Here is a 57,671-nt window from a genome sequence, read left to right as displayed (position 1 = left end):
GGGAGTTTTATAGGAAAATGTGTCTAATCTAATCTTATTTCCTCCCCGCCAGTCTTTCCATTAGTTTATCAGATGCCTAACTGCTCTTTGGCCCAGGCTTCATCATGCCTTACTCTGTAGAGATACATCTCAGCCATATTCCACCATGCTTTATTAGCGTTAGTATAGTCCAATGTGGCTTGATTACGGCGACCCGTAGGAGTAAATCGGATATAGTTGTAAGCTTGTTTACCATTCACATTGTTTTTAGCGGTAGCATGACCACCGTTTGATGTCGGTAAATTGAACTCTTCCGTACCCATGCTTTCAAAGTATTCACCGTTGGTACTTCCGTAAATAGTTGCGATCGTTACGTCGCCCCCATTATTTATGCCAGTCTGACGCGCATCATATTCAAAACGAAGCCCTTGCAACGGTTTGTTCAGTTTAATCTGCACGTAATGGGCTTCTGATACGACTGGATCTTGCCATCTGGAATGATAATAAGTTCCACCTTTGCCGTCAATCAAAGCAGGTAAGCCACCTCCATCACCGTCCTGTGTCGCATTAGCAGAAAGCATATCAACAGTGAGAATGACGCGTTCCAACTCGGAAGCTTCGCCGGAAGTACCTGTAATGATTACAGGACTCTCAGTCTCCATTCCCGTAGGACCGTAGGTCTTGAAAGTAAAGGAATATTCACCAGCACACTGATAGGTATCATCTATGATAGCCGATGTTGTCTTGAATCCATCTATTTCTATCTCTTTATTTTCTTTTGTGACCTTATCATAATACGTGATTTTCACTTTACTATAATCCACATCTTCCGGTGCTTCCCATTGCAGAGTGATGTGTCCGGCTCCCGGTGTAGCGGTAGCATTCACCACATTTACAGGAGGAACGGGAACGAATCCTGCTTGTTTCACAGTAACTGTAAAGCTGTTTGGATCAACCGGATCTTTACTTGTGAACGTTATCGTTCCTTCACGGGGTTGTTCTACAACTGCGGTGTTAGGCTCTATGATGAAGCTTTCGGAAGCATCACGCAATGCTCCTCTGGTGAGCGGTGCAGTTGCAGGCTTAATCCATGTTTGAGCATTTTCGTCAATCACATATTCATATTCCGCACCCGCAGGACCGTTCACTTTGAAAGGAATCGTGATCGTTTCGCCCATTGCTTTCACTTCAAAGACCTTGTGTGCATCGTCAATGTCAACAATATATCCTCTCGGCTGCTGCTTGATAATGAACGTGCCGACACAGTTGTAATTCTGTGACGACTGAAGGGTGATTGTACAATACCTCACAATGGTATCAGTATTCTGATCCAAACTGAATACCAGATTTTTCTTGACGATATCTTCCGCTTTTACAGCTTTTTGTCCTTTCTTTGCTTTCAGTTCTTTCGGTTCGTTAAAGCGTACCCAGTTACAGGTATCCGGTACAGTGATGACATCCAGATTCAGATTGGTATTCACCTGGATAGAAAGTGAAGTCGCTTTAGCATCCACCGCCTTCATTCCATCATCCGTCAATCCGGGTATATCGATCACCGGTTCCAAGCCGAACTGTTTCACACTTATGGAATAACTCTGGTGACCGTATGCTATCGTAACTTCTGCTATACGCTGTTTATAGCCTTCATTCTGATCGGCAGAAACCGTGACTTTACCTTCCTGCTTTTGTAGTTTGCACCATTCGGCATTCGAACTTACCGTCCAGTTATCGAGCGCCACGTTGGTCTCCACTTCTATCTCATGTTCGCCGCCGGAAAGCGGAAAAACAACAGCCGCCTGGCTCTCGCTGGGAATGGTCAATGTCAGTACATTGAACTCAGTTTCATAATCAGGACCACAGGAAGAGAGAGCTACGAAAGTTCCCAGGATTCCTGTCAGTCCGATGATTAGTATATTTTTTTTCATATTATTAGATGCATTACAAGTTTTCTACTCTTGGATTGAATTGGTATCTCAGTTTGGCATTTACCTCCCTGTAGAGGTCGGTAGACTTCAAACGGTATTTGTAATGGAGGCGGAACTCCTTATAATAAGTGGAGCGTCCGTCGGGCGTCCGGATGACATTCAATAAATACGTATTGTCATATTCGCCGATGGGTGTGAGCTGCACTACGTCGATGCTTTGATACGGCAGGATAGTGAGTTCCTTCGCCAACGGATTCTCGGGCAACTGTGCTCCCATTTCCAGAATGATGCTCCCCTTATTGATGATATCCAGCGCAGTGGTATAGTCAGTGAAATTTTCATCACCGGCCATCAAACGTACAGAGTTCTCAGAGATAGGAAATACACGGTTGGAATTGGTCGGACGGCGAACTTCACTATACCCATCCGGATTCGGGATAATGACCGTACTACTGGTGTAATTGTAGTAAGTTGCCGTCTGCGTGGACGCATAGTAATTCTCCTTGTGGATACGAAGCAGCACGTGCCTCTTTTTCGGATTACAGTCCGGTGTTCTCAATGAATCTATCTTATATTCGAGAAAATAGATGGAGTCGGGTGAAATCTTTTCCAGATTTTTCAGATACACCGGAAACATAGCCTTGGAAGAGCCGGCGGAAATGTTCATTTCCATCGTCGGAAATTCATAGCATTCTTCCGGCAAGTACTTTGCAAAACGGGCTTTATTGATATCAAAATTGGATTTGTTGTAAGCCCTCAACAGTGTATCGGAATGTTGCAGCACCACTGTTACCGGTTCGTCGGTAGCCTGCGATCCACTCAACGAAGCTACCACGAAAAGGGTATCTCCTCCCTGCTGCAACTCAGCTACCTGGCGATCATATACCAAGTTGGAATTACTGAGTAAATTTACTTCTTTGCGGAACTGTTCCTGATCGAAATCATACTTATCGCAACCACTTATCATAACCAAAGCAGAGCAAAGAATTATAGTTAATATCTTTTTCATATTATCTTTCTGTTATTCTTGTTTTTCATTATCTGTCCCATCCCGGATTCTGGTCCATGGAAGGTACTTTCAGTAATTCAGAGTGACTGATCGGCATAAATACCATTTTGGGCAGTGCGACGCGATCGCGGATATTCTGTTGGTCAATGGTCACGATGTTCCAGAATCCCGGATTGCCGGCGACGTCCGTACGGTCTTTTTGTACATCCAATCCCTGCCAGTTAGACGTATTGGCATCCTCGGTAAGGTAAGTACCCCATCTACGGGTATCGAAATAGCGGTAGCCTTCGTTGAAAAGTTCCACTTGTCGTTCATTACGGATGATCTGCTCAAATCTCTCCACCTCGTTGAAGTCACCCAAAGCCGGACCGGGTAATCCGACACGATAGCGGATCATATTGAAGTATTTAGCCATTTCCTGAATATCACGGCTGACAGTCACTTCGACATCCGTACCTGTCATATCAGGAGTAGTAACGGTGACCGTACCCGTCACCCGGTTCAACGCTTCTACATATTCAAGGAGTACTTCGGCATAACGGATGATGGCAAACGGTTTAGGCTGAGTAACAAATGCGCCTTTCACACTTCCTTTTCCGCTCGACCATGAATCGTCAGGATGGACAAACTTGACGGGAGTGTAGCCGCTGATATTGTAATCATTGACGTTATTTCCCGCACCGGCCAACCCGGCTTGCGTATCATCATGAGAATACCAGAACTGCTGGTTGACATAGGTTGCGTCGGAAGAAGCGGAACTCATAGTCCACAAGCGTCCGGGAAATCCGATGGAAGCATAGAAACGTGCCGAACGGTTGTCATACATCTTCGGAACATCACCTCTCAACTGATAGTTTCCCAGCACTTTATTCGTACCTATTGTCTGACTGAGATCCGCTACATACGGATAGTCTGCCGATGCATTGTGGATGTCTCTGCCATCCATCATCAGGAAGCAATCGACCACTCTCTGAGGTACGGACATGCCGCCCCAGCCTCCGAATTTAACAGGGAACGAGTGGTGCGTGTAATTAGTCACATTTTGGGATGCCATTGCCCAGATAAACTCTTTATTGGTTTGAATAATACCTTCACCGTTGAACATATCGGCAAAAGAATGGTAAGGGTCGATACCACCCGCACCATCGGGGAAAGGAGCCGTAGGAACATTATCTGCCAACGGATAAGGGTATTGATTGTCCGGTGCCACTGTGAACAGTGAATAGTATTCCATATTGATCACTTGCTTTGCGGCAGCGGCTGCTACCGCCCAACGGTCGGGATCATAAGTCTGGTTTACGTAATCGGCACCGTCGCTTTTGCGCTTCCAATTGCTAAAGCACAGGCGGGCGGCATCACCGCCATTGAACAACGGAGAAGCTTGGAACAGGCGCAGACGGGCAATCAACGCTAAAGCTGCCCCCTTGGTAGGACGGTCGGAATAGCTGATACTCTGCTCGGTCGGTCCATAAATACCTTGTGTGGCAAGCTTGAATTCATTGCAAATATAATCCACCGATTCATCGTATGTAGACCGTTCCCTGTCATAGTATTCCGCAGATTCGGAAGTACCTAGTACTTCGTCTCCGACAATGAGCAACGGACCGTAGTTCATCAGTAAATGGTAGTAGGCATAACCGCGCATAAAGTGTACGTATCCGATGTAACGTCTTCTGTCGGCTTCTGTCATATCAGACACTTTATCGATATTTTCCAGCATCCGGTTACATCTTGCCACTACTACATACATGCTATACCATATATCCTGCCGCAGGTTTCTTCCGTTGACAGTACCAACACTGAATTGCGCTCCCCAAAACTCGTTGGTCTGCCATCTGACGGCAATCTCGTCCGAGGCAGTTTCTCCCGGATTCCATGAGTTTCCCCAAATGGCACCCGCATCGGGAAAACGGGTCGGGGTGTTCCAAAGGTATCCTTCGGCATTTTTCATGCTGTGGAAAATGGAATCTTCCTTGAATGTAGCCTGAAAATAATTGTCTACATCCAGAAAATTGCAGGAACTGAGCAGCAAAGAACTGCCGATCACGGCTCCCAAAAGTATTTTAATTCGATTTTTCATAAATTTTTCAATGTTATGTGATTAGAATCTTAAGTATACCTGGAATGAATAGGTAGCAGGTATCGGATAGACAGCACCATTTGCCGATGCTTGTTCGGGATCGAAATATTTCACATTGTCGAAAGTGCACAGGTTATTCGCCACAAATTCCAGATCGACGGAAGACAATCCTACCGCTTTAATCCATGGCAGATGTTTCAGGCTGTATCGCAAGCTAACTTCCTGAAGGCGCAGGAAAGAACCGTTCCGCCTCCAGAAGGAGGACAATTGAGAATTGTTCTTATTACCTCCGTAAGAGAGACGTGGAAATTCAGCATTCGGATTTTCCGTTTCAGTAGTTCCCGAATACCATGCGGGCGTCCATCTGTTCTTGGGATTGTTGGCTAGTTTGATCACATTTCCCAAGTCTCCATTATAGAACGGAATCCATCCGTTGTCGTTGCCAAGCCCTGCACGATAGTAGTCTACCTTGGCGGAACCTTTGAACAAGACACTAACAGTCAGATCTTTCCACTGGAAGTCACCGCCGAATCCATACATCACTCTTGGTAACTGGTTGGAATAAGACAATGGCACCTTATCGTCTTCATTGATAATACCATCGCCGTTGACATCGCGATATTTGATGTCGCCCGGGCGTATCTTTCCGAATCCGCTTTGATCGGGGCTGGTATTGATCTCATCTTTGCTGGCGAATAGTCCCTCGGAGATATATCCGCGTAAGATGTTAAAGGGTCTGCCGGTCACACTGAGATAGTCGTAAGGTAATTTATTCTCTTCAAAATAGTCGATGATATTTTGTGAGAATGTATAATTGGCACGAACCGTAAAACTCATATCCTTATTAATAGTATGGAAAAACTCAATATTTCCGTCCGATCCTACACTGTGCATACGTCCGACATTCGACTTCGGATAAGTCACCATACCTACGTAAGAAGGTAACGTCACACGGTCCTGAAAGATGTGGTCACGAGTATCCCGGAATATGTCGACTGTCAGGGACAACTTGTCGTGAAAGAACTTGGCATCGATACCAAGATTCGCCTTCTTTGCTACTTCCCATTTCAAATTGTCGGCTCCGGTATGGGTTTCTGTGATACCCGCATAACGATATCCCCAAGCAGATCCGGCATGATTGTCTATCAGGGTCAGGTAAGGGAAGCGTCCCTGGCCGGTATAATCGTTGGTAGAAACAATCTGGTCGTTACCTACGATACCGTAAGAGCCGCGAATTTTGAGGAACGTAAACCAAGGTAGTTTCTCTGTCCACCATGCATAAGAGGAAGGAACCCATCCTGCGGCAATGGAAGGAAAGAAACCGAACTGTTCTCCTTTTTTGAACTGTGCAGAACCTGTATAACCGAAATTCGCATCGATGAAATAACGGTTTTTATAGTCATAGGAGATACGTCCGGAAAGGTTCTGATGGCGTTTGGGGATGCTGGCGATACCTAAATCATCATATTTGCCCCATAGAGAGTTTTTCTCATCTTTCATATAGTATTCGAGCAACGCGCCAAAGGTATGGTCTCCGAACGACCGGTTCCAGTTGGCTTTCGCCTCCATATAGTATTGCCTGTAAGAGTTTTCGCCACTTCCGTATGCCATACTTGATTGTGCTGAGCGCAGCGCTTTAATCAAGACTCCCTGTGCGGTTCGTCCGGTAGCACGGTAGAGGTCGGGCCAAATCCTGCGGTATTCGCTGAAGTAGCCGATATGTTCCGTCATCGCTTGTACCGACATCGTCAGTCCTTTCAGAAATCCTCCGAATTCTTGCGTCAGCTTCAGCGTCAGCATGTTTCGGTTGTCCTCGCTTTGCATGTATCCGGTATTATTCAGCATAACATATGGAGAAGCCAATTCACGTGATCCGCCATATACGGGCAGCGTGCCGTCAGAGTAAGTGACCGGAAACAGAAGGGGGGTCAACTGCTGGACGGCTGACCATACCAGATCTGTGTTCCCTCCGCCCGGACTGACATAAGAATTGACATATCCATCTACACCGAAGTATAGCTGGGTCGTCTTGGTCAAATTCATATCGATATTGGCACGATAATTCAGCTTGTTTACGCTCAATGGCTTTTTAAACAGATTTTCCTCTTGGCGATAGGCGGCTCCTTCATCCTGATACCCCAGCGACAAGAAGTATCTGGCAACGTCACCTCCTCCTTTAGCACTGACATAGTAGTTCTGCTGAATAGAATTCCTTTTCATGATTTCATCTATCCAGTTTACATCCGGATAAAGATCCGGGTCCAGCCTGTTTTTGATCAGATCCAGTTCAAGACGGGTGTACAGATCGTCTTCCCCAGACATCGCTCTGGCTTCATTGGCAAGGAGTGCGTAATCATATGCTCCCAGGTATTCGGGCAGACGTTTGATATGTGATATTTTCATCGTAGCACGTCCGGTCACCTCTAATTTTCCACTGGTACCACGTTTGGTAGTCACCAATACCACGCCATTTGCTCCGCGTGTTCCGTAGACAGCCGTTGCTGCGGCATCTTTCAGGATACTGAACGATTCAACGTCGTCGGTATCAATATCTTCCAATCTTCCTTCGAGACCATCGATCAGTACTAAGGCTCCACTGCTGGCTCCGAAAGTACTGATACCGCGAATCCAGAAGTTGGAGATATTTTTGCCCGGTTCACCCGAACTCTGCATAGTGATAACACCTGCCATTCGACCTCCGATCATATTATTGAGGGAAGTGGCGGGAGTTTTTAGCTGCGCAACGTCAATGGTGGTGATGGCACCTACCACAGATACTTTTTTCTGGGAACTCATACCCGTTACCACTACTTCGTCAATCTTAGTCTCGTCTTCTTTCATGACGATCTTAAGCTTTTCTTCGTTTTTGGTAATCAGCATCTCGACATTCTTCATACCCACTGACTGGAATATCAGTGTAGCGTTTTTCGTTACTTTTATCTTGAACTTTCCGTCCAGATCCGCTACTACGCCGACTCCCGGTTCGTTCTTTACATAAACAGCCGTACCTACCAATGGCTCGCCGGTTGCATCCACAATCACGCCTGCCACTGTAAACTGTGTACTCGTTTCGTTCTGACTGTAGCCTGCCAATGGAATCAATGTCATAAGCAGTACAATCAATAAAAGATTTTTTTTCATATATGTATTATCAAAGGTTATTGTATAGACAATTTACGAATCACTTTATTTCCGGTATCTGCGACATATACAATTTGTCCGTCGGCACTAACAGCTACACCGAACGGATGATTGAACAACGCGATATCCGGACCGCCGTCTTTATAGCCCTTCATGCCCGGAAGTCCGATAGGAGTAGTTACCATAGCTCTATCCAAGGGCAATTTGGTATCGATTACTCGTATACAATTGTTACCACAATCAGCGATATACAATTTACCGTCTTCGGTAAAGCAGATTTGATGGGGATTATCAAACTTGGCATTCCTCAGCAAACCGTCTTCCCATCCTGCTCCTGCTACCTGTCCTTCCAATATGGCCTTTCCGGCATAACCTTCACCGGGATAGGTGTTTTTGTCTTTACCTTCCAGATTTCCCACATCCACTCGCCATATCTGATTTCCTTCTGCCATCGCGACATAAAGCATATTTTCCTGTCCTTTGACAGGGCTGAAAGCAAGGTATGAGTCACATGCATCAGGTCTGGTAGAAGTTCCGACTTTCTTGAGTAGGAGTTCACAAGTACGGGTGTTCGGTTTTATCCGCACCAGTTGTCCCTTAACCATCACTGTATAAATGTAATGATCCAGCTTATTCACTACAAAGCAGTGCTTATAGTTACCATCGGCAACGTCTTTAGTTTCATCATTCAGCAGCACCGTCAGGCGGCGCGGCGCATAGCTCACGCTTTTGGCCAAAGAATAATATCCCATACCGCCATCTTCAGGAGCGTACATCGTACCATCCAGGTCCGAAAAAGCAGGAGCATTCAGGATGGCTGACGTACCATACTGAAGTACCAGCACAGAATTACTCTTAATGGAAGCCATGACAATATTTCCGTTAGACTGCGCTCCTTTATCATTTTGACAGGTTACAGATGGATAATTGTTTCCTCCGTGCCATACGTGGCGTTCGGTGATAAAGATATTATCCTCGTCATCCAGACTAATGTAGTTGGGCGCCGACAATGTAGAAGTAGCGATGTCTCCTCCTACCGTAGGCTGGTTAGCGTCCGGCGAAGCTTGTCCTACAACGGTAGTCACGCTCGTCTGCGTCTTGTAGATAAATTGCCTTCCGGCTTGTCCTTCATATTCTGTTCCGTCGGGCATTGTTCGGGCAACAAGAAGATTCATTTCTTTCTTGTACGTCAGTCCCGAAGGAACATACAAGTAGATTTTGTTACCATTTGAACTCACCAAGCCCGCCTGGTGCTTTATCCCATCCGCATCTTCGAAATAAACTTTCAGATTGGTAGTGTCTGATCCGAAGTTGCTGCCTTCGACGATCATAGGGGTAGCGATCCCACCGGAATCCGGATAAAATCCGGTCACCTCAATAGGTTGATCCGGATTGAATACTGCACTTCCTATATTCTTACTATCCGAACATGAAGTCAGATAGACAAATACGGCGGCAAAAAATGTCAAAAAAATAGTTCTTTTTTGCATTGTTTTTCTGTGATTAAAGGTTAATAATTAGTTGGGTTAATATGGATAAGTAGAAAACTTACTATTCTATATCTAGGCATTATGATAATGTGGTAGAAATAAGATGTGCATTTTTACTCTAATACGTTTGTTTTTGGGTGTGTATGCTTTATCTTAATATTTAGTAAGTTTAGGAATATATATAGTTGTGTTTGACTGTTATCATTCATTTGTTTTTCTTGGGGGTATTGAAATTTTTAATGAATTCAATCTCTCTTCAGCACTGTTCTGATCTATGCTGAAGAAACGATAATAAAAATTTAATCACTGCCCGGAGGCGGCCTACAATTTCGCATTATCATAAATAATTATTAAGAAATATAGTCGTAATTGACCGATTAGAATAAGTCGCTCTAGAACTTGGTAATCAAAACAATAAAATCATGATAATCAATAATATACATCAATAAAAAGATTATATCTATCTTATTACGATCTGAGTAGTAGAATGAAAAATCAAAAAAAATACCGTTTGCCGATAATTAAAATAAAAAAAACATTGCGTTTACCAATTTTATTAATAACTTTACACCGTCTTAAGTGGCACACAAACTTAATAACCTTTGAAAAGCCTATGAAAACAGGAAAAAATACACTTATTGGTATAAAATTACCAAGTTCTAGAGCAACTTATCCCAATCTGTTAAATATAAAAATGAATCATAACAGCCAAGCACAACTATATATATTCCTAAACTTACTAAATAAAAAAGGTAGTAGATCCCCAAAAGAATAAATGCATAAGAAATAAAATGCACACCTTAATTTCTACCATATATAATAATATTTTCTCCTTCACCAACAATCTCTGGCGAATAGGCCGTAATAAGAAGTAAAGGCTATATTACATAAAAAAAATTCCAGTAACTTGCGATACTGGAATTTTATATAAATCAAGAAAATCTCTTATTCCCACTCAATAGTTGCAGGTGGCTTAGAACTGATATCATAGGTTACGCGGTTTACACCTTTCACCTTATTAATAATATCATTCGAAATCTTACCCAGGAATTCATATGGCAAATGCGCCCAGTCGGCAGTCATGGCATCAGTAGAAGTCACGGCACGCAATGCTACCGCTCTTTCATAAGTACGTTCATCTCCCATGACACCTACAGACTGTACCGGCAGTAAGATAACGCCTGCCTGCCATACTTGATCATACAATCCCCAGTCGCGCAATCCCTGAATGTAAATATCATCAGCATCTTGCAGGATACGCACTTTCTCACGGGTGATGTCTCCAAGAATACGTACAGCCAAACCCGGGCCAGGGAATGGATGACGAGTAATCAGATGTTCCGGCATACCCAACTCGCGACCTACACGACGAACTTCATCCTTAAACAACAGACGAAGCGGCTCGCACAACTTCAAGTGCATTTTTTCGGGCAGACCACCTACGTTATGATGACTCTTGATCACTGTACCTGTTATAGACAATGATTCGATGCAGTCTGGATAAATAGTGCCCTGAGCCAGCCATTTCACATCTTTTATTTTGTGAGCTTCCACATCGAATACATCGATAAAGCCCTTACCGATAATCTTACGTTTACGCTCCGGTTCCGTCACACCTGCAAGCTCTGCAAAGAACTTTTCGCTGGCATCCACGCCAATTACATTCAGCCCGAGGCATTCGTAATCGTTCATCACATTCTTGAACTCATTCTTACGGAGCATACCGTGGTCTACGAAGATACAAGTCAGATTCTTACCGATAGCTCTATTCAGCAAAACAGCAGCAACCGATGAATCTACACCACCGCTCAATCCCAGCACCACTTTATCATCACCTAACTGAGCTTTCAACTCAGCAACCGTACTCTCGATGAAAGAAGCCGGTGACCAGTCTTGCTTGCATCCGCAAACATCAACTACGAAATTCCTCAATATCTGCGTCCCGTCTTCGCTATGGAACACTTCCGGATGGAACTGAACGCCCCATACCTTCTCACCCTCAACCTGATAAGCAGCGATATCCACTTTATCAGTTGAAGCAATCTTCTTAAAATTATCAGGGATAGCAGTGATTGTATCACCATGACTCATCCATACCTGCGTATTCTCACGAACTCCTTTAAACAGCACATTATCCTTGCAGAAAGAAGTCAGATGTGCACGGCCATATTCACGTGTACCGGCCGGTTCTACTTTTCCATTGTTAGTATACGCCATAAACTGTGCACCATAGCAGATACCCAAAATAGGATATTTACCACGAATCTCACTCAAGTCTACTTTGAAGGCATCTTTATCATAAACCGAAAAAGGACTTCCGGAAAGGATGACTCCTTTAATTGTCGGATCTTCTTTAGGAAACTTGTTATAAGGAACAATTTCGCAATACGTGTCCAGTTCGCGTACGCGACGACCAATCAGCTGTGTTGTCTGCGAACCGAAATCAAGAATTATTATTTTCTCCTGCATATCAATGGTTGGATTTTGAATAAATGATTTGCAAAAGTAGAAAAAAGTAGGCAAAAAGATAGAAGAATAAACAGAAAAATCGAAATTTACGAGAGAAATATATCATCGGACAACATAAAATCCGAAAAGGGAAACGATGTCAGAGAGACTTATATATAATAAATAGGAGACTCAAAACAGAATCTCCTATTTTATTATACAAGTACTTATTTCTTCTCTTTCAGCAAGTCACGAATCTCAGTCAGCAACACCTCTTCTTTAGTAGGAGCAGGTGGTGCAGGAGGAGCAGCCGGGGCTTCCTCTGCCGCCTTCTTCGTAGTCAGTTTAGTGATCAGACGTATAAATAGGAATATAGCAAAAGCTATAATCAGAAAGTCAAAAGTTGCTTGCAGAAATTGTCCGTAATCCAGAGATACGGCAGGAGCAATCTCCTTACCGTCTGCTCCAACTTCAGCCGCTTTCATTACCCATTTCAGATCTGTAAAGTTCACACCACCAACCAATAAGCCTATTGGGGGCATAATAACATTCGCCACCAGTGACGATACGATCTTCCCAAACGCGCCGCCGATAACTACACCGACAGCCATGTCAATGACGTTCCCTTTCATAGCAAACGCCTTAAAGTCTTGTAAAAATGTGCTCTTTCCCATCTTTTTTCAATATTTAATGTGAATTTAATATGCGAATATAAAAACATTTTTGTAATTTTGCACCGCATTTGAAAATAAAACAAATGCGCGAGCTGAGAGATATTTGAACAAATATTATAAAACCCTTAAAAGTTTAAACAAAATGATTAAAGTAGGTATTAATGGATTCGGACGTATCGGACGTTTCGTTTTCCGCGCTGCAATGAAAAGAAACGATATTCAAATCGTAGGTATCAACGACCTTTGCCCGGTAGACTACTTGGCTTACATGCTGAAGTATGACACAATGCACGGTCAATTCGACGGTACTATCGAAGCAGATGTTGAAAACAGCAAATTGATCGTTAACGGTCAGGCTATCCGCATCACTGCAGAAAGAAATCCGGCTGACTTGAAATGGGATGCTGTAGGTGCTGAATACGTTGTTGAATCTACAGGTTTGTTCTTGAGCAAAGACAAAGCTCAGGCTCATATCGAAGCTGGTGCAAAATATGTTGTAATGTCAGCTCCTTCTAAAGATGACACTCCGATGTTCGTTTGCGGTGTAAACGAAAAAACATACGTGAAAGGTACTCAGTTCGTTTCTAACGCTTCTTGTACTACTAACTGTCTGGCTCCTATCGCTAAAGTATTGAACGACAAGTTCGGTATCCTTGACGGTTTGATGACTACAGTTCACTCTACAACTGCTACTCAGAAAACAGTTGACGGTCCTTCTATGAAAGACTGGAGAGGTGGTCGTGCTGCTTCTGGCAACATCATCCCTTCTTCTACTGGTGCTGCTAAAGCTGTAGGTAAAGTAATCCCGGCTTTGAACGGTAAACTGACTGGTATGTCTATGCGTGTTCCGACTTTGGACGTTTCTGTAGTTGACTTGACTGTTAACTTGGCTAAACCGGCTACTTACGCTGAAATCTGCGCTGCAATGAAAGAAGCTTCTGAAGGCGAATTGAAGGGTATTCTGGGTTACACTGAAGATGCAGTAGTTTCTTCTGACTTCTTGGGTGACACTCGTACTTCTATCTTCGATGCTAAAGCTGGTATCGCTTTGACTGACACTTTCGTAAAAGTTGTATCTTGGTATGACAACGAAATCGGTTACTCTAACAAAGTTCTTGACTTGATCGCTCACATGGCATCAGTTAACGCTTAATTAGAAATCTAAACATATAGGAAACCGCTGCGGAAAACCGTAGCGGTTTTTTTGTCTTCATTTTATATATTGTTAAAAAGCAAGGTATTATCCGTGGTATAACCTACAATTTTAGTAGTTTTGTACTTCTATGAAGAGAATTATGAAGAGATTATTAATAACATTGATACTAGTTTACACCATGAACAATATACTGAACGCTCAGAATCCTTTCTTCGGTCAGTATCAGACACCGCATGGGACTGTGCCCTTTGACCGGATCAAGACAGAGCATTATGAGCCTGCCATCCTCGAAGGAATCAAACAACAGAATGCGGAACTTGATGCGATCATACAAAACCCGGAGAAGGCGACATTTACAAATACAATAGAAGCCTACGAACAATCCGGAAGGCTGCTGGACAAAGTAACTGCCGTATTCGGCAATATGCTTAGTGCTGAAACCAATGACGACTTACAGGCATTGGCTCAGAAAATCATGCCACTACTCAGCGAACACAGCAACAACATCACACTGAATGAGAAGTTGTTTGCCCGCGTGAAAGAAGTGTACGGACAAAAACAATCTCTGCAACTGACCCAGGAACAGAATCGCCTGCTAGACGATATATACGACAGTTTTGTACGCCACGGTGCCAACCTCGAAGGAGAAGCCCGTGAACAATACCGACAACTGACCAACGAACTGAGCAAACTGACACTCGACTTCAGCGAAAACAACCTGAAGGAGACAAACAGGTATCAAATGCTTCTGACAGACAAAGCCAGCATTGCCGGACTGCCGGAAATCATCGTAGAAGCTGCTGCCGAAACAGCCAGAAGTGAGGATAAAGAAGGATGGGCTTTCACCCTGCACGCTCCAAGTTATGTGCCTTTCATGACTTATGCCGACAACCGCGAGTTGCGTCATAAGCTCTATATGGCATATAATACAAAGTGTACGCACGATAACGAATTCAACAATATCGAAATCGTAAAGAAGCTGGTAAATACACGCATGAAAATAGCCCAGCTACTGGGATATAAAGATTATGCGGAATATACCCTCAAAAAACGAATGGCTGAAAACAGCGGCGCCGTATATAAGCTGCTCAACCAGTTATTGGAAGCCTACACTCCCACCGCACAGAAAGAATATCTCGAAGTACAGGAACTGGCACGTGAGGAACAAGGTGATGACTTCATTGTCATGCCCTGGGACTGGAGCTACTATTCCAATAAACTGAAAAACAAGAAATTCAATATTAATGAAGAAATGCTCCGTCCTTACTTCGAACTGGAACAAGTAAAAAAAGGAGTATTCGGACTGGCAGAAAGACTCTACGGAATCACTTTCCGGAAAAATACGGAAATCCCGGTTTATCACAAAGATGTTGAAGCCTACGAGGTATTCGACAAAGACAGTAAGTTCCTGTCCGTACTATACACTGACTTCCATCCCCGTCCCGGAAAACGCGCCGGAGCTTGGATGACCAGTTACAAGGAACAATGGATAGATCCCGTAACCGGTGAAGACAGCCGGCCGCATATATCTGTAGTGATGAACTTCACCAAGCCGACCGAAAGCAAACCTGCTTTGCTAACTTTCAACGAAGTGGAGACATTCCTGCATGAGTTCGGGCACAGCCTGCATGGCATGTTCGCCAACTCAACTTATCAGAGCCTAAGCGGAACAAACGTATATTGGGACTTTGTGGAACTTCCTTCACAGATCATGGAAAACTTTGCCATCCAGAAAGAATTTCTCAACACCTTTGCCCGTCATTATGAAACCGGAGAAGTGCTTCCGGACGAACTGATACAGAGACTCGTGGATGCTTCGAACTTCAATGCAGCCTATGCCTGCCTGAGACAAGTGAGCTTCGGTCTGCTCGATATGGCATGGTACACCCGCAACACTCCTTTCGAGGGCGATGTAAAAGCCTATGAACAGGAAGCCTGGAAAGACGCACAAGTATTGCCAATAGTCAAAGAAGCCTGCATGAGTACACAATTCTCCCATATCTTTGCCGGAGGATATTCCGCCGGATATTACAGTTATAAATGGGCAGAAGTGCTGGATGCGGATGCGTTCTCACTGTTCAAACAGCAAGGAATCTTCAACCGTGAAGTAGCAGATTCGTTCCGCAACAATATCCTGTCGAAAGGAGGTACAGAACACCCGATGGTGCTTTACAAGCGCTTCCGCGGGCAGGAACCTACCATTGACGCATTGCTGATCCGAAACGGCATAAAGAAACAATAAAATTAAAAAAGGAGAGAATTGGACATGAAGAAGAGATTGATACTTAAAGTATTAGGATTGCTGTTATTGCTTCCGATGTTTTCCGGATGTAATGATACGGATGATGTAGCCGGCATCTTCACCGGCAAGACATGGAAACTGACTTATATCACAGTCAAAGATAGCCATCAAATGTTTAATTTTTGGGGAAACGACAACAAAGCCCGCGAACAAAGCATGAAATTGCTTGACGAAACAGGTAGGTATGTAATTACCTTTAATGGAATGGAAGAAAGCAATATCATCACCGGGACCTTAAGTGGCACAGTGATAACCTCTACTTTCACTGGATCATGGTCTGCCAATGGAAAGGACAACCAATTCAATGCATCTATCCAAGGAGGTAATGAATCATCAGATATATTAGCAAAGAATTTTATAGAAGGGCTGAACAACGCAACCTCTTACGGAGGAGATGAGCGAAATCTATACCTTTACTATAAACCTTCCGGTAGCCAGCAGACACTTTCTTTAGTTTTTCACGTTGTAAAATAAAAGACACTCTCATGGACACGGAAAAGAAACAATTGGAACTGGACAAACGTTACATACGTATGGCAAGCATCTGGGCGGAAAACTCTTATTGCCAGCGCCGTAAGGTAGGAGCGTTGATCGTCAAAGACAAAATGATTATCTCCGACGGATACAATGGTACTCCTTCGGGCTTCGAAAACGTATGCGAGGACGAGAATAACCTGACAAAACCTTATGTTCTCCATGCGGAAGCAAACGCTATCACCAAGATAGCACGCTCGAACAACAGCAGCGACGGTGCCACGATGTACGTCACCGCCTCACCTTGTATCGAATGTGCAAAGTTAATCATACAGGCAGGAATCAAACGGGTAGTCTACTCCGAACATTACCGCCTCGAAGATGGAATAGAACTATTAAAACGGGCAGGAATCGAAGTTATCTATACAGAAATGAACGAAGATTCTTCTCCAAACAAATAATAAAACGAACGTTTTAAAAAAAGGAATAGACATGAGTACAAGAAACTCTTCACGTTTTACGCCTATCATCATAGCTATCAGCGTGGTGGCCGGTATTCTTATCGGTACATTTTATGCCAAGCACTTCGCCGGCAACCGTCTGGGTATCATCAACGGTTCTTCCAACAAGCTGAATGCGCTGTTGAGAATCGTAGATGATCAATATGTAGACACCGTAAACATGACCGACCTCGTGGAGAAGGCTATGCCACAGATCCTGGCAGAACTGGACCCGCACTCCACTTACATCCCTGCACAGAATCTCGAAGAAGTCAATTCGGAACTGGAAGGCAGTTTCAGCGGAATCGGTATCCAGTTTACGATACAGAATGATACGATTCATGTGAATGCCGTTATCCAGGGAGGCCCATCTGAAAAAGTGGGACTCATGGCGGGCGACCGCATCGTTAATGTAGACGACAGTTTATTTGTAGGCAAAAAGCTGAACAACGAACTAGCCATGCGCACACTGAAAGGTCCTAAGGGATCGCAGGTGAAACTGGGTGTCAAACGCGTAGGAGAACCGAAATTGCTGGACTTCACCATCACCCGCGGAGACATTCCTCAAAATACAGTAGACGCTGCCTATATGCTGAACGATGATATCGGTTATGTAAAAGTCAGCAAATTCGGACGGACAAGCCACGTAGAATTGCTTAACGCCTTGGCCCAGCTCAATCATAAGAAATGTAAAGGACTGATTATTGACCTTCGCGGCAATACAGGAGGATACATGGAAGCTGCCATCCGCATGGTGAATGAATTCCTGCCCGAAGGTAAACTGATTGTATATACACAAGGACGTAAATATCCCCGTGCGGAAGAATTTGCCAACGGTACGGGCAGTTGCCAGAAAATGCCACTCGTTGTATTGATTGACGAGGGTTCTGCTTCTGCCAGCGAAATCTTTACCGGAGCAATTCAGGATAATGACCGCGGTACAGTGGTAGGACGCCGTTCCTTCGGAAAAGGACTGGTACAACAACCGATTGACTTCAGCGACGGCTCTGCTATCCGCCTGACTATCGCCCGCTATTATACTCCTTCAGGGCGTTGCATCCAACGTCCTTACGAAAGTGGTAAAGACAAGAATTATGAACTAGACATATACAACCGCTACGAACACGGTGAGTTCTTCTCACGCGACAGCATCAAGCTGAACGAAAACGAACGCTATCTCACCAGCCTGGGACGCACTGTTTATGGTGGTGGCGGTATCATGCCGGATGTATTTGTACCACAAGATACTACCGGAGTCACTTCTTATCTCTCATCAGTAATCAACCGCGGACTAACTCTTCAGTTTACTTTCCAGTACACGGACAATAATCGGAAGAAGCTGAGCCAGTATGAAACGGAAGAAGACCTGCTGAATTATCTTCGTCACCAAGGTTTGGTAGAGCAGTTCATCCGCTTTGCCGACTCGAAAGGTGTAAAGAGAAGGAATATTCTGATCCAGAAATCGTATAAACGACTGGAAGCGAATATATACGGCAACATTATCTATAATATGCTGGGACTGGAAGCTTATCTGAAATACTTCAATAAATCGGATGCTACAGTTCAACAAGGTATAGAACTGCTCGAAAAAGGAGAAGCTTTCCCAAAAGCACCCGCCGAGACAGAAGAGGAAGTGACGAAAGACAATAAAGATGGAAAGAAAAAAAGAACTGCGCAAGCTTATGGCATCACTGAAGATCCGACACGCATCTTCGACTTTGCAGAAGCTACAATCAGCTAAAATACTTGCCGCCCTCGAAGCCCACCCGGCTTTCAGGGCGGCAACTACTGTATTGCTCTACCATTCGCTCAAAGATGAAGTAGACACGCATGCGTTTATCCGGAAATGGAGCAATGAGAAGCGGATATTGCTTCCGGTAGTTGTCGGTGATGAATTGGAATTACGCCTCTATACCGGTCCCGAGGATATGGCAACCGGCACTTACGGCATCGAAGAGCCTGTTGGAGAAACATTCACAGACTATGCAGACATAGACTTTATTGCCGTTCCCGGTGTAGCTTTCGACCGGAAAGGAAACCGGCTGGGAAGGGGAAAAGGCTATTATGACCGTTTGCTGCCACGTATCCCCGCAGCTTATAAAGCAGGCATCTGCTTCCCATTTCAAATAGTAGAAGAAGTTCCGGCAGAAGCATTCGACATCTGCATGGACATAATTATAACAAGTAATGAGGACGAATTATCACACCCACACCACCCGCTGCCTCCATGCGACAGGGAGTGACGAAGAATTTGTTTTAAGCGCCATCAAAGGCGGCTATCAGGAACTTGGTTTCTCTGACCACACACCATGGGAATACCATACCGATTATGTATCCGACATCCGGATGACTCCCGAAGAACTGCCGGAGTATGTAGAAAGCCTCCGCTCGCTACAAAAGAAATATAAAGATCAAATCAGCATTAAAATCGGCTTGGAATGTGAATATTTTCCGGAGTATATTCCCTGGCTGAAAGGAGTTATCAAGGAGTATCAACTGGATTACATCATCTTCGGCAACCACCATTTCCATACAGATGAGAAGTTTCCTTATTTCGGGCGAAATACCCATACGGTAGATATGCTTGAACTTTATGAAGAGAGTGCGATTGAAGGGATGGAAAGCGGCTTGTTTGCCTATCTGGCACATCCCGACCTGTTCATGCGTTCATATCCTGAATTCGACCGTCATTGTAAACTTGTCAGCAGACACATCTGCCGGACAGCAGCCCGCTTGAACCTGCCCCTGGAATATAATATAGGTTACGAAGACTACAACGATGAACATGGAATAACAACCATTCCCCACCCTGCTTTTTGGGAAATAGCAGCACACGAAGGCTGCACCGCCATTATCGGAGTGGATGCCCACAACAACCAATATCTTGAAACTCCGTTCTACTATGACCGGGCAAATGAGACTCTCCAAAAGCTGGGGATGAAAGTGACAGACAGAATTCCTTTCCTCAACGAAAAATAATGTTTGTGATAACCGTAGCCCCTACTCTCTGATTCAGAGTACGCACCAGAAGTTCCCGTCCCATCATCAGTTCCTGACGAAGGGCGGCGGAAGTGAGATGTACATACAGCGTCTGGTTACGGATATAGAGATTACTGGTATAGCTTGCCGCCGGTCCCAACACCTGCGGCCAGGCATCCAGCAACCGCTGCTCATTGAGAGGAGACTCCAGACTCTCCTGACGCAGGTATTGCTGAATCAGTTTTCCTATCTGCTCGGCATCGTTACGTTTCATTGTTCAGCTCCCATTTCATTAATTACACCCTGATCTACGCGAAATACTTTATAATCGCTGCCTACCTTCTGCAGAATACGATCCAGATGTTCACGGTTAGTATCCGTAATAAATATCTGTCCGAAGTTATCACCAGCCACCAGCTTGACAATCTGCTCTACCCGCGAAGCATCCAGTTTATCAAAAATATCATCCAACAGCAATAAAGGGACGGTCTGCCCCGTACGTTTCAAGAAGTCGAACTGTGCCAGCTTCAACGCTACCAGATACGTTTTATTCTGTCCCTGCGAACCTTCCTTCTTGATCGGAAAGTCGCCCAACAGCATATTCAGTTCATCTTTATGAATTCCCCGCAAAGAGAATCCCATAATCTTATCCCGTTCCCGGCTTTGCTTCAGAACTTCCAGTAAAGAAGCATCCCGTGCATGCGAATCATAAGACAGACCCACCTGTTCTTTATCCTGGGAAATAAAAGAATAAAACGACTGGAAAATAGGAATAAACTCTTCGATAAACGCCTCCCGCTTGCGAAAAACAATTTCACCCGCTTGCGCCATCATCTCCTCCCAAACCAGGAACAATTCCTCTTCTACCGGAAATTCACTTTTTAATAAGGTATTACGCTGTGCCAATGCCTTATTATAGCGTATCAATGCTTCCAGATATTCCTTATCATACTGAGAGATCACGACGTCCATAAAGCGGCGCCGTTCGTCACTTCCTCCGGCTATCAACTCCGAATCGGCAGGCGAAACCATCACTAACGGCAGAAAGCCGATATGATCGGAAAAGCGGCTATACTCCTTTTTATTCCGTTTGAATTGCTTTTTCGAACGACGCTTCATTCCGCAGTAAATCTCCTCTGGTGTGCCATCTTCCGCCTCATAAAAGCCCTGAATAACAAAGAAATCCTGTTCGTGCCGAATGTTCTGCGAATCAATCGGATTACCCGAACTCTTGCAGAAAGATAAAAAGTACACTGCATCCAGCAGATTCGTCTTTCCCATCCCGTTCTGTCCGAAGAAACAATTCAGTTTGGCGGAGAATCCGATCTCTACCTGTTCCAGATTCTTATAGTTTAATATGGATATCCGTTTCAGTATCATTGTATACGCGTTAATTTGTTCACAAAAGTAGCAAGTTTTTCGAGGTTTTCGAGCGTAAAACAAAAAAAGATGCCTCTAAATTTCGTTTGTAGATATAAAAAAACTACTTTTGCGAGTCGAATTATCAAACGATGAATAATAACAAAAAGAATCATATAAAAATGGCAGAACAAAAGAATCAGAACGAACATCTGAACGTAGAAGATGCACTGACACAATCGGAAGCATTTCTTGTTAAGTACAAAAACGCAATCATCGGCGGTGTTGTAGCCGTGATTATCATCGTAGCAGGTTTTATCATGTACAAGAACCTCTATGCTGAGCCACGTGAAGAAAAGGCACAGGCTGCTCTTTTCAAAGGACAGGAATACTTTGAACAAGATGCTTATGAACAAGCACTGAACGGTGATAGTATTGGTTATGTAGGTTTCCTCAAAGTTGCCGACGAATATAGCGGAACAAAAGCCGCTAATCTGGCAAAAGCATATGCAGGAATCTGCTACGCACAACTGGGTAAATATGACGAAGCAGTAAAGATGCTCGACGGCTTCAACGGAGGCGACCAGATGGTAGCTCCCGCTATCCTCGGCGCAACAGGAAACTGCTACGCACAACTGGGTCAGCTGGACAAAGCCGCTTCTACCCTGCTCTCTGCAGCAGACAAAGCTGACAATAACTCATTAAGCCCTATCTTCCTGATGCAAGCCGGTGAAATTCTGGTGAAACAAGGAAAGTATGATGATGCCGTTAATGCCTACACTAAGATCAAGGACAAATACTTCCAGTCTTACCAGGCTATGGACATCGACAAGTACATCGAACAGGCTAAATTGATGAAGAAATAATATACCTTATTATATATAATATAAGGTTAGGCACGGATTACACGGATTTCACGGTTTTTAGTACGCACAATATGTACTAATGCAATTATGCGAAGCTACCGTGAAATCCGTGTAATCCGTGCCTTTTTAAAATCATGTATTTATAACCCACTTTAATTACTACAATTATGGCAACAGCATACCATAACTTATCCGAATACGATTTCAACTCTGTACCAAACGCTGAAAACATGAAATTCGGCATCGTCGTATCCGAATGGAATTTCAATATTACCGGAGCCTTATTGAACGGCGCAGTCAATACATTAAAAAAACATGGAGTGAAAGATGAAAATATTCTGGTAAAAACTGTACCGGGAAGTTTCGAACTAACTTTCGGCGCCAATCAAATGATGGAAAATTGCGATGTGGATGCAATTATTGCAATCGGTTGTGTAATTAAAGGAGATACTCCACATTTTGATTATGTTTGTATGGGAGCGACTCAAGGAATTACCGAATTAAACGCAACTGGCGACATACCAGTCATTTACGGATTAATTACCACCAATACAATGGAGCAAGCAGAGGATCGTGCCGGTGGCAAACTGGGTAACAAAGGAGATGAATGTGCAATTTCTGCAATAAAAATGATCGATTTTGTTTGGAGTTTAAATAAATAGTTGTATCTTTGCACCGCAATTGAGAAACAAACCTCCTCAAAAGCACAAAAGGGCAAATACCAGAGTGGCCAAATGGGGCAGACTGTAAATCTGCTGGCTTACGCCTTCGGTGGTTCGAATCCATCTTTGCCCACAAAAATTGCGGAAGTAGCTCAGTTGATAGAGCATTAGCCTTCCAAGCTGAGGGTCGCGGGTTTGAGCCCCGTCTTCCGCTCTTCAAAGAGAATCTGAGAAATTAGATTCTCTTTTTTGTATAACTTTAAACCTCTAAGAACATGGAAGATTCTCCAACGCAATCACACGTACTGCAATTGGCACACCCCCCTATCCCAATTGTCCGCATCGGAATCATAGGATTGGGGAATCGAGGGCTACTCACCCTGCAACGTTATCTGCAAATAGAAGGAACCGAAATCAAAGCTCTCAGCGAAATCAGGGAAGGTAACTTGAACAAAGCCCAACTCATACTCAAAGAAGCAAAGCACCCCGAAGCCACGGGATATACCGGACCAGGCGGCTGGCGAAAGATGTGTGAATGCAACGATCTGGATTTAATTTTTATCTGTACAGACTGGCTCACTCACACCCCAATGGCAACCTATGCAATGGAATGCGGCAAACATGTAGCTATCGAAGTTCCTGCCGCCATGAATATAGCCGAATGCTGGCAACTGGTCGATACAGCAGAAAAGACAAGACGCCACTGTATCATGCTGGAAAATTGCTGTTATGACCCTTTTGCCCTGACTACTCTCGAAATGGCACGTCAAGGTGTACTCGGAGAAATAATGCATGTAGAAGGAGCGTATATTCACGATCTCCGTTCCATGTATTTTGCCGAAGAGAGCGAAGGCGGTTACCACAATCACTGGGGAAAAAGATACAGTATCGAACATACAGGCAATCCCTACCCCACCCACGGACTGGGACCTGCATGTCAGATTCTCGACATCCACCGCAATGACAGAATGGAATATCTCGTATCCATGTCCACCCATCAGGCCGGCATGAGCGAGTATGCGCGGAAAAGATTCGGAGAGAACTCACCGGAAGCCCGTCAGAAGTATAAGCTGGGAGATGTCAACACCACGCTTATCCATACCGCCAAAGGAAAAACGATCATGCTTCAGTATAATGTTTCTACTCCCCGCCCTTACAGTCGCCTGCAAACAGTATGCGGTACACTCGGCTTTGCACAAAAATATCCGGTACCATGCATTGCCCTGGATTCTCATGGAGATACTCCGCTTGAAGGCGAAGCACTGGAGACAGTATTAACTCGCTATAAACACCCTTTTAGCGCCACCATCGGCGAGGAAGCACATCGTAAAGGATTACCGAACGAAATGAACTATGTAATGGATTATCGGTTAATATATTGCCTGCGCAACGGACTGCCCCTTGACATGGACGTTTATGATGCAGCCGAATGGTCGTGTATCACCGAATTAAGCGAGAAGTCAGTATTGAACGGAAGTATTCCTGTAGAAATACCGGATTTCACCAGAGGTGTCTGGAAAAAACACAAACATTAGATTTTACCTATTTACCCCAATTAAACTATAAAAAAACACATGAGAACATTCCTATCATTAAAGACATGCTTACTATCTGCACTTTTACTTTGCGTAAACAGCATTGCAGCAAGCAAGATTATTTCCGTATCTGATTTCGGTTTGAAACCCGACAGCCGTATCAACGCAGTTCCATTTATACAAAAGGCAATCGATGCTTGCAAGCAACATCCCGGTTCCACGCTTGTTTTCCCAAAAGGAAGATATGACTTCTGGGCACAACATGCTATCGAAAAAGATTATTACGAAACGAACACCTACGATGTTAATCCCAAAATTCTCGCCGTGCTATTGGAGCAGATCAATGATCTGACGATTGACGGTAATGGTTCTGAGTTTATTATGCATGGACGGATGCAACCATTCACTTTGGATCATTGCCGGAACATTACTTTAAAGAATTTCTCCGTCGATTGGGAAATCCCATTAACTGCGCAAGGTATTGTCACTCAATCTACCTCCGAATACCTTGAGATCGAAATCGACTCCCACCAATATCCTTATATCATAGAAAACAAACGACTGACTTTTGTCGGCGAAGGATGGAAAAGCAGTCTTTGGGCGATCATGCAGTTTGATCCCGACACCCATCTCGTCCTGCCAAATACAGGTGATAACTTAGGCTGGCGCTCATACGATGCAACAGAAATAAACCCCGGATTAATACGCTTATCCGATCCTAAAAAGGAGGCTGATAAATTCTTCCCTGCGCCGGGTACGGTCCTTGTGTTACGACACAGCACCAGAGATCACGCCGGTATCTTCATTTACCACAGTATGGATACAAAGCTAGAGAACGTAAAGCTATTCCATACCTGCGGACTGGGAATTCTGTCACAATATAGCAAGAATATCTCTTTCAATGATGTACATATCATCCCTAACACTTCCAAGAAACGTGTGCTGAGCGGACATGACGACGGTTTCCACTTCATGGGATGCAGCGGATTACTCAAGATTGAGAACTGTAGTTGGGCAGGATTGATGGATGACCCTATTAACATCCATGGAACATGTTCCCGTATTATGGAAGTTCTTTCTCCTACCCGTATCAAATGCAAGTTCATGCAAGACATGAGTGAAGGGATGGAATGGGGACGCCCAGACGAAACAATCGGATTTATAGAGCATAAAACCATGCGTACCGTAGCTACCGGTAAAATGAATAAATTTGAAGCACTGAATAAAGCTGAATTTATCATCGAATTATCAGTACCACTTCCAGCCGGAGTGGAAGCCGGATATGTAATAGAGAATCTGACCTGCACACCTGATGCAGAAATACGCAACTGCCATTTCGGAAGTTGCCGGGCACGTGGTCTGCTTGTATCTACTCCCGGCAAGGTTATTATCGAGAACAATGTATTCGAATCCAGCGGCTCTGCCATTCTGATTGCCGGAGACGCAAACGCATGGTATGAATCAGGAGCTGTCAAAGATGTGCTGATACGCAACAATGATTTCCGTTACCCTTGCAATTCTTCAATTTATCAATTCTGTGAAGCTGTGATTAGCATTGACCCGGAAATACCGACACCGGAACAGAAGTACCCCTATCATCGCAATATCCGCATTATGGATAATACCTTCCACCTATTTGATTATCCGATACTCTTCGCACGTTCGGTAAACGGGCTCACCTTCTCCTCCAATACACTCATACGTGATACGACTTACCAGCCTTATCACTATCGCAAAGAAGGTATTACGCTGGAAGCATGTAAATCTGTAGTTATTTCAAACAATAAGATTGAAGGGGATGTATTAGGACGTATTGTTACAATTGAAAAGATGAAACCTTCGGATGTCAAGATTAGCAAGAATCCTTTCTTTAAACTGAAAAAATAAGAAACACCATATAGCCAATTAAACGTATTCAGACTCAAGCATGGGTATGAATACGTTTGAGCCTTTATCCCATAAATACGACAAATAAAGGAAGGTTCTCTTTGATGAACTTCAATGCTAATGTTATCTGCCGTTCTATTGCTTTTTCACTGACTGCACAACGTTCCGCGATTTCCCGATTAGATAGATGCTCTTCGCGGCTCATTCTAAAGATCTGCTGTCGTCTGGCCGGAAGTTGCGAAATCAATTTATCAATATAGTTCTTCAAATCAGCAGCATCCAATTCCTCTTCTATATCATAAGAATTTTCAAGTCCTTTCAGAACTGTCATTTTAAAATTCAGCTCGTTAAAATGTCTACGCGAATAATTGAATATAATATTACGGGTAATCATAAAAAGCAACCCATCAAAATTCTTGGTAATATCAAGAAACTCTTTGGACTCCCAAACTTTCACAAAAACATCCTGAACTACTTCTGAAATCACGGAAGATGAAGTGATATAAAGTCGTGCAAAGTTATAAACCTTCAGCCAATAAAGGTCATACAGCAAAGAAAATGCAGCCGCATCTCCCGCTTTTACCTTTTCCAGAATTATTGTCTCCTCCATCTCTTTTCAATTGTGTTACAAAAATAAAGAAATAACTATTAACCGCAACATTTTTTTTGATTTTTATTTATAATAAAGTTACCTTTTTTCCTTTAATAATGTCTTCAAAATCTATTCTAATTATTAATTTCAACTAAGTTCTGTTAGAACTAAGATAAAAAAATGACTTTTCGAAAAAAAAACTTCTTTTTAATTGGGTGGTAGTATATTGATTATTAAGTTGTTGTGGTTTTAATAATAATTTTGCTATTTTTTTTATCGAAGGGATGTGGGGATAGACTTAACTCAAGTGTATTTATAATATACGAGTAATAATAAATAGAATAATAACAAAGTAAGATAGGATGGATAAAGATACAAAGATGAGTTTGATTAAAGGTTTGCTGGCAGGACAGCTGACTAAAAAGCAGCGAAGGAGCTATGCTGACCTGGAATCAGTGGATAGAGAACTTAAAATACAATGGAATGAATCAGAAAATAAAGCTATAGATTTTAAAATAAAAGAACAGATCTGGGAAAAAGTAAAAGCAAGATGTGTAGATAGGAAAAGAAACAAAGTTCTAACAGAACTAAGATGGCATTTTGCCGTAGCTTCACTTGCTCTTTTACTAACAATAGGAGGATTTTGGATGAATTCAATCAGAGATAATATTAACGACGAATTTATAAAGGTGATAGCACAACAAAACCAAATGCACGTTTTACCGGATAGTACAAAAGTATGGATGGAATCAGGTAGTTCCATTAAATACACAAAAGCCTTCAACAAAAAAAGAGAAGTATGGTTAGAAGGCAACTCATTTTTTGAGGTATATAAACATGAAGGCAGTTTCTTCCAAGTACATATTAATAAAGCTTTTATAGAAGTAAAGGGAACCTGTTTCCAAATCAAGCAAACTAATGCTGAAAAAAATGAAATCACGCTGTTTCATGGTAAAATTGAATTCAATGTAGAATCTACAGGAGAGAAAATTATCATGTCTCCATCGCAAAAGGTAATGTATAATCCAAACAATGCACAAACATTAGTTGAGAATGTTATGGATATCAATTGGAAGGACGGAAGATACAACTTCAAAGAAACCCCATTATCCCAGCTCATTTCGATTATAAATCAAATATACCAATCAAATATAATTCTAGAAGGAAAGTTTACTAAACAGCCTTCATTCACAGGCAGCATCCGTTATGATGAAACATTGGATGACGTGATAGATAAACTCTGTTTCAGCCTTAACCTTACATACAAAAAACAGAATAGAAAAATAGTAATATATAATTAACCATATTTCTAATAATTAACCCAATATTTAACCTCACAACAAGTTAAATCATGAAAAAAAATCACAGTTGTTACCGGAGGCGATATCTGAAGCATATCGCACTCGTTTTGCTCTTTTACCCCTTGTCCGCTCTTGGAGCTCAAGGACACATATCTATCAAGGGGCAATCAATCACTATTATGCAAGCTATCCAGCTTATAGAAAAAAACAGCGACTACACGTTCTTCTACAATGCAGCAGATCTCGAAGACAAACAACGGAAAGACATTAATTGTAATGGTCCTATTGACGAGATTCTGGATGAAGTTTTCAAAGACAGCGGTATTAGCTATATCGTAAAAAACAAAGAGGTTATTCTTAACGTACAAAAAACGAATAACACCCAACAAAAGAAAAAACGTACTGTAACCGGTACTATTATAGACGCAGTGGACGATAGCCCCATCATTGGAGCTAACATCACGATTAAAGGTGACAAGAACACCGGTACAATCTCGGATATTGATGGTAATTTTAGTCTTTCCATACCCGACAATAAGACGATCCTTGTCGTAACTTACATCGGATATAAAACTCGCGAAGTTCCTGTAGAAGATCTAGGGAATATCAAAATTGTACTGGAAGGAGACGATCATACCTTGAATGAAGTTGTCGTAGTCGGTTCCGGTACCCAAAAGAAGGTCAGCGTAACAGGAGCTATCACAAGTATAAAAGGTGCCAGCCTCAAGCTGCCGTCATCTACTTTATCCAATTCATTTGCCGGAAAGTTGGCGGGTGTCATCGCAAAAACAAATTCCGGAGAGCCTGGCTCCGGTGCCGAATTTTACATTCGCGGTATCGGTACTTTCGGTGGACGAGCAACTCCTCTGATTTTACTGGATGATGTAGAAATATCATCCGGTGACCTTAATTATGTGCCGGCCGAGAATATTGAAAGTTTCTCTATCCTTAAAGATGCATCTGCCACCGCTATCTATGGTTCACGCGGAGCTAACGGTGTAATGATCGTCACAACTAAAGGCGGAGAATACAATAGTAAAACATCCATCAACGTTACAGCAGAAAATTCTTTCAACTACTTAGACAAGTTCCCGGAATTTGTGGACGGATCTACTTATATGGATATGTATAATAAAGCTTCATTAGCCAGAAACTCTTCCGCTACACCCAAATACAGTGCTACAGACATGGAACGTACGGCATCCGGAGTCAACCCATACCTATACCCCGATGTAAACTGGCAAGACGTATTGTTTAAAAACATGAGTATGCGCCAACGTGCCAACGTCAACATTTCCGGTGGTGGTTCTAAAGTTAAATATTACATGAGTTTGGATGTCAGCCATGATTCAGGCTTGCTGAACACAGGGAAAGCATATTCATGGAACAACAATATTAATATAATGAACTATACCTTCCAGAATAATATTGCTTATAAACTGACGCCGACGACGACAATCAAAATGAATATGAACGCTCAGATCCGTCAGAAAAAAAGCCCGAATGTATCAAGCGAGGATTTGTTCAAACAGATTCTGACTACTACCCCCATAGAATTTCCGGTTACTTATCCAAGTCAAGACGGGCGTATCATGTACGGCAACAACATCATCTCAGGAAGTACCTTATACACGAACCCCTATGCCAGGATGATGACATCATTTGCCGAAACGAACGAAAATACACTTAACACAGTTATCAAGATAGATCAGGATTTGGATTTTATCACTAAAGGGCTTAAAATTAATGCTTTTGTAAATTTCAAAACCTGGTCAAGTTCTTACTTTGATCGTAGCATTGCTCCTTATTATTATCGCATAAAAAGCGGAAGCTACGATGAAACCGACCTGGAAAATACGAATTATGAATTGGAACTGCTAAATTCGAATGGCAGCGATTATATCAGTCAGTCGGCTATCGGAAAGTCATCCGACCAAACATTTGAATTACAGTTCAACCTAAACTATGCCCGTCAATTCGGTCTGCATAATGTAGGTGCCATGTTACTCTACAAACAACGCGAATACAGAAGCGATGTGTTACCCAACCGTAATCAAGGCCTTTCCGGACGTCTTACTTATGATTACGGACAACGCTATCTGTTTGAGTTTAACTTCGGTTACAACGGGACCGAACGTCTGGCCAAAGAAGACCGTTTCGAATTCTTCCCTGCCGTGTCTTTAGGATGGGTGATAAGCAATGAAGCTTTCTTCGAACCAATGAAAAATGTAGTGGACAATCTCAAAATCAGAGGTTCCTACGGTCTTGTAGGTAGCGACGATCTGGCAACAGCCGGCGGAAGTTATTACCTGTATATAGACAAGATTACAAACAACGACCTGTCTTATCTGAAATGGACTTCCGGACAAAATATGGACTACCAATTAGGAGGTCCTCAGATGGCATACTACGCCATGTCCGGTTTGGGATGGGAAAAAGTAAAGAAGCTCGATATCGGTATTGATTTTACATTGTTCCGAAACTGGACATTTACCTTCGATTATTTCTACGACAAGCGTTATGACATCTTCATGAACCGTGAAGCATGGCCACAATCGCTGGCTTATCATATTGCCAAACCTTGGAGTAATATTGGTAAAATGGATAATAAAGGAGTGGAATTCAGTATTAATTATGCCAATAACTTCTCCAAAGATTTGTCTGTCAGTCTACAGGCAAACTTCACCTACAACAAAAATAAAATGGTCTATGTGGATGAACCGGAATATCCGACTATATGGAAGTCAGAAACCGGAAAACCTTATTCACGCATTACCGGCTACATAGCAGAAGGCTTATTCAAGTCACAAGAAGAAATAGATAACAGCCCTGCCCAGAATTTGGGTTCTACACCCAAGGTCGGAGATATTAAATATCGTGACCTTAACGGTGATGGTATCATTGATTCGGATGACCAGACGATGATCTCCAAATATGGAAGTACTCCACGCTTACAATACGGATTTGGCGGAACTGTCAACTACAAAAAGTTTGATTTTGGTGTCTTCTTCAGTGGCTCTGCTCTGCGTTCTATCATGACAAACGGTATTGACCCTTTCCAAGAAGGAATAGCCGTCGGTAACAGAAATGTATTAAAATATATAGCCGATAATTACTGGTCGGAAGAAAAACAGAATTGGGATGCCAAATATCCTCGTTTGGGACTACTTGCAACAGACGTTGCCAACAATACAGTGAACAGTAGTTACTGGTTGAGAAATGGTTCTTTCCTCCGATTGAAGAATGTAGAAGTAGGATATAAGATACCTTACGGACGTATTTTCGTCAGCGCAGCCAATCTATTCACCTTTAGTCCGTTTGACCTTTGGGATCCTGAACTGTCTTCTTGGAACAGTTATCCTATGCAAAAAACTGTCAATGTCGGAATTCAACTTCAGTTCTAATTTATTATGAGAAAAAATATGAAACTAACACGCATCTTTCAAAATATAAGTATAGCAGTTATTATCACTGCATTGGGCTTAACCTCATGTGATTATCTAGACGTCGTTCCACCCGAACAACCCAATATCGATGACGCAATGTCAAGCCCCACCCGAGCTTTAGGATTTCTTTATTCCTGTTATGGAGGTGTCAGTACAGACTTACCCAGTGCCTATCTGGGGGAAATAAACTCTACGACAGACGAATATGTATTACCTTATTCATGGAACACAGACGGTTATTGGGGCGCCTATGCATTTAACACTGCATCATCCACTAACCAAGACTGGCTATGGGGAACTACTTACCAATATATAGGACAATGTTATCTGTTTTTACAAAAGTTGGAAAATGCGGGAAGCGACATTGCATCTGATGCAGAAAAGGAACAATGGAGAGCCGAATGCCAATTCCTGGTAGCTTATTACCACTTCGCTACTTTAAGAAGATATGGTCCCATCCCAATTACAGACTCGTACATTCCGATGGATACCCCAACGTCAGAGTATAATGGACGTTTTCACTTTGACTATTGTGTAGACTGGATTGCGAACCAGCTGGATGAAGCCGCCAAAGTACTTCCTGCCAACCGCACCGTTACCAATGAATGGGGTCGCGCTACATCTACTATAGCTAAAGCTGTAAAAGCACGTTTGTTACTTTATGCCGCATCTCCTTTATGGAACGGAAGTTTCCCCTACCCTAACTGGCAGAATGAGAATTTCGAGACTCCGGGTTACGGTAAAGCTTTGGTAAGCAATACTTATGACAAGAGCAAATGGGAAAGAGCACTGGCCGCATGTCAGGAAGCACTTACATTAGCTACAACTTCCGGTGACCGTGAACTTTACGATGACGACGAATATTACTCCCGACAATCCCTGAACTTACCTTTTGTTCCCGGAGTAGCAGACGTGGAAGATAATAAAGAATTCCTGAAAAACGTAATGAAGATGCGCTATGCCGTAAGTACACGTGAATCTGAAGGAAACAAAGAAATTATCTGGGGATTATCCAACCAGTTTGATTTTTATTCCCGTTATCCGCTTCGTATTCTGAAGAAATCGGATGGAACATGGCATGCTGGTTATAGTGGTGTATCTCCTACATTATATACGTTCGAACATTTCTATACAGCTAACGGGAAACTACCTGAAAAAGACCTTGACTTTACTCCTTCCTCTGAATGGTTTGAGTCAGCAGGTATCTCTTCACGGGAAGACATTATCAAATTGAATGTGGGTCGTGAACCTCGTTTCTATGCATGGATGGCTTTTGACGGTGGTGACTACGGAACTAAATTTGCGGCCGGTTCTCCTCTGAAACTGGAAATGAGGAATTCGGAAATGCACGGTTACAATCCGTCTCTATTTAATCGTGACCATAGTGTCACAGGGTTCCTGACACAAAAGTTTGTTGATCCGGTAACTGAATTCTATACAGCCGGCGGTTCTACAAGCGGAACAAGCGCACCTACTATCTTATTCCGCCTGGCCGAACTCTACCTAAACGTAGCAGAATGCCATGCAGCATTAGGAAATACACAGGAAGCCATTGATGCACTAAATCCTGTTCGTGAACGTGCCGGAATCCCTAAATTAACATTGGCTGATATCACAAATAATATGACAATAAAAGACTGGGTACACAATGAACGTTTTGTTGAATTATGGAACGAAGGTCACCGCTTCTTCGATGTCCGCCGTTGGGCAGAAGGAGCCAAGTACTTTGGAGCAAACAAACGGGAAGGATTGAATGCAGAAGTTCAAAGTCCCACATTCGAAGAATTTAATAAACGAACTACAGTTGATGCACCTTATGTGTGGGAAAACCGCATGTACCTGAATCCGGTATTCTACAACGAAGTATACAAAAATCCGCAAATGGTACAAGCACCCGGATATTAATTATTTTTTATTCATTCATAACAATATAGAATATATATGAAACATATATCAATAGCATTGTGTTTGTGCGGGATGATTCTGATGAATACTTCCTGCGACAATTATGACGATACCTATCCGCAGGAATATGAGAAAATACTATCACTGCAGACCACCGGTGAGCAAGCCGTAGATCTTTATAAAACAGGAGAGGCTACTAACTATTCAATAACGGTCATTAAATCCGGAAGTCAACCCACATTGACAGCTTCTGCCCATATCGGTGCAATGGATGCAGTCAATTTTGAGAAGTATATCTCCGAGAGAGGTTTGGACTATGTGGCAATGCCTGCCAATTGTTATTCGTTCAACATGGAAGAACTCGATTATTCTTCTGCTGAAACCTATAAGATCATCAATTTACAGTTGAATACCAACGAGATAGAAATCTTTGAGCAGACTCTTGAAGAGGGACAAACGTGTGTCCTTCCAATCATGCTGACCAGTACATCCGATTCCATCCTGGCGGATAAAAACACATTAGTTCTGAAACCGGAGATTATTACTCCCTCTCTTTCAGTCACTGAATCCAGTTCAGGAACCGTGACTAAATATCTGCCCCAAAGTGGAGGCACCATTGCTCTTGATTTAGGATTGCAAGTCGAAAACCAATGGAATTTCACCTGTAAAGTAGCAATTGATGAAACTACTACTACCTTAGAAGGAGCAACGTTGGTTTCGGATATCATCTCATTTGAGCCTGGAAACACATCTTCTGTTCAAGTTAATATCCCTAAGTTTACGAAGACCTCCGGAAATGTGGGTATAAAGATTCTGGAAATTAATGGAAAAGACGGTTTCGAATTCGACACGAATCCATTTATACTGGTTGCATCTGTTGAAAAATACAGTCTGACAGCGGACATGCTTTCCAGTAATGCAATAGAACCGTCAGAAGGTTCCTTAGCTAATTTATTGGATGGAGATATAGGTACCTACTTCCACAGCGCGTGGAGTGTATCAATTGCCGACAAGCATTATGTTCAAGTAAAATTGCCCGTATCAACTAAGACATTCCGTTTCACCTATACAAACAGATCAAATAACGGAAATGCCGCTTTGGCATGGTTCAATTTATATACAGGAACGAATGAGAACAATTTACAACTTTACAAGCGTTTTGCGTGGGATGAAGATGGTCTCCCGTCAGGTGCTGCAGGAGTTTATGTTTCTCCCGACGTTTCAATAGACAATGCTGCCAACACCTTACGCTTTGAATGTGAAAGCAACTGGACCGGTGGTTCCTTCTTTGTATGGAGCGAATTTAGTCTGTTCATACTGTCCGAATAATAAATGAGAGACAAAGGGTGAGTCAGACTTTTGATTCACCCTTTTATACCTCATCTATCTTAAAAACTAATACAGCAAAAAAATGACAATAAAAAGATTCATTACTAACCTGTTAGCCCTTTTTACTCTATTCACAGTTTCACTGGCATGCAAGGATACCGAAAAATCGATTATAAATAGCTCCTTCAGTATCAGTGAAGAATATCTGATACAAAATCTGGATAAATCAAGTACGTCTGTCCAGATTCCAATTAACACATCTATGGAGTTAGCTCAATGGAGTGTCTCTTATGAAGCAAACTGGCTACAATGCTCAAAACAAAAGACAGCAGCAGAAGGAACTTTCCTGAGAATTACAGTGAATGAAAATACAGGCGAAACCAAAAGAACAGCCAACATAAAAGTAACATCAACTACTGCTACCTATACTATCACCGTTAATCAATATGCCAAAGGCGAAGTAATTGTTGAGGGTGACATCAAGGTTACACCAACCGGAGGCAAAGCGAGTGAGCATCAGGAGGGACAGGATATTGAAAATACATATGATGGCAAATTTTCAACTGATGGAGCTGCCCCTTTCCACACTCCGTGGGGACAATCCGCCAAATTCCCTGTCACGCTGGAATACTATTTTAAAGGAGATACGGAAATAGACTACTTAATTTATTATACACGATCCGGTAATGGAAACTTCGGAAAGGTCAAAGTATATACAACAACCAATCCTGACCGATCAGATTATACATTACAGGGAGAATATGACTTTAAAGAGCAGAATGCTCCTTCCAAAGTTTCATTTTCAGAAGGCATAAAAGCGACCGGAATCAAATTCGAAGTATTAAGCGGTCTGGGTGATTTTGTAAGCTGTGATGAAATGGAATTTTACAAAACAAATACGGATAAAACACTGGATAAACAACTTCTTACCGTATTCACCGATATAACTTGTACGGAAATAAAGAACAACGTCACCAACGAACAGATACAAGCTCTGCCAGACTATTTCGTCAGAATAGCAGAAGCGGTTCGTGACAATACATACGACAAATGGGAAAAAGAATTTCGCATTCGCAGCTATGAACCATACAGTAATATTGCTGAATGGGCGGATAAATTAATGACTAAGAAATATAGTGATCTCGACAATCCGACTGGTATATCCGTCAAGGCAGGAGACGATATCATCGTATTGGTTGGTGACACATACGGACAGAATATTTCAATGCAGTGTATTTGGGAAACAGGAACAGAATACAAGCAAACTGCTTCTTCAGGCGATGTCTATATGCTAAATCCCGGAGTCAACAAACTGACTATGAAAGGAGAAGGACAATTGTTTGTCATGTACAACACCGAACTGACTTCAAATACAGCAAAACCCATCAAAATTCACATACCACTCGGAAGTGGCACAGTGAACGGTTTCTTCGACCTGAAAGAACATAAGACAGACGAAAAATACGCTGAATTATTGAAAAAATCAACACACAAATACTTCTGCATACGCGGTGAAAAGATCATGTTCTATTTCCACCGCAACAAATTATTGGAATATGTACCCAACAACATCCTCTCAGCCATCCATCTATGGGATAACATTGTCGGCTGGCAACAAGAATTAATGGGAATTGACGATGTACGCCCATCACAAGTCAACAACCATTTATTTGCCATCTCACCGGAAGGAAGTTATATGTGGGCTTCTGACTATCAAATCGGATTTGTCTATACCTACTTAGGCAATATCTTGTTGGAAGATAATGTAATGGCGGCGGAAGATAACGCGTGGGGACCAGCTCATGAAATTGGCCATGTTCATCAGGCAGCTATTAACTGGGCCAGTTCTACCGAATCATCTAATAATCTGTTCTCTAATTTCATTATCTATAAATTAGGAAAATACAAATCGCGTGGTAACGGGTTAGGAAGCGTTGCAACCGCCCGTTATGCCAACGGGCAGGCTTGGTATAATATGGGAGACGCAACCCACCAGAACGAAGACACAGAAACGCATATGAGAATGAACTGGCAACTATGGATTTACTATCACCGATGCGAATATAAAACAGATTTCTGGCAAACACTTTTCAAACTGATGCGTGAAGTGAATATGACCGAAGGTGAAGATCCCGGGAAAAAGCAACTTGAATTTGCCAAAATGGCAAGTAAAGCCGCCAATCAGAACCTGACAGACTTTTTCGAGATGTGGGGATTCTTCGAACCTGTCAATACGACTATCGAACAGTATGGAACATACAAATACTATGTAAGTGATGCGATGATTCGGGAAGCAAAAGAATACATGGCACAATTCCCTGCCCCGAAACATGCTTTCCAATACATTGAAGACAGAAAGAAAAGTGAGTTTCCATCGAATGACTACCGCTATTCGGCAGTCGGAGATGTCGGATATTACACTCAATTCAAAGAAAATCAGAAGATAACCAAAGCTATCACGGCAGAGCTGGCAGGACGCAAGGTCTCCATCCAAAACGGAGATGAAGCTGTGGCTTTTGAACTCAGAGAGAATGATGAAAATGGAAAATTACTTTATTTTTCTACCTTCACGACTTTCGAGATTCCTTCATCTATATTGATGGTGAATGCCAAATTATATGCCGTACAAGCTGACGGAAAACGTATTCTGTTATAAGAATAATTTAACTTAACACACATTACAGATGTAGAAACGGCATCGCTCACTGTTCGGGCGATGCCGAAAATATCATTATAACATAGCGAATAGTGCGACTCTTTTTCTACCAAAAATATAGACGGGCAATGAAAATATCTACAATAATTACACTGGATTGATTAATTAATTAGTATTTTTGACACCGAAATGAAAAACCAATTAATAACCCCCAATTAAAAATTAAAAGAAAGATGAAGAAACTACTACTTAACACACTCATCGGTCTTGCATTGTTGACCTGCCAGACCAGTTTTGCTCAAAAGACAAAAGCAAAGTTCTCTCCGATTAAAGTAGAAACTCCGGCTCGTCCGGCAAATCAGCAAGATGTAATCCAACTCGTTACTCCTAAACTTGAAACGGTTCGTGTAGGCTTTATCGGATTGGGAATGCGCGGTCCCGGTGCGGTTGAACGCTGGACACATATTCCGGGAACTCAGATTGTAGCTTTATGCGATCTTCTCCCCGAACGTGTTGAAAATGCTCAAAAGATACTGGAGAAAGCCGGTCTGCCGAAAGCAGCTTCCTACGCAGGAGACGAAAAAGCATGGAAAAAGCTCTGCGAACGTGACGATATCGACGTGGTATACATAGCTACAGACTGGAAACACCATGCAGACATGGGTGTATACGCTATGGAACATGGCAAACATGTAGCCATCGAAGTACCTGCCGCTATGACACTGGATGAAATCTGGAAGCTAATCAACACTTCTGAAAAGACTCGCAAACACTGTATGCAACTGGAAAACTGCGTATATGACTTCTTTGAACTGACTTCACTCAATATGGCACAACAAGGTGTATTCGGTGAGGTACTTCACGTAGAAGGTGCTTATATACACAATCTGGAAGACTTCTGGCCGTATTACTGGAACAACTGGCGTATGGACTACAATCAGAAACATCGTGGTGATGTATATGCAACTCATGGTATGGGCCCGGCTTGCCAGGTACTCAATATTCACCGTGGCGACCGTATGAAAACTCTCGTAGCTATGGACACCAAAGCTGTGAACGGTCCGGCATACATTAAAAAGTCTACCGGAAAAGAAGTAAAAGACTTCCAGAACGGAGACCAGACCACAACCCTCATCCGTACGGAGAACGGCAAAACAATGCTGATACAGCACAATGTAATGACTCCCCGTCCTTACAGCCGTATGTACCAGGTAGTTGGAGCTGATGGCTATGCCAGCAAATATCCGATTGAGGAATACTGTCTGAGACCTACACAAGTAGACTCTAATGATGTGCCGAATCACGAAAAGCTGAACGCACACGGTTCTGTATCTGAAGATGTAAAAAAAGCATTGATGGCTAAATACAAAGATCCTATTCACAAAGAACTGGAAGAAACTGCCAAGAAAGTAGGTGGACACGGCGGTATGGATTATATCATGGACTATCGTCTGGTATACTGTCTGCGCAATGGTTTGCCACTGGACATGGACGTTTACGACCTCGCAGAATGGTGTTGTATGGCCGAACTGACCAGACTCTCCATCGAAAACGGTTCTGCTCCGGTAGAAGTTCCTGATTTCACCCGTGGCGGATGGAACAAAGTGCAAGGTTACAGACATGCTTTTGCCGAATAAGCCATTATACCTTATTAATATATAAACTTACGGATAGCCAGACTGGGAAAAAGTCAGGTTATCCGTAAGTTCATGTTCGGCACTTTACTGATTATTATAATCACCTATATGAAAGCAGATATTTTAAAACCCTCTAGACAGACTATCCTTCGGGAAGCCAAAGATTATGTGATGATCGCCGTAGGTATGATACTTTATGGCATCGGATGGACCGTTTTCCTACTCCCCAACGACATTACGACGGGCGGAGTGCCGGGTATTGCATCTATTGTATATTGGGCAACGGGATTCCCGGTACAGTATACATATTTCAGCATTAACTTTTTCTTATTGTTGCTTGCGCTTAAGTTATTGGGATTAAAGTTCTGTATTAAAACTATTTTTGGAGTATTCACCCTGACTTTCTTCCTGTCCGTTATCCAGCAACTGGCATCAGGCGTTTCCCTTCTTCGCGACCAACCTTTCATGGCATGCGTCATCGGAGCATCGTTCTGTGGCGGCGGTATCGGAGTTGCGTTCTGCGCCAACGGAAGCACCGGCGGTACGGACGTCATTGCCGCCATCATCAACAAATACCGGGACATAACCTTGGGAAGAGTCATACTGATCTGCGATATGATCATCATTACCTCCAGTTATTTCGTTCTGAAGGACTGGGAGAAGGTGGTATACGGATTTGCAACACTTTACATTTGCAGTTTCGTCCTCGATCAGGTAGTGAACAGCGCACGTCAGTCTGTCCAGTTTTTTATCATATCCAATAAATATGAGGAGATAGGACGACACATCAACGAATACCCTCACCGTGGAGTGACGATCATCAATGCAACCGGCTTCTACACAGGCAGAGAAGTGAAAATGATGTTTGTGCTTGCCAAAAAGCGGGAGTCTACCATCATCTTCCGACTGATTAAAGATATCGACCCCAACGCATTTGTATCGCAAAGTGCCGTTATCGGAGTTTATGGGGAAGGCTTCGACCATATCAAAGTTAAATAAAAAAAGAAACAAGATTGAAAAACATGAAATACAGATCATATCACCTATTACTGGCAGGAATATTCTCTCTGTTAACAACAGGCGCTATGGCCGAAAAGACATCCGACAAACCTTACTGGCAGGATGTGCAAGTTGTATCGGTCAATAAAGAATATCCGCGTACTTCCTTCATGACGTACGATAACCGGACTGATGCACTTACCGGGAAGTTTGAAAAAAGCAACTATTATCAGTTGCTGAACGGTACATGGAAGTTCTTCTTCGCAGACAGCTACAAAGACCTTCCCGCCAATATCACCGACCCTTCCGTGAGCACGGACTCCTGGAATGATATCAAAGTCCCGGGCAACTGGGAAGTACAAGGGTATGGAGTGGCTATCTACACCAACCACGGTTATGAGTTCAAGCCCCGTAATCCGCAGCCTCCCAGCCTTCCGGAAGCCAATCCCGTGGGAGTCTACCGTCGGGACATCGATATTCCCGCCGATTGGAAAGAACGGGATATCTACCTCCACCTCGCCGGAGCGAAATCAGGTGTATATGTATACATCAACGGACAAGAAGTAGGATACAGCGAAGATTCCAAGAACCCCGCAGAATTCCTGATCAACAAATACGTGAAACCGGGTAAGAATGTACTTACACTGAAAATCTTCCGTTGGAGCACAGGTTCTTATCTGGAATGTCAGGACTTCTGGCGTATCAGCGGTATCGAACGGGATGTTTATCTGTATTCACAGCCCAAAGCCGCCCTGAAAGATTTCCGCATCACATCGACACTGGATGACAGTTACAAGAACGGAGTATTCGCTTTGAACGTCGACCTGCGCAATCATCGTCCGGCTGCAACCAATCTGACACTGGCATATGAACTGCTCGACGCTCAGGGAAAAGTAGTTGCCACCGAAGAGAAGACAACTTATGTCCCTGTCAACGAGACACGAACCCTTTCTTTTGACAAGAATCTGACCGATGTACACACATGGACATCGGAACACCCGAACCTTTACAAGCTGGTAATGACTGTCAAAGAAGAGGGTAAAGTCAATGAGATTATCCCTTTCAACGTAGGATTCCGTCGCATCGAGATCAAACCTATCGATCAGAAAGCCGCCAACGGAAAACCTTATGTATGCCTGTTTATCAACGGACAACCGCTGAAATTGAAAGGAGTCAATATCCACGAACATAATCCGGAAACCGGACATTACGTCACCGAAGAACTGATGCGTCGGGACTTCGAACTAATGAAACAGCATAATCTGAACAGTGTACGTCTCTGCCATTATCCGCAGGACCGCCGTTTCTATGAACTTTGCGACGAATACGGACTTTACGTGTACGATGAAGCCAATATCGAAAGCCACGGTATGTACTACGATCTACGTAAAGGCGGCTCATTAGGCAACAATCCCGAATGGCTGAAACCACACATGGATCGCACAATCAATATGTTCGAACGCAACAAGAACTACCCCAGCGTCACTTTCTGGTCGTTAGGAAATGAAGCCGGAAACGGATACAACTTCTACCAGACTTATCTTTGGTTGAAAGAAGCCGACAAGAACATCATGCAACGTCCCGTCAACTATGAACGTGCACAATGGGAATGGAACACCGATATGTACGTACCTCAGTATCCGGGTGCCGGCTGGCTGGAAGATATCGGCAAGAACGGCAGCGACCGTCCTATTGTCCCGTCAGAATATGCACACGCAATGGGCAACTCTACCGGAAATCTCTGGGGACAATGGCAGGCTATCTATAAATATCCGAACCTTCAGGGAGGATATATCTGGGACTGGGTAGATCAGGGTCTGCTCCAGAAAGACAAGAACGGAAGAGAATACTGGGCTTATGGAGGTGACTTCGGAGTAAATGCACCCAGCGACGGTAATTTCCTCTGCAACGGTCTTGTTAACCCCGACCGTGGTCTGCATCCGGCAATGGCAGAAGTGAAATACGTGCATCAGAATGTCGGCTTCGATGCGATTGACGCAGCATCGGGCAAGTTCAACATCACGAACCGTTTCTACTTCACCAATCTGAAAAAGTATCAGATACATTACAGCGTACTGGCCAACGGAAAAACCGTCAAAAGCGGAAAGGTATCACTGGACATCGCTCCGCAAGCTTCGAAAGAATTCACCGTACCGGTAAATGGTCTGAAAGCCCGTCCGGGAACGGAATATTTCGTTAACTTCAGTGTGATAGCCGTAGAACCGGAACCGCTGATTCCCGCCGGATACGAAATTGCATATGACCAGTTCCGTCTGCCCGTTGAAGCCGAAAGGAATACGTACAAAGCCAACGGCCCCGCATTACAAACTCAAACCCAAGGAGACGAACTGACTGTTTCTTCTTCAAAAGTAAATTTTGTATTCAACAAGAAGAGCGGTCTGGTTACCTCATACAAAGTGGATGGAACCGAATACTTCAAAGACGGATTCGGCATCCAGCCCAACTTCTGGCGTGCGCCTAATGACAATGATTACGGAAACGGTGCTCCCAAACGCCTCCACGTATGGAAACAGTCCAGCAAAGACTTCCACGTGACAGACACGAAGGTAAGCACAGAAGACAAAGCCGTCCTGTTGCAGGCAACTTATCTGCTGGCAGCCGGCAATCTGTATGTTGTCACCTATAAGATATACCCAAGCGGAATCGTTCATGTAAATGCAAAATTTACTTCTACCGATATGCAGGCTGCCGAAACAGAAGTCTCCGAAGCTACCCGCATGGCTACCTTCACTCCCGGAAGTGATGCAGCCCGCAAAGCCGCTTCCAAGCTGGAAGTTCCCCGCATCGGTGTACGTTTCCGCTTACCGGCACAGATGAATAATGTACAGTATTTCGGACGTGGTCCGGAAGAAAACTACATCGACCGCAATCACGGAACCATGGTAGGCATCTATCAGACAACCGCCGATAAGATGTACTTCAACTATGTACGTCCTCAGGAGAACGGACACCACACGGATACGCGCTGGCTTAACCTGTCTCCCGATAAAGGAAACGGCCTTGTCATCGTTGCCGACAGCCTGATCGGTTTCAACGCACTGCGCAATTCCGTCGAGGACTTCGACTCGGAAGAAGCGCTACCCCACCCCTACCAATGGAATAACTTCAGCCCGGAAGAAGCTGCCAACCACGACGAGAAGGCCGCCCGCAATGTATTGCGCCGGATGCATCACGTCAACGACGTCACTCCAAGAGACTTCGTCGAAGTTTGTGTCGACATGAAGCAACAGGGAGTAGGCGGTTATGATAGTTGGGGGGCACGTCCCGAACCTTTCCACCAGATTCCCGCCAACCGCGAATACAACTGGGGGTTCACTCTGGTACCAGTCCGTTCCGGCAGTCAGGCTACCGAAGCCGCCAAATATGATTATCGATAACCTTAGTATAAATTTTAAAGAAAAGACCCATGAAAGATTTATCAAGTATTGTAGCCAAGTTCAACACCCAAGGTACTATCACAGAGATTAAGCCTTTGGGAGCAGGACTTATCAACGACACATACAAAGTTAACACACAGGAAGCAGACGCCCCCGACTACGTTCTGCAACGCATCAACCATGCCATCTTCCAGAATGTAGAAATGCTTCAATCCAATATTGCCGCAGTCACCGGACATATTCGCAAGAAACTGACCGAAGCCGGAGAAGCCGACATCGACCGCAAAGTTCTCTCTTTCCTCGCCACTGAAGAAGGAAAAACTTATTGGTTTGATGGAGAAAGCTACTGGCGTGTCATGGTATTCATTCCGCGTGCCAAAACGTACGAGACTGTCAATCCGGAATATTCCAATTATGCAGGAGAGGCTTTCGGAAACTTTCAGGCTATGCTTGCCGACATTCCGGAAACACTGGGAGAAACCATCCCCGACTTCCATAACATGGAATTCCGTCTCAAACAGCTACGTGATGCAGTCGCTGCCAATGCTGCCGGACGAGTAGCCGAAGTACAGTATTATCTGGACGAGATAGAAAAACGTGCGGACGAAATGTGCAAGGCAGAACGCCTGTTCCGCGAAGGAAAGCTTCCGAAACGAGTATGCCATTGCGATACGAAAGTAAACAACATGATGTTTGATGAAGACGGGAAAGTGCTTTGCGTCATCGACCTGGATACGGTAATGCCGAGTTTCATCTTCTCCGACTACGGTGATTTCCTCCGTACAGGTGCCAACACCGGAGATGAAGATGACAAAGACCTGAATCGTGTGAACTTCAACATGGAGATATTCAAGGCATTCACCAAAGGATATCTGAAAGGTGCCAAATCGTTCCTCACTCCCATTGAAATAGAGAATCTGCCTTATGCTGCCGCTTTATTCCCCTATATGCAGTGCGTACGGTTCCTTGCCGATTATATCAACGGAGATACTTACTACAAAATCAAATATCCCGAACATAATCTGGTGCGCACCAAGGCACAGTTCAAACTACTTCAAAGCGTAGAAGAACATACACCGGAGATGGTGGCATTCATCAATGAGTGCTTGGTTAATGGATAATGGAGAATGGAAAATGGATAATTAGTGGAAATGGGGCGGAGCTGTTTATTTGGTAAACGCTCCATTCTTCCACTGATAAACAATAGGACGGCGGAGAAACGGTTTAAGTTTTTCTGCCGTTTCTTTTGACATATAGTCGGGAGTGGACAGAGTGACAGCCAGTTCTGTATTTTCCTTGTTCATATCCACTTTCATCAATAAGATGTCTGCAGAACGGGAGGCCTCGTCAAATTCGTATATCGCAGTGGAGTCCGGAGTAAGCAGAAAATCGTTCATGACCGGCAGGGTGATGAATGAATCGGCAGTCAGAGGTTTCCAGTCTGTAGTATAGAAGCGGATGCTGCTGTCACAAGCCGGAGCACATGCCGTAGCTACCGTACAAATCACATTCGTGGTATCATTCAAAGCCAATACTTTCATCTGCCAAGTGGTTTCCGGAGTCATCTGCATCCGGATATAGTCCTTACTCAGGTCGGTCATTTCCGACTTCTGCCCGAAGCGGTTTTCCACCTGTGCTTTCATTTTACTGCTCAGAAAGTCGATGCAGTCTTCACGGTTCACCTTCGTAAGCAAGGGACAAAGTGAATCCGGAACGTTGATAAAAAGAGTCTTTGCTTCCTGCGCCTGTGAAGAGACAAAAGTAAACAAGCCGATGATGAAAAATGCGATGGTATGAGTGATTTTATTTGATTTCATATTGTACTTTTTATTTAGACCCCAAATATAAGAATATCATTCCGATTAACACGAGGATAAGGTCAATCGCTTTGCTTTTTAAATTCTTTTCACGGAAGAAGAGCGCTCCGAAAATGAAAGATACGATCACGCTTCCCCGACGAACCATCGAAACGATGGAGATCATGGAGTCATCATAGCTCAGAGCATAAAAGTAGACAAAGTCTGCCGCCGAAAGGAATACGGAAATCAGAATGATGGTCCAGTCCCAGCGGAAAGGAGTGGTCGTCTTCCGTTTGGGCCACCAGAGAAGGAAGATAATGGTTCCCATGATAAAGAACTGGTAGACATTATACCACGATTGCACCAGCATCGGATTCAGCTGTTTCATCAGAAACTTGTCATACAATCCGCTGACAGCTCCCATGACTGCTGCCAGTATAATAAAGAGAATCCATTTGTTATGCTTGAAATCGATCCCTTCTTTCTTCCCCGAACGGCTCAACATAAAGAAGGAAGCCACTGCCAGCATCACTCCGATCCATTGGTAGAGATTCAGACGCTCGCCAAACACCAGCATTGCTCCTACAAGCACCATCACCGGACGGGTAGCATTGATAGGCCCCACAATGGTAATAGGCAAGTGTTTCATCCCGAAGTAACCGAATATCCACGATGACAGAACGATAAACGACTTGATGATAATATATTTATGCTGCTCCCATCCTGCAACGGGAACATTAAAGATGGTTCCCCCAAAGAGATCAGGCTCGAATGCCGATACCAAAATGAACGGCAGAAAAATTAGACTGGAGAAAAGCGTATTCAAAAACAATACAGGCAACACCGCATTATCTTTCAATGACTGTTTCTTGAATACATCATAAAATCCCAGCAAGGTAGCCGAGAGAAAAGCTAATAATAACCACATGTTGAAATAAGTAATAGGTAATAAGTAACAAGTAATATTGAGCTGACTGGGAAGTCGGCAGTATCTAACACTCCCCTCCTTCGGGAAGGAGTGTAGATAGTACTGACTTTTTAGTTTCCTCTGAGAAAATATCTTCCGGATATTCTACGTTGACAAGGAAGAGCGCATTTCCCGGAGCGGAAGTTCCCGCTTTGCAACGATCCTGTTGTTCTATCACTTTACGGAAACCTTCCACGGTCAGTTTGCCGCGTCCTACCTCGAGCAATGTTCCTACGATGGCACGCACCATATTACGGAGAAAGCGGTCGGCACGGATAGTAAATACCCAGGTGGTATCCTCGCCTTCCATCTTCGTCCATTCGGCATGGGAGATGTGGCAGATGTTTGTTTTTACATCTGTATGCAGTTTGCTGAAACTTGTAAAATCAATGTATTCGAACAGGGTTCGTGCAGCCTCGTTCATCCGTTCATAATCCAATGAACCATAGACACGGTAGCGGTACTGGCGGTTGAAAGGATATTTGGCGGTAGTCACATAATACTTATATGTCCGGGCAGTCGCGTCAAAACGGGCGTGCGCATCCGGTTTTACCTGACGGACACGATAGACAGAAATATCTGGAGGCAACAGACGGTTCAACTTGTCGGCGACAGTCACCGTATCGAGCACGTCTTCATGATCAAAATGTGCCACCATCAGCGAGGCATGCACCCCCGCGTCCGTCCGGCCAGCACCTATCACTTCCACATCACGACGCAGAAAAGTAGACAAAGCCTTCATCAAGCATTCCTGCACACTACTCCCGTTGGGTTGTATCTGCCAACCGTGATAGTTGGTTCCATCATAAGCCAAATAAATAAAATACCTTTGCACGCCGATTCCTCATTTTAGGGTTTTCGACTGCAAAAGTAGTCATTTTTTTATTCATACGTAGAAGGAGTCGTACCAAATGCATCCACAAAATGTTTGCGGAAAGTCGGAATGTCATTATACCCCACCATTTCGGCAACTTCCTGCACTGCATATTGTTTCGTTTTCAACAGCACTCCCGCACGGCGCATACGTACTCCTCTGATCAGTTCTATAATGGTATAGTCTGTACTTTGCTTCACTTTGCGGTAAAGGGTGGGCTGACTCATATTCATTTCCGCTGCCAGTTTCTTCACACTGAAGTCCGCCTCGCAAATATTTTCTTCCACAATTTTGATAACAGCTGTGATAAACGGATCTTCCGTCTTCACTTCTTCACCCGCCTGTTCCGGTTCGCTCACGACAATTGTATCCGTTCCCGGCAATTTGAACAACTTCGTGTACATCTGCTTCAACGTCTGACGACCATTAATCAGACTGCTGACTTTCGCCTTCAGAATGCCCGGAGTAAATGGTTTCAGTACATAATCATCCGCACCCAGCTGCAGTCCGTGAATAATATCGTCGTCTTCTACCTTTGCCGTCAGCATGATAAAAGGAATACTGCACGTTTCCGGATTCTCCTTCACCTCCCGGCAACATTCGAAACCGTCTTTCACCGGCATCATGACATCACAGATGATCAAGTCCGGCATCTCTTTCATTGCCGTATCGACTCCCTCCTGCCCGTTGGTTGCCATCAACAAGTTATATTCATTGCCGAAGAGCACTTTCAGATACAGGCGGATATCCTTATGATCTTCTACAATCAATATCGTCTTTTTAACTCCGCCCGCTACGGGGGATGCTACTTCTTCGGCAGGCAATGCCTCCGCAAAAAGCGGCAGTTGCTGATCCTGTTGCACCACAGCATCCTCTACTGCCAAATCCTGTTTCTGTGTTTCTGCCGATTCGGGTTCCAGCTCTGCTACTTCTGTCAGTTCTTCCGGATCAATAAACTGAATATTCGGATTGTTTTCAAAGACATCTCTGTCGGCGGGAAGATTGACCGTGACCTTCGTCCCCTTTCCTTCAGTACTTTCAAGAGTAATCGTTCCGTAATGAGCTTCGATCATCTGTTGCATGATGGTGAATCCCATTTGCGCAGCCGACATATCACGTTCCGATCCTTCATTCTCGCTCATCAACTGCTCAACAGTTCTTACCCTTTCTTTTCCGTCATCTTCTACTATCAGGCAGACATAGTGCATATTGTCATTTACAACCTCACAAACAGATAAAGAAACCGTTCCCGCATAATGCGTATGGGTGAAAGCATTTGTCAACAGATTATGAATGACGAATTCTATTTTCTTTTTGTCCACATAAAATTCCATCTCCTTCTTGATTCTCTTCTCGCAATGGAAATCAATGGTATACACCTTCAACAAGTCCCGGACACCAAAAAGAGAGCTGTCGATCATTTTATCCACCGAATACGGAGCAACTTCCAGTTTTGATTCCATATTGCCCTGCCCGTATACTGCCAGCAACTGGTCGCAGGCATCCACCATGCGGAGTGAGTTCCGGTACGCCACCTGTAGAGAAAGCTGAGAAGTCTGAGCGTCATCCTTCTGCAATTCCTTCAGCGGAGCGATGATGAGTGACAACGGCGTACGCAATTCCTGCACAAAGAGCATCAGCAACCGGTTCCTCATCGCTTCTATCTCTTTTTTTTGTTCCTGTTTCAGCTTTTCGAGATTCAGATTCTCCTTCAGTATCATCTCACGGTCACGATGAATCTGTTTGCGCTGATCCTTCTTTCTGAAATAAGAATAGAAGAAATAAGATAATCCGCCAAGTAACAGAACATACATGATATACGCCCATATAGTCTGATACCATTTACCCTTCACCACCAGAGGAATCTCGATTACCTCCCCTTCTTTCCCATCCGGGAAAACCAGCTTAGCCTGCAAGGCATATTTTCCGGCAGCCAATCCGTTGAACCACAGTCCTTCTGCAAGCGGTATCATTTTCCATTCTTTGTCCGCAGGAAGCAGACGGTAAGCAATCTTGCGCTGTGCCAGTCCGTAACGCAGATCGGAAAAGAACAAATGAAAGTCGTTGTTATCGGAAGCAAACACCAGTTTCTCCTGTTTTTCCGGAGAAACAGCCAGAATCATCTGCCCGTTCCGCTTTTCTCCTGCCAGCACCGTTTCTCCACCGACTTCCACATCGGTCAGCATCAAATGCTTCTTGCCACTATCGCCTTTGGTAGCAGAAGGATCAAAGAAAATCAGCCCCCAGGAATTCGCCCATAACAAGCGTCCGTCATTCAAACGACAGACTGCACTGCAGTTTCCCACCGACAGATAACTATAAAAAGCCTCCTGTCCATTTCTGATGGTCATCACTCCTACATTGTTTCCTGCCCATGTGTTTCCGATATGGTCGTCGACCATGCAACTGACATGTCCGTCCGTCAATCCACTCTGTAGTGTATAAACAGATTCTATCTTATCCTTCTCTCTTCCGTCGATGCGAATAACGACGTTCAGATAGGCTGCATAAATCTGATTATAGTTATTCACATACAGGGTTCGCACTCCGGCTTCTTCCAGCCCATTCTCCTTTTCATAGTTTCCTTCCACCCGTATCTGGTCACCGTTCGTTTCAATTCTTTTCAGCCCTTTATCCGTACCTACCCATACATTTCCTTCCTTATCTTCAGTGATGGCAAATACATTCTTGATTTCACCGGGCAGTTTTATATTTTTGCATCCGTGAGTTTTAGGATCTACCTGTACCAGTCCATTCGAAGTACCTACCCACAAACGATTCCACGAATCCAGACAGAAACAATGGACAACAGCCTGCATCCTCCCGCCTTCGCTGTTTTTCAACTGAAAAGATTCCACGTCTTCCGTAAGCGGATTGACAGAGATGATCTCTCCAAAATTGTTACCCAGCCAAATGTTTCCATCTTTACCTTTATATATGTGATAACGTCCGGAGAGACCGGATACTTTTTTCCATGGTTCAAAATGTGTATCCATCGAAAATGACGGAGTAGTGCTTCTCATGATGCCTCCATCGGTCACCGTCAACCAGATATACCCTTTTGCATCTTCGACCATGCCATCCACTCTGGATTTGAAATTCTGCCGTACCCGGCTGTACATACTGTCGCTGATATCAAACTTTACCACTCCCCCGCCAAAGGTACCTACCCAAAGAATCTGCTGCCTGTTATCCCATAGCAGACTGGTCATCTTATTTTCGATCCTTGAATGGAACGCTCTTTCCCCCTGTGTCAGCAGTGTCAATGTAAACGGACTCTCACACAAATTCAGATTCTCAAAATGCAATTTATATAATCCGTCCCATGTCGTCAGATAAAACGTCTGCTTATCTTTCATCACCATATCTGTAACATACGAGTTGGAGAAATCCGGCTGGTCGCCCCCCTCGAGAGAGACTACACGTTCCTTATGCGATTTAAGGTCATAACATACAATATCATTCCATAATCTGCATATCCATAAATATCCCTGTCGCAAAAAGAGTCTGTTCACCACATCATATTCTCTGATCACAGAAGTTCTTTTGGTTACGAGATCATAATGTATCACCTTTTCGCGGTCAACGGCAAAGTACAGGTTTGTTTTTCCATCCGTGCAAAGATTAGTAATCTTTCCTTTTATCAAAGGTTCGGGATTCAATATACAATAGACGAAATCTTCTTTTCCTTCTTTTTTGCGGATGGGACGCGATTCGAACAATCCATGCGAAGTAGCCAGATACAGGCTGCCATCATTCCAGCAAAAATCCTGAATCTCTTTAAGTTTCAGCGACCTGTCAAAACGTACAGGCAAAAACTTTTCCATTTCTTTGTCAAAACAGGTTATTCCCCCCTGATAGAGTGAAGCATAAAATAAACCGTCGGAACCTTCCTTCAGCGTTTTTACAGCCTGATGCAAAGGAGTGGAAAGGGAGTCAACGCTCATAATGAGCGGATAATCACGAAATCTGAAGCCATCGTAGCGGGAGATTCCCTTGTCGGTAGAGAACCACATAAAGCCTTCGCTTCCGTAACAAACATGATAAATAGTATTATTTCCGACTCCGTTTTTAATTATTTGCGGTTCTAGGTCCCAGTGGGTATCTATAGAGTATGACGGAAGAAAAACCGTCAACAGCAACAACAGAAAGAAGAACTTCCTCATATCTTAATTGTATTTTGTTCATGTGTATTGGCTGATAAAGATATATAATTAAATCATTAACAAATCGGATAACAAATATTTTTTAGCAATAATTCACAATAAAGTAAAAGCCCGCTGATTCGTAAAAGAATCGGCGGGCCTCCCATTGTTTGTTTCTTAATTGCCTGAATGACCAAAGCTATATTGTTTGCTGTCTGGTTCCTCTTTTTGTCTGATGGAATCTCCGTGCACGGCGCAAGGAGCCCTTTTATATAAGTTGTATATATTGTAACGTAATACCTAAAATCAATAAATTCCTGTTGTATTAATTAGCTGCTTTGGAAAGAGTAAAGCTATAAGTTCCCTTATTATCCTTGAAGTTGTAGCTACCTTTAAAGCTTACGGGTACCTTAACCAGGCAATTACCCTGGTCGCTTACACGGAAATAGAGATAAGAAGTCGAGCTGAATACACTGTTTCCTTCAGCAGTAGTAGATAAGGAAGCTCCATAACCCTGCCAGTTGAACAGGTCAGTCGAGGAAGAGTATGTAGTACCTATATAAAATACTCCGCCGTTATTATCAATATTAAAGTTGATGGAAACACACAATGCGAATTGTTCTACGAAAGCACCGCTTCTGGTACGGGCCTGATATTCTGCGATCATCTTCACTTCTTTTCTGTCACCACCTTCGTAGTATCCTTCCAAAGTTTCCGATTCACAGTTACGGATAGTATTACCATTCTGACGAAGCGCTTCAAGCACACTTGCCATTTCTTCTGCAGTCACAGAAGGTACATCACCTACTTTAGAGTCAACAGTTGCAGATTGTATACCATATAAAGATATCATGGATTCAAAGTTTGAAGAGTTGTCTTCAAAACTATCACTTTCAGCATTAGAACATGCTACAAAAGTTAATGCCAATACACATGCGAAAAAGAATTTAATTGATTTCATATTAGTACCTCCTAAATTTTATTTGTTTTTTTAATTTGTTTGCGAACTGTTGTTTGTTATTTCGTCCGCTTCTTACACTTCATATTGTTTATCTGTTCATGTTCCTTAGGAGGGAATCTTTTAAACTTAAGTTTTCTTATTTATCTTTTCTTGTTTGTTTGTACACTGCAAACATAGGCGTTTTATTCAATAGAAAAAACTTTTTCAGGAGACAAAATGAATGAATTACCACTCTTTAACGAACGAAATACAGCTTATTCAAGCACTTGAATAAGATATGCAAGTATCAAATCGCCGCTCATCTGCAATTCATTCAATACGAGCGGTAAAAACACCACCCATTACCAATGAATTATATGCCACCTATAAAAAGAATGATATACCACCCCACTTATTAATTTCCATTGAAAGGAAAGAGAAGAAAGATGAATCCACCAATTAACGTCTATTCATATAACCGTTACTTTTGCAACATCAACAAACAAAACCCATCATGCGATGAAAAAGAAAAGAATCTTATTTTTGTTCGTTACCTTGTTTGCTTCTACCTTATTATATAGTCAGGTAGTCGGAGTGAAAACCAATCTTGTAATGGACGCGATGAAAATTATCAATCTCGGAGCCGAAGTCGGTCTGAGTAAGAAGTTAACGCTGGACTTGTATGCCAACTATAATCCGTGGAAATACAAAGATCAGAAGATGATGAAGATGCTCGCCATCCAGCCGGAACTCCGTTACTGGTTCTGCGACAAGTTCAATGGACACTTTGTGGGATTCCATGTACATGGAGGCGTCTACCAGGCTGCCGCCATCAATATGCCCTGGGGCATCTGGCCGGAACTGAAGGACCACCGCTTCAAAGGCAATTTCTTCGGTGCTGGTATTTCCTACGGTTATCAATGGATTCTTGCCAAGCATTGGAATCTGGAAGGGAATATTGGTGTAGGTTACGCACGTGTCAAGTATGAGCAGTTCGAATGCAAGACGTGCGGTGAGAAGGTTAGCGAAGGACATAAGAACTATTTAGGTCCCACGAAAGCTGCTATCAGTTTAATCTATTTATTCTAAAACAAAACAAATATGAAAAAGATATTATGCATACTCTTTTGCCTGCTGCCTGTATTGGGCGGGAAAGCGCAGACACTTTATAGAGATCAGGTGCGTATAGAGAAAGAATCTATCACACGCAATGAAGATAACAATGTGCTGAGCATCGATATGGATATCGTGATGCAGGAGAATCTGAAGCTCTCCTCCAATCATGTCGTCACCCTCACTCCGTTCCTCGAATCAAATGGCCGCACCAAGATACTACCTTCCATCGTAGTTTACGGTCGCAAACGTGAAGTAGTAAACCAACGCAATAACATCGCTCCTTCGGAAAATACTTACAGTGTTATCCGTCGCAAGCATAATAAAGAACAGATTATCAACTACCACCAGCAATTCCAGTTCGAAGCCTGGATGCGTGATGCGGAAATGAAACTGAATATTGATGTATGCGGCTGCTGCGACCTGAAAGAGGAGACCAGCGGTGAATTAATCACCCGATTGAACATTTTACCCGTGCAGCTACAGCCCGCTATATCCTATATCACTCCACAGGCAGAAGCCGTCAAGCACCGTGCCATAGAAGGAAGCGCTTTCCTCGACTTCCCGGTGAACCAAATTATCATCCGACCGGAGTATCGTCGCAACACAGTAGAGCTGGCCAAGATACGTGCTACCATTGACAGTGTACGTAATGATGACAAGACAACGCTCAGCAGTATAAGAATTCACGGTTATGCATCACCGGAAGGTGGATATGCCAACAATACCCGACTGGCAAAAGGTCGTACACAGGCATTGGTAGATTATGTGACCAGTTATTACAAGTTCGACAATAAACTGATCACTTCAGAGTATACTTCTGAAGATTGGGAAGGATTCCGCAAGTTTATCGCAGCTTCTTCATTGGAGAAGAAGGACGAGATACTGAAACTGATGGATGACTCGACACTGGACATAGACAAGAAAGAACGCCAGATCGCTCAATTGGCAGGTCCTCAAACTTATAAATATATATTGGAAGAATGTTATCCGGCTTTGCGTCATTCAGACTATACCGTCAACTATACCGTACGCGGGTTCAATCTGGAAGAAACCAAAGAGATTATCAAGACACGTCCGCAACTGTTGAGCCTACAGGAAATCTATCGGATTGCGGAAAGCTGTCAGCCGGGAAGCGAAGAGTTCAACCGTTCGTTCCAGGTAGCAGCCGCCATGTTCCCGGATGACCCTATTGCCAATCTGAATGCAGGAGCCATGGAAATACAGAAAGGCGGAGACCTGACAACAGCGAAGAAGCATCTTGCCAAAGCTGATCAGAAAGCTCCCGAAACGCTGAATAACCTGGGAGTCATCGCACTGCTGGAAGGCGACTACGATGCGGCAGAGAAATATTTCAATGCAGCAAAAGCCGGTGGACTCACCACTCAGGCTGACACCAATATGAAACAACTAAAAAGCATAAGAAATTATCCCAAAGAATAATAACAAACAATTTTACCCCAAAACACAAACGCACCACCTGAGAAGGCAGTGCGTTTTTTTTATATCATAATCATCATATCATCGGCTTAACAATCTCCACTTTTAAGCCCAATGCATCAATGATACGAAAGAAAAGTCCGACTCCCGGCTCAAGCGCTCCTTTCTCAATTCTAGATATATAGGACTTGTTGGTACCTACCTTGCCGTACAATTTGTCTAATACAGCATCCATACTTCCAACGTCAGGGTTTACTTGCATAATATTCATTTTTAAGTTTTACTGCCTTTTCAATCTCACTTTCGGGCGTTTTTTGTGTCTTTTTCTGAAAGCCATTAAACAACATCACGATATTGCCTTCATCAAAAATAAAAAAAGCCCCATAAATATTCATGGAATGTTTTTTTATTTTCAAGCGTTTCAGCCCTTTCAGCCATCCGCCACAACCGCCTGCCAGCAGGCGAAAGCGGCTGAAAGCCGCCCCCGAAAAAGCACCCTTTCAGCCTTCAGTCCTTTCAGCCGGGAATTTACCGGAGCGTCGGCTGATCTCTGGATGTCCCGTAGAATCCGGGAACAGGAACATAGATCGGCTGATTACGCAATCCGAGATTCTGCAACTTTCCTTCCTGGCAAATTCTCCGGATATGAATCATAGCCGTAGAACGTACCATGCCACACAAAGATTGGAAATCTCTGCGCTGCATCATCTGATGCGTACTGAAATACTCCTTCAGCAACATATCAATCTCTACTTCCGAAAGTTTGGACGAATGAAAATTCTTCTTCAGTTGCTTTACCTTAATTAATCCGATAGAGTTTTTCAATTTCTGATCCGAACGAAAGCGGATAGCCTTCAGTTTGATTTTCATATTCCGTCGTGGAGTGTCGGCGGCTATCTCTTCCGTAGCAGTCAGCGTGGGGTAAAAATAGCCGATGCCGTCCAAATGCACCTGCCGTCCTTCTCCCAACTCCTCTCCCATCACCTGCGAAAGAGCATCCAGTACAGCAGTCACATCGACTTCATTCAGCGTACAACGGGATTGAATCTTACTCCTCATTTCGTCCGTATCTACCTGACCATTGTAAGCAATGCGGGGATGGAATCTTTTTTTCTTCGGTTGATCCGGTGATACCGGGTTCTCATACCAGTCAAATAATATAGCCATAGCTTCCTCTTTTATTAAATAAGTACTTCTAATCTGTTATTCCTACGGAAACTTCCGATGAAAGAAGCTTCATTTTCATCGGCTAATGTGCTATGGCTGCCCGGCTAATGGAGATTAGCCGATTGACTAATGAAGGATAGCTGATCAGCTAATCTGCATTAGCCTCTGATGTTTGCGCCTTCAAAGATACAACAGAAAGGCAGGAAAACCTAATGATTCCTACGTTATTTCATAAACGGAAGTATTTAAAGGAATCTATCGAAAACACTTGCAAATCGCTATCCCGGCATTGTAACTTTGATGCACGAAACTTAAAAAAAAGAACAAATATGATGGAAAAAGTAACCCAAATGATCGCCATGCTGATAAAGGCATGGAAAAAAGAGAGCGTATCACAGATTGACACACCTCCCGTTCCCGCAACGCCCGAACCGAAGCAGCAGTCCCCCAACAACTCCGCCTGCCTGACGGAACGGGTCAACACCTTTCTGCAAACTCACTATGACTTCCGCTACAACCGCCTGACGGAAGAAACAGAATTTCGCCCATTAAGCGGAGCAAAGACCGAATTTCGTCCCATCGGAAAACGTGAACTGAACACCCTCTGCATGGAGGCTCATGCAGAGGGCATTTCCTGCTGGGATAAAGATGTGAGCCGATATATTTATTCCACACAAATCGGAGAGTATCATCCTTTCCGGCTTTATATGGACGAACTTCCTCCCTGGGACGGCATCGACCGGTTGACTCCGCTTGCCCGACGTGTATCTGCACTACCTCTATGGGTAAAAGGATTCCACACATGGATGCTGGGACTGGCTGCCCAATGGGAAGGAAAGACGGGTGTCCATGCCAACAGCCTGGCTCCCATCCTGATCAGTGCCGAACAGGGACGGATGAAATCGACTTTCTGCAAATCGCTGATGCCCAAAGTACTGCAACGTTACTATATGGATAATCTCAAACTGACATCAGAAGGACAGGCAGAACGTCTTCTGTCAGAAATGGGGCTGATCAATCTGGATGAATTCGACAAATATGCAGAGAGTAAAATGCCGCTTCTGAAGAATTTAATGCAAATGTCGAGTCTCCACGTCTGCAAAGCGTATCAGCGTAACTTCCGGGACTTGCCGCGCATCGCTTCTTTCATCGGAACTTCCAACCGCTCCGATCTGATGAGTGACCCGACAGGCAGCCGCCGTTTCTTCTGTGTAGAAGTAGAAAAGCCGATAAATTGTGAGGGAATCGAGCATGAACAGATCTTCGCCCAACTGAAAGCGGAGCTTGCCGACGGGTGTCCGTATTGGTTCGACAAAGAAACGGAACGTGAAATACAACAGAATAATGCACCCTTTTACCGTACTTGCCCTGCCGAAGAGGTATTTCTCAGTTGTTTCCGCACCTCAGCCTCAGCGGAAGAGAAATATCTGCGACTTTCTGCTGCCGATATTTATAAAGAACTGAAGAAACGGAATGCTGCTGCTCTACGAGGTTTCA

41 protein-coding genes, 2 tRNA genes and 1 pseudogene are annotated in these 57,671 nt (G+C 43.5%); 26 read left to right on the top strand and 18 right to left on the bottom strand.

Translation table 11 applies throughout. The features are described from left to right. Window positions 1–68 precede the first annotated feature (68 nt). From KTR07_RS20065 to KTR07_RS20045, 5 genes are read right to left on the bottom strand one after another with little or no spacing between them, the layout of a single operon-like run. The gene (locus tag KTR07_RS20065; RefSeq protein ID WP_008764463.1) at window positions 69–1,904 is read right to left on the bottom strand and encodes a BACON domain-containing protein; all 1,836 of its coding nucleotides are present in this window, start codon (window positions 1,902–1,904) and stop codon (window positions 69–71) included. A 13-nt stretch (window positions 1,905–1,917) separates the two neighbouring features. Then, on the bottom strand, window positions 1,918–2,913 hold the full coding sequence (locus KTR07_RS20060; protein ID WP_008764462.1) for a BT_3044 domain-containing protein: 996 nt from the start codon (window positions 2,911–2,913) through the stop codon (window positions 1,918–1,920). Window positions 2,914–2,941: 28 nt separating this feature from the next. Beyond that, window positions 2,942–4,993, bottom strand: coding sequence for a RagB/SusD family nutrient uptake outer membrane protein (locus tag KTR07_RS20055; RefSeq protein WP_008764461.1), 2,052 nt, complete (start codon window positions 4,991–4,993; stop codon window positions 2,942–2,944). Window positions 4,994–5,014: 21 nt separating this feature from the next. After that, the gene (locus tag KTR07_RS20050) at window positions 5,015–8,134 is read right to left on the bottom strand and encodes a TonB-dependent receptor (protein ID WP_016268476.1); all 3,120 of its coding nucleotides are present in this window, start codon (window positions 8,132–8,134) and stop codon (window positions 5,015–5,017) included. A 17-nt stretch (window positions 8,135–8,151) separates the two neighbouring features. Then, a complete protein-coding gene (locus KTR07_RS20045; RefSeq protein WP_022471522.1) occupies window positions 8,152–9,624 on the bottom strand; it encodes a hypothetical protein in 1,473 nt (490 codons plus the stop codon). 487 nt (window positions 9,625–10,111) lie between these two features. On the opposite strand from KTR07_RS20045, the gene KTR07_RS20040 reads away from it, so the two are divergent. After that, entirely contained in the window at window positions 10,112–10,399 is a 288-nt protein-coding gene (locus tag KTR07_RS20040; RefSeq protein WP_055229305.1) for a hypothetical protein, read from the top strand. 170 nt (window positions 10,400–10,569) lie between these two features. On the opposite strand, the gene guaA is transcribed toward KTR07_RS20040, so the two are convergent. Beyond that, window positions 10,570–12,093 (bottom strand): glutamine-hydrolyzing GMP synthase, encoded by a 1,524-nt coding sequence (gene guaA, locus KTR07_RS20035; protein WP_008764459.1) that lies wholly within the window; start codon window positions 12,091–12,093, stop codon window positions 10,570–10,572. A gap of 206 nt (window positions 12,094–12,299) precedes the next feature. Further along, on the bottom strand, window positions 12,300–12,746 hold the full coding sequence (gene mscL, locus KTR07_RS20030) for a large-conductance mechanosensitive channel protein MscL (RefSeq protein ID WP_008759941.1): 447 nt from the start codon (window positions 12,744–12,746) through the stop codon (window positions 12,300–12,302). A 142-nt stretch (window positions 12,747–12,888) separates the two neighbouring features. On the opposite strand from mscL, the gene gap reads away from it, so the two are divergent. The 7 genes from gap to KTR07_RS19995 all read left to right on the top strand — a co-directional run bounded on the left by gap (window position 12,889) and on the right by KTR07_RS19995 (window position 20,157). Continuing rightward, a complete protein-coding gene (gene gap / locus KTR07_RS20025) occupies window positions 12,889–13,899 on the top strand; it encodes a type I glyceraldehyde-3-phosphate dehydrogenase (protein ID WP_008759940.1) in 1,011 nt (336 codons plus the stop codon). Between the two features lie 181 nt (window positions 13,900–14,080). Then, on the top strand, window positions 14,081–16,144 hold the full coding sequence (locus KTR07_RS20020; RefSeq protein WP_195568287.1) for a M3 family metallopeptidase: 2,064 nt from the start codon (window positions 14,081–14,083) through the stop codon (window positions 16,142–16,144). A gap of 24 nt (window positions 16,145–16,168) precedes the next feature. Next, window positions 16,169–16,678, top strand: a complete 510-nt coding sequence (locus KTR07_RS20015) for a DUF4847 domain-containing protein (RefSeq protein WP_008764457.1) — start codon at window positions 16,169–16,171, stop codon at window positions 16,676–16,678. Window positions 16,679–16,689: 11 nt separating this feature from the next. Next, window positions 16,690–17,139 carry a dCMP deaminase family protein gene (locus tag KTR07_RS20010; protein WP_008759937.1) on the top strand — a complete coding sequence of 150 codons (450 nt, stop codon included), beginning with the start codon at window positions 16,690–16,692 and terminating at the stop codon, window positions 17,137–17,139. A 31-nt stretch (window positions 17,140–17,170) separates the two neighbouring features. Continuing rightward, window positions 17,171–18,919 (top strand): S41 family peptidase, encoded by a 1,749-nt coding sequence (locus KTR07_RS20005; RefSeq protein ID WP_008764456.1) that lies wholly within the window; start codon window positions 17,171–17,173, stop codon window positions 18,917–18,919. After that, a complete protein-coding gene (locus KTR07_RS20000) occupies window positions 18,897–19,421 on the top strand; it encodes a 5-formyltetrahydrofolate cyclo-ligase (protein ID WP_032813618.1) in 525 nt (174 codons plus the stop codon). Before KTR07_RS20005 ends, KTR07_RS20000 begins: the two co-directional genes overlap by 23 nt. Further along, a complete protein-coding gene (locus KTR07_RS19995; RefSeq protein WP_008764454.1) occupies window positions 19,366–20,157 on the top strand; it encodes a histidinol-phosphatase in 792 nt (263 codons plus the stop codon). Before KTR07_RS20000 ends, KTR07_RS19995 begins: the two co-directional genes overlap by 56 nt. Here the strand turns inward: KTR07_RS19995 and KTR07_RS19990 are convergent. Both KTR07_RS19990 and KTR07_RS19985 read right to left on the bottom strand, forming a co-directional pair. Continuing rightward, complete coding sequence (locus tag KTR07_RS19990; protein WP_008764453.1) at window positions 20,144–20,431, bottom strand: DUF721 domain-containing protein; 288 nt, start codon at window positions 20,429–20,431, stop codon at window positions 20,144–20,146. The two genes, KTR07_RS19995 and KTR07_RS19990, sit on opposite strands and share 14 nt — an antisense overlap. Then, window positions 20,428–21,537: a DNA replication/repair protein RecF gene (locus KTR07_RS19985; protein WP_008759932.1), complete on the bottom strand. Its 1,110-nt coding sequence runs from the start codon at window positions 21,535–21,537 to the stop codon at window positions 20,428–20,430. Before KTR07_RS19985 ends, KTR07_RS19990 begins: the two co-directional genes overlap by 4 nt. A gap of 161 nt (window positions 21,538–21,698) precedes the next feature. Between KTR07_RS19985 and KTR07_RS19980 the strand changes: the two genes are divergently transcribed. From KTR07_RS19980 to KTR07_RS19955, 6 genes are all read left to right on the top strand, one after another. Next, window positions 21,699–22,382, top strand: coding sequence for a tetratricopeptide repeat protein (locus KTR07_RS19980; protein WP_008759931.1), 684 nt, complete (start codon window positions 21,699–21,701; stop codon window positions 22,380–22,382). 167 nt (window positions 22,383–22,549) lie between these two features. Then, entirely contained in the window at window positions 22,550–23,044 is a 495-nt protein-coding gene (ribH, locus tag KTR07_RS19975) for a 6,7-dimethyl-8-ribityllumazine synthase (protein ID WP_008764452.1), read from the top strand. 50 nt (window positions 23,045–23,094) lie between these two features. Next, window positions 23,095–23,177 (top strand) — tRNA-Tyr (locus KTR07_RS19970). A gap of 8 nt (window positions 23,178–23,185) precedes the next feature. Beyond that, window positions 23,186–23,258 (top strand) — tRNA-Gly (locus KTR07_RS19965). A gap of 61 nt (window positions 23,259–23,319) precedes the next feature. Continuing rightward, window positions 23,320–24,579, top strand: coding sequence for a Gfo/Idh/MocA family protein (locus KTR07_RS19960; RefSeq protein ID WP_008764451.1), 1,260 nt, complete (start codon window positions 23,320–23,322; stop codon window positions 24,577–24,579). A 39-nt stretch (window positions 24,580–24,618) separates the two neighbouring features. Next, window positions 24,619–26,466, top strand: coding sequence for a right-handed parallel beta-helix repeat-containing protein (locus tag KTR07_RS19955; protein WP_008764450.1), 1,848 nt, complete (start codon window positions 24,619–24,621; stop codon window positions 26,464–26,466). Window positions 26,467–26,530: 64 nt separating this feature from the next. Here the strand turns inward: KTR07_RS19955 and KTR07_RS19950 are convergent, their stop codons facing one another. Beyond that, window positions 26,531–27,076, bottom strand: a complete 546-nt coding sequence (locus KTR07_RS19950) for an RNA polymerase sigma-70 factor (RefSeq protein ID WP_008764449.1) — start codon at window positions 27,074–27,076, stop codon at window positions 26,531–26,533. Between the two features lie 629 nt (window positions 27,077–27,705). Between KTR07_RS19950 and KTR07_RS19945 the strand changes: the two genes are divergently transcribed. From KTR07_RS19945 to KTR07_RS19905, 9 genes are all read left to right on the top strand, one after another. Beyond that, the gene (locus tag KTR07_RS19945; protein ID WP_008764448.1) at window positions 27,706–28,359 is read left to right on the top strand and encodes a FecR family protein; all 654 of its coding nucleotides are present in this window, start codon (window positions 27,706–27,708) and stop codon (window positions 28,357–28,359) included. A 50-nt stretch (window positions 28,360–28,409) separates the two neighbouring features. Then, window positions 28,410–31,763: a TonB-dependent receptor gene (locus KTR07_RS19940; RefSeq protein ID WP_217315483.1), complete on the top strand. Its 3,354-nt coding sequence runs from the start codon at window positions 28,410–28,412 to the stop codon at window positions 31,761–31,763. 6 nt (window positions 31,764–31,769) lie between these two features. After that, complete coding sequence (locus KTR07_RS19935) at window positions 31,770–33,710, top strand: RagB/SusD family nutrient uptake outer membrane protein (RefSeq protein WP_008764446.1); 1,941 nt, start codon at window positions 31,770–31,772, stop codon at window positions 33,708–33,710. A 36-nt stretch (window positions 33,711–33,746) separates the two neighbouring features. After that, on the top strand, window positions 33,747–35,039 hold the full coding sequence (locus KTR07_RS19930; protein ID WP_008764445.1) for a BT_3987 domain-containing protein: 1,293 nt from the start codon (window positions 33,747–33,749) through the stop codon (window positions 35,037–35,039). Between the two features lie 82 nt (window positions 35,040–35,121). Continuing rightward, window positions 35,122–37,695: a M60 family metallopeptidase gene (locus KTR07_RS19925; RefSeq protein ID WP_008764444.1), complete on the top strand. Its 2,574-nt coding sequence runs from the start codon at window positions 35,122–35,124 to the stop codon at window positions 37,693–37,695. A gap of 233 nt (window positions 37,696–37,928) precedes the next feature. Continuing rightward, the gene (locus tag KTR07_RS19920; RefSeq protein WP_008759920.1) at window positions 37,929–39,332 is read left to right on the top strand and encodes a Gfo/Idh/MocA family protein; all 1,404 of its coding nucleotides are present in this window, start codon (window positions 37,929–37,931) and stop codon (window positions 39,330–39,332) included. Window positions 39,333–39,440: 108 nt separating this feature from the next. After that, a complete protein-coding gene (locus tag KTR07_RS19915; RefSeq protein ID WP_011109173.1) occupies window positions 39,441–40,331 on the top strand; it encodes a YitT family protein in 891 nt (296 codons plus the stop codon). Window positions 40,332–40,354: 23 nt separating this feature from the next. Continuing rightward, entirely contained in the window at window positions 40,355–43,729 is a 3,375-nt protein-coding gene (locus tag KTR07_RS19910; protein WP_008764442.1) for a glycoside hydrolase family 2 TIM barrel-domain containing protein, read from the top strand. A gap of 29 nt (window positions 43,730–43,758) precedes the next feature. Next, window positions 43,759–44,850 carry a phosphotransferase enzyme family protein gene (locus tag KTR07_RS19905; RefSeq protein ID WP_008764441.1) on the top strand — a complete coding sequence of 364 codons (1,092 nt, stop codon included), beginning with the start codon at window positions 43,759–43,761 and terminating at the stop codon, window positions 44,848–44,850. Between the two features lie 45 nt (window positions 44,851–44,895). On the opposite strand, the gene KTR07_RS19900 is transcribed toward KTR07_RS19905, so the two are convergent. The 5 genes from KTR07_RS19900 to KTR07_RS19880 all read right to left on the bottom strand — a co-directional run bounded on the left by KTR07_RS19900 (window position 44,896) and on the right by KTR07_RS19880 (window position 52,475). After that, entirely contained in the window at window positions 44,896–45,546 is a 651-nt protein-coding gene (locus KTR07_RS19900; protein ID WP_008764440.1) for a DUF3256 family protein, read from the bottom strand. Between the two features lie 10 nt (window positions 45,547–45,556). Beyond that, a complete protein-coding gene (locus KTR07_RS19895; RefSeq protein WP_011109171.1) occupies window positions 45,557–46,456 on the bottom strand; it encodes a DMT family transporter in 900 nt (299 codons plus the stop codon). Window positions 46,457–46,520: 64 nt separating this feature from the next. Beyond that, window positions 46,521–47,330 carry a tRNA pseudouridine(38-40) synthase TruA gene (gene truA / locus KTR07_RS19890; protein WP_008764438.1) on the bottom strand — a complete coding sequence of 270 codons (810 nt, stop codon included), beginning with the start codon at window positions 47,328–47,330 and terminating at the stop codon, window positions 46,521–46,523. A gap of 47 nt (window positions 47,331–47,377) precedes the next feature. Further along, window positions 47,378–51,535 (bottom strand): response regulator, encoded by a 4,158-nt coding sequence (locus KTR07_RS19885; RefSeq protein WP_008764437.1) that lies wholly within the window; start codon window positions 51,533–51,535, stop codon window positions 47,378–47,380. Between the two features lie 304 nt (window positions 51,536–51,839). Further along, complete coding sequence (locus tag KTR07_RS19880) at window positions 51,840–52,475, bottom strand: DUF5033 domain-containing protein (protein WP_008759912.1); 636 nt, start codon at window positions 52,473–52,475, stop codon at window positions 51,840–51,842. Window positions 52,476–52,973: 498 nt separating this feature from the next. Between KTR07_RS19880 and KTR07_RS19875 the strand changes: the two genes are divergently transcribed. Next, window positions 52,974–53,543, top strand: coding sequence for a DUF3575 domain-containing protein (locus tag KTR07_RS19875; protein WP_008759911.1), 570 nt, complete (start codon window positions 52,974–52,976; stop codon window positions 53,541–53,543). A 12-nt stretch (window positions 53,544–53,555) separates the two neighbouring features. Next, window positions 53,556–55,010: a DUF3868 domain-containing protein gene (locus tag KTR07_RS19870; RefSeq protein WP_008764436.1), complete on the top strand. Its 1,455-nt coding sequence runs from the start codon at window positions 53,556–53,558 to the stop codon at window positions 55,008–55,010. A gap of 73 nt (window positions 55,011–55,083) precedes the next feature. On the opposite strand, the gene KTR07_RS19865 is transcribed toward KTR07_RS19870, so the two are convergent. The 3 genes and pseudogenes from KTR07_RS19865 to KTR07_RS19855 form a co-directional block, all read right to left on the bottom strand. Next, window positions 55,084–55,269, bottom strand: coding sequence for a helix-turn-helix domain-containing protein (locus KTR07_RS19865; protein ID WP_008764435.1), 186 nt, complete (start codon window positions 55,267–55,269; stop codon window positions 55,084–55,086). Beyond that, window positions 55,253–55,435, bottom strand: a pseudogene (locus KTR07_RS19860) (type II toxin-antitoxin system RelE/ParE family toxin); the annotation flags it as partial. The pseudogene KTR07_RS19860 and the gene KTR07_RS19865, both read right to left, overlap by 17 nt. 100 nt (window positions 55,436–55,535) lie before the next feature. Further along, window positions 55,536–56,174 carry an HU family DNA-binding protein gene (locus KTR07_RS19855; protein WP_008759907.1) on the bottom strand — a complete coding sequence of 213 codons (639 nt, stop codon included), beginning with the start codon at window positions 56,172–56,174 and terminating at the stop codon, window positions 55,536–55,538. 329 nt (window positions 56,175–56,503) lie between these two features. Between KTR07_RS19855 and KTR07_RS19850 the strand changes: the two genes are divergently transcribed. Further along, a partial coding sequence (locus KTR07_RS19850; RefSeq protein ID WP_195382129.1) for a VapE domain-containing protein occupies window positions 56,504–57,671 on the top strand: 1,168 nt, incomplete at its 3' end.

It is taken from the genome of Bacteroides sp. MSK.20.82, assembly GCF_019052485.1.
Classification (GTDB): domain Bacteria; phylum Bacteroidota; class Bacteroidia; order Bacteroidales; family Bacteroidaceae; genus Bacteroides; species Bacteroides thetaiotaomicron.
The sequence above is the reverse complement of the archived record's forward strand: the minus strand, read 5'-3'. Positions and strand labels throughout refer to the sequence as shown.

Excerpts from the sequence above, each read along its gene's own strand:
- KTR07_RS20065 (WP_008764463.1), bottom strand. The coding sequence starts at position 1,904 with ATGAAAAAAAATATACTAATCATCGGACTGACAGGAATCCTGGGAACT.
- KTR07_RS20060 (WP_008764462.1), bottom strand. The coding sequence starts at position 2,913 with ATGAAAAAGATATTAACTATAATTCTTTGCTCTGCTTTGGTTATGATA.
- KTR07_RS20055 (WP_008764461.1), bottom strand. The coding sequence starts at position 4,993 with ATGAAAAATCGAATTAAAATACTTTTGGGAGCCGTGATCGGCAGTTCT.
- KTR07_RS20050 (WP_016268476.1), bottom strand. The coding sequence starts at position 8,134 with ATGAAAAAAAATCTTTTATTGATTGTACTGCTTATGACATTGATTCCA.
- KTR07_RS20045 (WP_022471522.1), bottom strand. The coding sequence starts at position 9,624 with ATGCAAAAAAGAACTATTTTTTTGACATTTTTTGCCGCCGTATTTGTC.
- KTR07_RS20040 (WP_055229305.1), top strand. The coding sequence starts at position 10,112 with ATGAAAAATCAAAAAAAATACCGTTTGCCGATAATTAAAATAAAAAAA.
- guaA (WP_008764459.1), bottom strand. The coding sequence starts at position 12,093 with ATGCAGGAGAAAATAATAATTCTTGATTTCGGTTCGCAGACAACACAG.
- mscL (WP_008759941.1), bottom strand. The coding sequence starts at position 12,746 with ATGGGAAAGAGCACATTTTTACAAGACTTTAAGGCGTTTGCTATGAAA.
- gap (WP_008759940.1), top strand. The coding sequence starts at position 12,889 with ATGATTAAAGTAGGTATTAATGGATTCGGACGTATCGGACGTTTCGTT.
- KTR07_RS20020 (WP_195568287.1), top strand. The coding sequence starts at position 14,081 with ATGAACAATATACTGAACGCTCAGAATCCTTTCTTCGGTCAGTATCAG.
- KTR07_RS20015 (WP_008764457.1), top strand. The coding sequence starts at position 16,169 with ATGAAGAAGAGATTGATACTTAAAGTATTAGGATTGCTGTTATTGCTT.
- KTR07_RS20010 (WP_008759937.1), top strand. The coding sequence starts at position 16,690 with ATGGACACGGAAAAGAAACAATTGGAACTGGACAAACGTTACATACGT.
- KTR07_RS20005 (WP_008764456.1), top strand. The coding sequence starts at position 17,171 with ATGAGTACAAGAAACTCTTCACGTTTTACGCCTATCATCATAGCTATC.
- KTR07_RS19995 (WP_008764454.1), top strand. The coding sequence starts at position 19,366 with ATGAGGACGAATTATCACACCCACACCACCCGCTGCCTCCATGCGACA.
- KTR07_RS19990 (WP_008764453.1), bottom strand. The coding sequence starts at position 20,431 with ATGAAACGTAACGATGCCGAGCAGATAGGAAAACTGATTCAGCAATAC.
- KTR07_RS19985 (WP_008759932.1), bottom strand. The coding sequence starts at position 21,537 with ATGATACTGAAACGGATATCCATATTAAACTATAAGAATCTGGAACAG.
- KTR07_RS19980 (WP_008759931.1), top strand. The coding sequence starts at position 21,699 with ATGGCAGAACAAAAGAATCAGAACGAACATCTGAACGTAGAAGATGCA.
- ribH (WP_008764452.1), top strand. The coding sequence starts at position 22,550 with ATGGCAACAGCATACCATAACTTATCCGAATACGATTTCAACTCTGTA.
- KTR07_RS19960 (WP_008764451.1), top strand. The coding sequence starts at position 23,320 with ATGGAAGATTCTCCAACGCAATCACACGTACTGCAATTGGCACACCCC.
- KTR07_RS19955 (WP_008764450.1), top strand. The coding sequence starts at position 24,619 with ATGAGAACATTCCTATCATTAAAGACATGCTTACTATCTGCACTTTTA.
- KTR07_RS19950 (WP_008764449.1), bottom strand. The coding sequence starts at position 27,076 with ATGGAGGAGACAATAATTCTGGAAAAGGTAAAAGCGGGAGATGCGGCT.
- KTR07_RS19945 (WP_008764448.1), top strand. The coding sequence starts at position 27,706 with ATGAATTCAATCAGAGATAATATTAACGACGAATTTATAAAGGTGATA.
- KTR07_RS19940 (WP_217315483.1), top strand. The coding sequence starts at position 28,410 with ATGAAAAAAAATCACAGTTGTTACCGGAGGCGATATCTGAAGCATATC.
- KTR07_RS19935 (WP_008764446.1), top strand. The coding sequence starts at position 31,770 with ATGAGAAAAAATATGAAACTAACACGCATCTTTCAAAATATAAGTATA.
- KTR07_RS19930 (WP_008764445.1), top strand. The coding sequence starts at position 33,747 with ATGAAACATATATCAATAGCATTGTGTTTGTGCGGGATGATTCTGATG.
- KTR07_RS19925 (WP_008764444.1), top strand. The coding sequence starts at position 35,122 with ATGACAATAAAAAGATTCATTACTAACCTGTTAGCCCTTTTTACTCTA.
- KTR07_RS19920 (WP_008759920.1), top strand. The coding sequence starts at position 37,929 with ATGAAGAAACTACTACTTAACACACTCATCGGTCTTGCATTGTTGACC.
- KTR07_RS19915 (WP_011109173.1), top strand. The coding sequence starts at position 39,441 with ATGAAAGCAGATATTTTAAAACCCTCTAGACAGACTATCCTTCGGGAA.
- KTR07_RS19910 (WP_008764442.1), top strand. The coding sequence starts at position 40,355 with ATGAAATACAGATCATATCACCTATTACTGGCAGGAATATTCTCTCTG.
- KTR07_RS19905 (WP_008764441.1), top strand. The coding sequence starts at position 43,759 with ATGAAAGATTTATCAAGTATTGTAGCCAAGTTCAACACCCAAGGTACT.
- KTR07_RS19900 (WP_008764440.1), bottom strand. The coding sequence starts at position 45,546 with ATGAAATCAAATAAAATCACTCATACCATCGCATTTTTCATCATCGGC.
- KTR07_RS19895 (WP_011109171.1), bottom strand. The coding sequence starts at position 46,456 with ATGTGGTTATTATTAGCTTTTCTCTCGGCTACCTTGCTGGGATTTTAT.
- KTR07_RS19885 (WP_008764437.1), bottom strand. The coding sequence starts at position 51,535 with ATGAGGAAGTTCTTCTTTCTGTTGTTGCTGTTGACGGTTTTTCTTCCG.
- KTR07_RS19880 (WP_008759912.1), bottom strand. The coding sequence starts at position 52,475 with ATGAAATCAATTAAATTCTTTTTCGCATGTGTATTGGCATTAACTTTT.
- KTR07_RS19875 (WP_008759911.1), top strand. The coding sequence starts at position 52,974 with ATGAAAAAGAAAAGAATCTTATTTTTGTTCGTTACCTTGTTTGCTTCT.
- KTR07_RS19870 (WP_008764436.1), top strand. The coding sequence starts at position 53,556 with ATGAAAAAGATATTATGCATACTCTTTTGCCTGCTGCCTGTATTGGGC.
- KTR07_RS19865 (WP_008764435.1), bottom strand. The coding sequence starts at position 55,269 with ATGCAAGTAAACCCTGACGTTGGAAGTATGGATGCTGTATTAGACAAA.
- KTR07_RS19855 (WP_008759907.1), bottom strand. The coding sequence starts at position 56,174 with ATGGCTATATTATTTGACTGGTATGAGAACCCGGTATCACCGGATCAA.